Genomic DNA, 57671 nt, shown 5'->3' with positions numbered 1-57671 from the left:
TAATGATGTTGGCTTCCGGCGTTTTGGCCAGGTCACCCAGTTCAGCCAGGTCATCGGCCTGCTTTTGCTCGGCGGTCAGGTTCTCCGGGAAAGTAGCCAGAATACGGCCGGCCAGGGAGATGTCTCTGGTTTCTACGGCTATGTCAGCGGCCTTGGTGAAGGCCTTTACAATAGGCAGGAACGAGTGCGTGGCCAGGGCCGGCGCCTCATCTGTGATGGTATAGATAATCTTAGCGGTATTTTTCGTCATAGCGTTCTTTGGTTTAAGGTATAGGCCCCGGGCGTGCAGCTAACCGGCAGGAAACCCCTGCGCGGCCTCCTTATACGCACCGGACAATGAATGGCAAATATAAGTGTCTTTTCTTTACAGGCTACCCCGACACCCGCCTTTCCTACCAATCAAATAGACATAAAAAATAGCAGCCACTTCCTAGGCTCCAAAAGGCGTTTTGAGCCTGTTTTTGGGAAAACGGGCCTAAAACAGAAACCAGGTGTGCTCACTGGAATTGTTAGGGAAGGGGCAATACCTGATGGTTCCGCCATTACGGTTGCTCTTGTAGAAGGGCAACCGCCATAGATTGGCGCCACCTTTACTTTTACCTGCCTTCTCCGTATATAGCGTTATGAAGATATACCTTCCCCTGTTGGGCCTTGGTTTGCTGTTAGGCTGTCAAAGCAATTCCACCACCCAAACCCCGGAAAAACCCAGCCCCGCCACTGCTACCCAGGCCAAATCTGAGGCCCGTCGGCAAGCCGATGTCCTGCAAAAAGACACGCTCAACGCAGTGCAGGAAGAAGTGGTGCGCAAACCTTCGCCCAAGGCCGAAGACGATTTTGAGAAGTTCTTCAAGCGCTTTGAGAAGATCATCAAGGAGCAGGACCGCGTTGCCTTCAACCAACTCATTGACCCCGAACTGGGCCTGTACCTCATTGACACCCCCGGCGCCATGCCCCAATTCACTCGCGTCACAGACATTGCCACCTTCAAGCGCGCCGACCAGCAGCAACGGCCCTTCTTTACCATTAGCGAGACCTTCAAAGACTGTCGGCTTAAAGAAGTAAAGACCCTACCCAAGGTCACCTGCGAAGGCGATGCAGAACCCTACTCAGACCATGGCTGTTTTGTAGCCGACGCCACTGCCTTTCGCAAAAACGAAGCCTACAAATACGCCAGCCTCTCCCCAGAAGAGGAGAAAACCGTAGGTCAAACCCAACTCCTCGTCCAGAAAACCGTGCTGCATACCGCCTCTGGCTTCAAATTCCATTTCGGGCAGATCAAAGGCCAATGGAAAGTGCTGTTTATTGATTTAATGAGGCCGTGTAGCGCTTGAGTTTGGGTATCACGTAGCGCGTATCACATAGCACGAGCCCTAGCATTTCCTGTAGGGGCAGGGCTTGACCTGTCCGCACGCATTGCCCTCTTCTGCGCATCTTTGGTTTCGTAGGGGCAATCCCTTGTGGTTGCCCTGTGCGCTTAACCATCGTTTAGGGCAACCACAAGGGATTGCCCCTACTTCTGGAACACCATTTCAGCACGAGCAATCATCCCCCTACCCCCTTCAAAGGGGGACGAAATGCGTGTATAAATCTTGGGAGCAATGTAACAGCCCTGGCCCAGAAAAGTATCCAAAGAGCTAAGCCACCGTAAGAGAAAAGGCAATTCCTGTTTTAAGCCTATTTTCCAGAAAACAGCCCCGAAACAGGATTGACGCAAGACTCAGAACTTAAGACACAGAACTCCCTCCTATGGCCTGGCCCAACCATCTTCCGCCCCCAGATCCTAAGATTGTCAAAGAATTAACCGAGAAGCAGGAGCAACTTAGGCAGCAGGTTATTATACAGAAACCAGACTTTGACCTGAAGTTGCTGGCCGGTTGTGACTCATCGTTCATTGGCGAGAATATCCTGTCTGTGTTTGTGGTCTTGACGTACCCGGAACTGGAACTGGTGGAAAAAGTGTACCATTATGGGCCGGTGGAGTTACCCTACATTCCGGGTTTTCTGGCGTTCAGGGAGGCGCCTAACCTGGTGAAGGCATATGAGAAACTGCAGCATAAACCAGACCTGATCATGGTAGACGGCCACGGCATCGCGCACCCGCGCCGCCTGGGTATTGCCAGCCAATTGGGGGTGCTTCTGAACAAGCCCACCATGGGCGTGGCCAAGAAAGTACTCACGGGCAAGCACGAAGAACCGGCCCTGGAAAAGGGCAGCATCATGCCCCTCACCCACCGCGGCGAACTTATTGGCGAGGTGATCAGGACCAAAGACAAGGTGAAGCCGGTGTTTGTGTCGCCGGGGCATTTAATGGACCAGGAAACGGCCACCGCCATCGCCCTGAAAACCGCCATAAAGCATAAGCTCCCGGAGCCCACCCGGCTAGCAGATCATTACGCTGAGGTGTTTAAGGCCGAGGTGCGGTAAAGCCCAAATAATCTTTAAAAAGGAGGAAAGCATGTAAGTACAAAGGCCCGGCTACCAGTTATAGCCGGGCCTTTGTGGCATACCCAAGAAACTCTTTCAGATTCACCGCCCAACAATAGCCTTCTCTATTAAGATTGTTTAATATTGGTTTCTGAAACTGCTTGCCGGCCAAACCCATGAAACCCAAACAATTGCTTTTGCTGCTACTGCTCATTCCGGTAGACTTTCTTTCTTACACCCAAATTACCCAATTGCTGCGTCAGCCTTCAGACAGCTCGGTTATGTTTGGCGCTTTTTTCCTATTGGCCTTACTTATAGGCAATTTCATTATCATCAGGTACCTCATCTTTAAATTTAAACGCCCATGACCCGCCCCTTACTTACCGGAATTATTTCCGGGCTTCTCATTATTGTATTTGCCATTACCGCCACCCAGTCATGCACCCGTATAGATGCCGGGCATGAAGGCATTTTGGTAAAAATGTACGGCACCGAGAAAGGCGTGCAGGATGTGTCGCTGGTGACGGGCCGCGTGTGGTTCAACCCTTTCACCGAGGATGTGTATGAGTTTCCTACGTTTATCCAGACCCAGGACTACACCGCTTTCACGGTCAATGCCCGGGACGGCTCTGTGTTCACCGTAGACCCCACCATTTCTTTCTTCGTGAAGCCGGGGGCCTCACCTCAGATTTTCAAGAAATACCGCAAACCCATAGACGTTATTGCCCAGACCACGCTGCTCAACTACGTGAAAGATGCCTTCAGAATCAGGTTGAACCAATACAGCACAGAGGAGATCATCTCCAAACGCCAGCAGTTTGAAGCGCAGGTTCAATCCACCCTGGACTCGGCGCTGCAGAAAGACGGCTTCAAGCTGGAACAGATGACCAGCGGCCTTTCTTACCCAGAGGAGATTGTGCGGGCCGTCAACCTGAAAAACCGCGCCGTGCAACAGGCCATGCAGGTAGAAAACGAGTTAAAGGTAGCCGAAGCCCAGGCCCGTAAAAAGATAGTAGAGGCCCAAGCCGAAGCAGACGCCAACCGTCTGCGCCAACAAACGCTTACCCCGCTCCTCATCCAGCAACAGTTCATTGAAAAATGGAACGGCGCCACGCCTTTGTACGGAAACTCGCCAGTGTTCTTCAAAAACATGGAATAGTGGCGCTGCGCGCAGTTCTGAGTTCTGAGTCTTGAGTTCTGAGTCTCCTTTGTTTTGAGGCCGTTTTTAAGAAAACAGGCTTAAAACAGATAGGAGCATTTGGCACTGAAATGTTACTTCTTAACCAAATAGCCCGGCGGCACGTCTAATGAAGTGCCGTCGGGCTATTATTTTTTAGAGACCAGGCTGCCCTAACCCAACGCACCCACCCTATGGAAACCATCAAGACTTTTACCGCTAACACTGAAGAGGAACTCTGGCAACAGGTAGCCACTGACATGGCCCGGCACCAGGACCTCCTGCAATACTCCGCTCAACTCAACCAGGGCGACCAGACCATTTACTTTGATATTGACATTGACCTGGGCGGCGGGTTTGAAGGCGGTTTCTCCAGTACCAGTTTCCTGGCGCCCGTTCCCGGCAACACCTCCCTTCGGTTCCACCTACACGAGCAGGACTGGGTAAATGAGCTCGGCACGGTCTTCGGCCTGGAAGACATTAAACTAGGTGATCCCGAGGTAGACGAAGCCTTCATCATCAAAACCAACCAACCTGACACCCTCAAGGCCCTGTTCGCAGACCCAGACCTCCGCTCCTTCCTCCTCACCCACCGTGACTGCGAACTGGAACTGAAACACGAAGACGACGAAGGCGGCCTACAACTCACCTTCTCCAAAGATGACGCTATACTAGATCCCGCAGAATTGCAACAGGTGTACCATTGGATGCGGGTAGTGCTGGCAAGGGTGAGTGGGGAGTAAGGGAAAGGCGTTTTAAGTGTGTTTTGCGGAAAACGGGCTGGAAACGGATTTGATTGGAAGGAGTAGTCATCCCCTACCCCCTTCAAGGGGGACAAGGAAGAGGGCAATTCTATAAATCTGCAAAAAGTACTCCCCTGTGTACCCCCCCTCAAGGGGGGAGTCTGCGCTTAGCAAGCGGTTCAGTCATCTTTTAGCGTTATTGTGTTTTGAGCCTGTCTTCTGAAAAACATGCCTAAAACGCCAATGACCTCTGCTTACCTTCCCATTCATTCCCCCGATTCCAGTCTTTCCCTCGAGCGCCTCGCTTGTGGCCCTGCAGGGGCTTTACTAAGGGCAGACTACAACTCGGCCGCAAGGGCAGTGCGAGGGGGAAAGACGGGGCCCCGCGGCCGTGAGCGCTCGGAGGGAAACCATGAAACAATACAGCATAAGGGCGTAAGGCGACAGCAGACACTACGCCAGCAGCAGGCAGAAAGGCGTGCACAAAAAGATTCAGATGGAGCCGCAAACTAACGGATGAGAAAGCAAAAGCAGTTCCAAATAAAGACTTTTTGTCTCATTTTAATAAATAAACCCCTTTTAATCCTGTCATTATTTCCGAAAACCACCCTTCTTCCACATCGGTACCTCATTTGCTATTATCGTCGTAGAAACTACAGACAAGACGATAAAAGGCTATGAACTTTAACAATTATACCATCAAATCGCAGGAGGCGGTGCAGAAGGCAACCGAGATTGCCGGCGGCAACCAGCAGCAGGCCATTGAGACGGGTCACCTGCTTAAGGGCATCCTGCAAACCGACGAGAACGTCTCCAACTTCTACTTCAAGAAGCTGGGCGTAAACGTGAACCAACTCAATACCCGCCTGGACGAGATTGTGAACGGTTACCCCAAGGTAAGCGGCGGCAGCCCCTACCTGGGCAACGATGCGGCGGCAGCCCTGCAGAAGGCTACCTCGTACCTGAAGGAGTTCGGGGATGAGTATGTGGCTATTGAACATCTGCTCCTGGGCTTGTTGGGAGGGAAAGACAAAGTAGCCACGCTGCTCAAAGACTCAGGGGTTACCGAGAAAGGCCTTAAAGCCGCCATCAAGGAGCTTCGCGGCGACTCCAAAGTCACTGACCAGAACGCTGAGGCGAAATATAACTCGCTGAAGCGCTACGCTATTGACCTCAACGAGCAGGCTCGCCAGGGCAAGATTGACCCCGTGATTGGGCGTGACGAGGAAATCAGACGCGTGCTCCAGATTTTGAGCCGCCGTACCAAGAACAACCCAATCCTTTTAGGGGAACCCGGCGTGGGGAAAACCGCCATTGTGGAGGGCCTGGCCCAGCGCATCGTATCCGGCGACGTGCCCGAGAACCTCAAGACCAAAACCATCATGAGCCTGGACATGGGGTTGCTGGTGGCGGGTGCCAAATACAAAGGTGAGTTTGAAGAGCGCCTCAAAGCCGTGATCAAGGAAGTGGTAGACGCCGAAGGCGAAATCGTGCTTTTCATTGATGAGATCCACACCCTCATTGGCGCGGGGGGCGGCGGTGAAAGCGCCATGGACGCAGCCAACCTGTTGAAGCCGGCCCTGGCCCGTGGTGAGCTGCACGCCATTGGCGCCACCACACTCAAGGAATACCAAAAGTACTTTGAGAAAGACAAAGCCATGGAGCGCCGGTTCCAGGCCGTGACCGTAGATGAGCCCAGCATTCCAGATGCTATCTCTATCCTGCGGGGTATCAAAGACAAATACGAGCTGCACCATGGGGTGCGCATCAAGGACGACGCCATCATTGCCGCCGTGGAACTCTCCAGCCGCTACATTACCGACCGGTTCCTGCCCGACAAGGCGATTGACCTCATTGACGAAGCAGCGTCTAAGCTGCGTATTGAGATGGACTCTCTGCCGGTAGAACTGGACGAGGTGCAGCGCAAGATCATGCAACTGGAGATTGAGCGCGAGGCCATCCGGCGGGAAAACGACAAGGAAAAAGAAAACCAGCTTTCCAAAGAGATTGCTGACCTGAGCGAGACCCGCGATGCCCTGAAAGCCAAGTGGCAAAGCGAGAAACAGGTCATTGAAGGCATCCAGAAAGAGAAAGAGGCCATTGACCACTACAAGCTGGAAGCCGAGCAGGCCGAACGTGCCGGCGACTACGGCCGCGTGGCCGAGCTGCGATACGGTAAAATACAAGAGTCTGAGGCCAAGCTAAAAGAGCTGCAGGACCAGGTGAAAGCCCAGCAGGACGGAGATCACATGTTGCAGGAAGAGGTTACCTCTGAGGACATTGCCGAGGTAGTGGCCAAGTGGACCGGCGTACCGGTGAACAAGATGCTGCAGAGTGACCGCGAGAAACTCCTGCACCTGGAAGAGGAACTGGGTCGCCGCGTAGCTGGTCAGGAAGAAGCCATTGCGGCCATCTCTGACGCCGTTCGCCGCAGCCGCGCCGGGTTGCAGGACCCTAAGCGGCCTATCGGGTCCTTTATCTTTCTGGGTACTACCGGGGTGGGTAAAACCGAGCTGGCCAAGGCTCTGGCTGACTTCCTGTTCAATGACGAGAACGCCATGGTGCGTATAGATATGAGTGAGTACCAGGAGCGACACGCCGTAAGCCGTTTGATTGGGGCGCCTCCAGGATATGTGGGCTACGATGAAGGCGGTCAGCTGACTGAGGCCGTGCGCCGCAAGCCGTACTCCGTGATTCTGCTGGACGAGATTGAGAAAGCGCACCCAGACGTGTTCAACATCCTGCTGCAGGTACTAGATGACGGTAGGCTCACCGACAACAAAGGCCGCGTAGCCAACTTCAAGAACACCATTATCATCATGACCTCCAACATTGGGGCGCACATCATCCAGGAGAACTTCCAGGATCTGGATGAAAAGAACCCTGAGCCTACCATTGAGCGGACCAAGGAAGAAGTGTTGGAGCTTCTGAAGAAAACGCTGCGGCCGGAGTTCCTCAACAGAATTGATGAGCTGATCATGTTCCGTCCGTTGAGCTCCAGAGAGATCCGGAAGATTGTGGAGATTCAGTTCCGCCACATTCAGGAGCGTCTGGAAGACAGCGGCATCCGCTTGGAAGCTACCGATGAGGTACTGGACTTCCTGAGCCGCGAAGGCTACGACCCGCAGTTTGGGGCCCGCCCATTGAAACGCGTGCTGCAACGCCGCATCCTCAATGAGCTGTCCAAAGCTATCCTCTCCGGCGACATCCGGAAGGACGCCGTGGTAGAAGCAGTACTGGACCGCGACCAGATCAGGTTTGTGAACATAGACATTGATCTGCCGGTAGACCGATAAGTTTTAAATGCTTCCTTTGCAAAAGGGGCAGGAGAAATCTCCTGCCCCTTTTTTATTTTTTATCCTAGAAGCTAGGTATCTCATTCTGGAAAAGAAAACACTTTTGACGCTATTTGAACCTTTGTCTTCGGTAAGCTTCTTAAGCGCCGGCTTTCGTCCGCGCGCATGACTGATTACTACCCTACCTGCTCTATACTATATTATTACTTTTTGTTACCTGAAAGGGGCTTGTGGGCGAACGGCGGCAGCGGGTATTCATTGTCATTACCATTCGCTACCAAGATCCTTCCAGGATGACAGAGAGAAAGAAGAAAAACCAAAGAAGAATGGCCAAAATGAAAAAGAAGCCAAACCAGAAACAACCTTATGCACTGACACCAATTAATGCTTGCCCCAGTAACCTTAACCATCGCGACAACCAATTACGGTAGAAACGCCAAACTGCCTTCCTTTCATAGCTATTAGCTGGCTGTTCCGTTTTAAGGGTGTTTTTAAGAAAACAGTGCAAAAACAGCAGTAGATAAAAGCCTCTCGCATTCAACTTCCAGGCTAGTTAAGTTGCAAATTACCCTACCTTGATCAAGCCTAAACTGCAAAATACATGAATATCACTTTCGGGCACTACTCATTATTTAAGTAGCTTTAAAGAAGCACCAAAACTACGCACCAACCAGACTCCTATTAGATTAAACCATGAACCTGGCACAATTCAAAGACCTGACAGTCTTATGCTTTCCGTTAGCTTTTCACAGAATTATTCAACTCCTCTTCCTTCGGCTTGCCTAATCAGGCAATTTTTATAATTTTGTTTGTTCCTGTTCACTAAAAAGTTGATATAGTGTCTTCCGTCTTCTTCACGTACCTACAACTAGGGTTTGAGCATATTTCAGATTGGCGGGCGTATGACCATATGGTGTTTGTGCTGGCCATGTGCGCTGTGTATTCCGGCAGTGAGTGGCGCCGTATTCTGGCTTTAGTCACTAGTTTCACCATTGGGCACTCCATCACGCTGGCGTTGTCCACCCTGGAAATCATCAAATTCAACACCGCCCTCATAGAGCTACTGATCCCCATTACCATTTTACTCACCTGTATCTATAATTTCACGCAGTTGGCTACCTGCCAGCGCCGCAACACCACGGCCTGGGCCCTGAACAACGTGTTGGCCGTAGGGTTTGGCCTGGTGCATGGCATGGGGTTTTCCAATTACCTGAAATCGCTGCTAGGCCAGGGACAGAACATTGTGCTGGAGCTTTTCGCATTTAATGTGGGCATTGAGCTGGGCCAATTGCTGGTGGTAGTACTGGTGCTGGCGCTCAATTTTGTGCTTACCCGCATGCTGCCCGTTAAAAAACGGGATTGGGTATTGGGGGTGAGCAGTGCCGCCGGGGCTATTGCACTTATGCTTATTTTGAAGCAGGATTTTACGGCTATTTTTTAGAAAACTACCGTAAAACAAAAAAACAAGATCCCTTATTTTAGCTGCCTTTCCTCATGTTGGCCGAGTCTTACCGTGTGCTGCAAGTACCTTTTGGCACAGACATGCCCCAGGTAAGGCGTAAGTACCGCCAACTGGTACTCCAATTCCACCCAGACCGCAACCATGACGCCGGAGCCCAGGAAGCTTTCCTGAAGGTGCAGGCGGCCTATGAGTACCTGCAGCGTTTCCATGGCATCACGCCCGCTCCCGCCTATGCAACCGCTGCCGGCCCTGCTTCCCCAGGCCCTAAACCACAGCCTGTCTCTGACTGGGACCGCTACCAGTATGTGTATGACCCGCCCGCAGACCCCAAGGAATACCCTGCCTGGGCGGCTGTAGCCCGGGAACGCGCCCGCAAACAAAAGGAAAAAGACTATGCGGCCTATGTGCGCACCACTCTGGCCATGAAAAAGAAATGGTGGTACCCCGTGGCCCGGTACGGCAGCTACAGCGTTTTACTGCTGGGCATTCTGGTGGGCGCCACGTTTATCTCCATTCCGGTTTTCTTTCTGGTAAATGGCTATTTCAAGCCTAGTCTCATGGGCATCATTCTGGTCCCCATGGGCCTGAAAATAGTGCAGGTGATGGTGGCGTTTCGGCAAGACATCAGAAAACATTTCGGGGAAGATCTGCCCGAAGCCATTTCCTGAGACCAGGTATTTTTTTCTTTGGCCAGATTTCGCCAATTTGCTTCATTAGAGCTTGCTTAAATTTTGATCTCACAAGCGAGAAACGTTAGTGCAGGGTTCTGCCGAAGCGATTTATGAGCAGCGTAGCAGCGCTGCGCTGCGAGAAAAACGCAGGCACAGGGTCTTACAATCACGTTTTGCAGCGCAAAAGATAGTTTTAAACAAGCTCTTATTTAAACAAGCTCTTACCTCTACAACAAACTGCACAAAAAACTTAATGAAACACTTTTTATCCGCGGCTGGGCTTCTCTTGAGTCTGGCAGCACCGGCCCTGGCGCAGGAAAACATTGATAAATCCAAATTCAGGCAACTGGCCCAGGAACTGCCCACCCCCAACACCTACCGCACCGCTTCAGGCGCGCCTGGCCATGAATACTGGCAACAGCGTGCCGACTACAACATCAAAGCCGAGCTGAACGATGACAACCAAAGCCTCACCGGCTCTGAGACCATCACCTATACCAACCTCTCGCCAGATGTTTTAACGTACCTGTGGGTACAGTTGGACCAGAACATCTTTGAGAAGAACTCTATGACCAGCCTCACCCGGAGCACCAAGATTCCGGAGAAGCCTACGTTTGGTGTAGCCGAGGCCCTGGCCGAGCAAACCTTTGACGGTGGCTACAAAATCAAGTCGGTGAAAGACGCCAACAGCAAAGCGCTGCCCTACACCATCAACTTCACCATGATGCGTATTGATCTGCCCCAGCCCTTAAAGCCCAAGCAGAGCGTGAAGTTCTCCATTGACTGGACCAACCTTATCAATGACCAACGGAAGCAGGGCGGCCGCGGCGGCTATGAGTTCTTCCCCGAGGACGGCAACTATGAATACCAAATGGCCCAGTGGTTTCCACGCATGGCCGTCTATGATGACGTGAACGGCTGGCAGCACAAGCAGTTCCTGGGTACCGGCGAGTTTGCGTTGCCTTTTGGTGACTACAAAGTAAGCCTGACCGTGCCCGCAGACCATATTGTGGCCTCTACCGGCGAGCTGCAGAACGAAGACATCTTAACCAGCGCCCAGCGCAATCGCCTGGCCCAGGCCCAGAAAGCCAACAAACCGGTCTTGATCGTGACCCCAGAGGAAGCCTTGAAAGCCGAGAAAAACAAAGCCAAAGGCAAGAAAACCTGGACATTTGTGGCCAAAGACGTGCGTGACTTTGCGTGGGCCTCTAGCCGCAAGTTCATCTGGGATGCCATGAACGTGAAAGTTGCCGGCAAGAATACGCTGGCCATGAGCTTCTACCCCAAAGAAGGCAACCCACTGTGGGGCCAGTACTCTACAGAGGTAGTAGCCCATACCTTGAAGACCTACTCTAAATTCACCATTGACTACCCGTATCCGGTTGCTATCTCTGTGCACGGCGCGGTAGGCGGCATGGAATACCCTATGATCTCGTTCAATGGCGGCCGCCCCGAGAAAGACGGTTCTTACACCGAGCGTACCAAGTACGGCATGATCTCCGTGATCATCCATGAGGTAGGCCACAACTTCTTCCCGATGATCATTAACTCAGATGAGCGCCAGTGGACCTGGATGGACGAAGGCCTTAACACCTTTGTACAGTACCTCACCGAGCAGGAATGGCAGCGTGACTACCCGTCTAGCCGTGGTGAGCCCCGCAACATGGTCTCTTACATGAAAATGGACAAGAGCCTGCAGCAGCCTATCATGACCAACTCTGAGTCTGTGACGCAGCTGGGTAACAACGCCTATGGTAAGCCGGCCACCGCCCTGAATATCCTGCGTGAAACCGTACTGGGCCGTAAACTGTTTGACTACGCCTTTAAGGAATACGCGCGTCGTTGGGCCTTTAAACACCCTATGCCGGCAGACTTCTTCCGGACCATGGAAGACGCCTCTGGCACTGACCTAGACTGGTTCTGGAGAGGCTGGTTCTACACCACTGACCACGTGGAACAAGAACTAACCGGCGTGAAATGGTACGCAGTAGACACCAAGAACCCTGAGGTAGAGAATGCCCGCCGCCGCTCTGAGATCAACGCTGAGCCCAAGAGCCTGTCGCAGCAGCGTAACCTGCAGGACATCCCTAAAACCCTGCTAGACGCCAAGCCTGAGCTGAAGGACTTCTACAACACCTATGACCCGCTGGCGGTAACCGCCGAAAGCAAGGCCCAGTACCAGCAGTACCTGAAAAGCCTGAAACCAGAGGAGCGTGCCCTGCTGGAGAAAGGCCTGAACTTCTATGAGGTGAGCATTAAAAACAACGGCGGTCTGGTGATGCCAGTAGTGGTGCAGATGACTTTCCGGGACGGTTCTAACCAGATCGTGCGCATACCGGCAGAGATCTGGCGCTACAACGACCAGGAGATCACCAAGGTGTTTGTGACCGAGAAACCGGTGGTGAGTTTCCTGCTAGACCCGTTCCAGGAAACCGCCGACATCAACATGGACAACAACGCCTGGCCGCAACGCGCACAGCCCAGCCGATTTGAGTTGTTCAAGCAGCAGCCCCAGGCCATTACGCCTAACCCGCTGCAACGCCAACAGCAACAAACTCCACCTACCTCTAGCAGCAACTGGTAATCCTGTTTTGGGCATGTTTTTCTAAAAACGGCCTCAAAACAACACAAACAAAAGGCCGCTCTTTAGAAAGAGCGGCCTTTTTACGTTCTAATTTTTTTTACTCTTGAAGATGTGCAGATGGTAATTCCGGAGAAACGTTTAATTGTAGGGGCAATCCCTTGTGGTTGCCCTAAAACGTTTTCCACTGCATATGGGCAACCACAAGGGATTGCCCCTACAATTCAGATTCATTAATCTTTCTGCCATCCTGCCATTACTTCTGCCCTCTTCCTCGTCCCCCTTTGAAGGGGGTAGGGGGATGACAAAGGCGGTTGAAGAACCATAAGCTCCAAAAATAAAACACGTAAAGGTTGATTCTCGGAAATGCTATCCTCTGCACAAGTACATCATCCCCCTACCCCCTTCAAAGGGGGACGGAATGCGTATTCCAACTCTTACCTTTCAACCATAGGAAGCGAAATCCCACCCTTGCGTTTTAAGCCTGTTTTCCCAAAAACACCCTTAAAACAGAAAACGGCAAGGCCCTGTTTTCCAGGTTTGCCTTGCCGTTTCTTATAACTAGATTTATAAAAGTTATTCTTTCTTCTTGAAGTCTCCGCGCTTTATGCCTTTGATCACTTCATACCAGGCAAAAGGGTTTAGGAGTGGGTTGGTAGCCCCGGGGTTGTAGCCTCCTCGGCGCATATTCTGCTGGTTTTGCAGGCCCATGTAGGTGCGGTGGTTAGAGGTGGCGTCCATGGGCGTATTCCGGAACATCTGGTCCAGAATCTGTTGGCTCATGGCATTCTCACGGTCAATATCCCCGATGGGTGATTTCATGGCCAATACAGCCTGGGTAAGATCCCGGAAAGTAGCGTACGGGAAAACCCGCACCTCGGGCAGCATGTTGGGGTCTTCCAACATTTCAATAATGATGGAATAACTGTCTTTGGCAAAGTTCTCCGGGATTACCAGAGACTGTTTGGCATAACCCAATGAGCTGAACACCACGCTGTCGCCGGTTAAGACGGGTAAGGAGAAGTAGCCGTATTCATTGGTATTGGTGCCCCGCCCGGCCTTGGGTATGTACACGCTGGCACCCGGTAACCCGAACAAGCTGTCGCCGGCGGTGATGACCCCGGTGAGCTGCACTATCTTCCGCCCGCCTTGGGCCTGGGCATCAGAGAGGCTAATGAGCGATAAAAACAGGAGCCCCAGGGAAAAGCGCATCAAAAGCGGCCACTTGCGTGAGAACGAACGGGAAAGGAGAAAATATAGCGTAGTCATGGGTAAGATCGTTTACAAGTATAGGCTTTTTATGCTACTTTGTGCCGTAGAGCTTTAAATAATTTACGAAGAGATACCCCATGCGGCTCAAAAATTTTAACGTCAGTTTTGGGGAACAAGTATTCAAGGCCCTGAGTGACACCTCCAGAATACGGGTTCTTTACCTGCTGTTGCGCAACAAGGAACTTTGCATTGCCGACCTGGAACTGGTCCTGGACTTTACCCAAACCAAGACCTCGCGCCACCTTATCTACCTGAAGAACACGGGCCTGGTGTCTTACCGTAAACAGGACCAATGGGCGTTTTATTATATCAAAGATGAAATGATGGACTTTTTGCAGCAAATGTTTGGCTACATGGAGAAAGACCAGCAACTGCTCAAAGACCAGCAAGTGTACCAGACCCTGTTCTCTAACCGTGAGTTGGCCGTGAACCGGCTGCAGCAGCGCCATTTTACGGGCATATAAACCCGCGTGTCCTTGACCTCAGAGAAAGCCTATTTCCCGGCCCTTACCGGCCTGCGCGCGGTGGCTGCGTTTCTGGTATTCGCGCACCATGCGCTTATCCCGTCTATTGGTAAATCACCAGGAGGGTTTCTGGCCCAGGAAGGACATTTGGGCGTGAGTATCTTCTTTGTGTTGAGCGGCTTCCTGATTGGTACGCGCTACAGCACCTCCTTTTCAACTTTACGTGGCACTGAGATCAGGCGGTTTTTCCTGCATCGTTTTGCCCGCTTGTACCCCATGTACCTGCTGTGCACGGTAGTCGCCCTGTTTTTCAGGCAGGATTTCAGGCCTGTGAGTTGGCTGGCTAACCTGGTCATGGCGCAGGGCTTTTTCTCAGACCTGGCCTTCAGTGGCATAGGCATTGGGTGGTCGCTCACCGCCGAGGTCTGCTTTTACCTGGCAGCCCCGCTCCTTCTCTTTTACTGGCCCAGGCTGCGTTTGGCGGGCAGTGTGGTAGCCATTGTATTGGTGGGGGTTGTTATTGCCGTGGCAGGTAATGCTTTCCTGACGTACGGTTTTCTCCCGGACTGGCATTATTTCCTGAGAGTGACCTTTTTTGGCCGCTGCTTGGAGTTTTGCCTAGGCATCTGGCTGGCCCGCCACCTGGGGCGCACCTCGGCTAATCCAACCTTCGCAAAACCTACCCTTGGGTTCTGGACTTACGGTAGTGCTTTGGCCCTGCTGGCCGGCATGGTTTTCCTGAATGTCTTGCCTATCCTGTTCTCGCCTTCCAGCCAGAATTGGCTTTTTCATGGCACCTATCATCTGTTGCTACCGCTGGTGATAACAGGGCTGCTGTGGGGTCTATGCCAGGAAAACACGCTGCTTTCCAAGGCGCTGGGCTCTCGGTTGGGGCAGGAACTGGGCAAGGGCTCCTATATTTTTTACCTGGTGCATTACACCTTCGGGTTTGATCTGTTGTACTTTCATGTGTGGCCCAACCGGGGCGGCGTTATGCTGCTGCTGGCTTTTTTCTCGGTGGTGGGGTACTACCTTCTGGAGGCCCCGTTGCATAAAATGATCCTGCGCGCGGGTTCCTTTTCCCCTTCCCTCAAAACAAAACGGCCCGAAGTTCATTAAGAATGAAGAACTTTGCCTTGGCCTGGCTCGTTCCAGAGAAGCCTTGCCCTTTACCTTATGAGAAAGCCTAAAACATACCGTCACCTGTTCTTTGACCTGGACCACACCCTCTGGGACTTTGAAAAGAACTCTGAGGAGACGCTTTATTACCTCTATGACTATTTCAAGCTAGGGGAACTGGGAAACTTCTCCCGCGACTCTTTCTACAAGAAATACAGCTTTGTGAACCAACGCATGTGGGACCAATACCACAAGGGCAAGATCACGCAGCAGCAACTCCGCGAAAACCGGTTCACCAAAAGCCTTACCGGCCTGGGCATGGCCGAAGCAGATATTCCGGCGGGCCTAAGCAAAGCCTTCACTGATATCTGCCCCACCAAGACGGCCGTTTTCCCCTTCACCCATGAGGTGCTGGACTACCTGCAGCAGAAGTACACCTTGCACATCATCACCAACGGGTTTAAAGACGTACAGTACATCAAAATGAAGTCGGCAGGGCTGGACTCTTACTTTTCTGAGGTGGTTACCTCTGAATGCATTAACTGCACCAAACCTGACAAACGCATTTTCCAGCATGCCCTGGAACGCGCCGGGGTCACCGCCCAGGACAGCCTCATGATTGGCGACAGCCTGGACGCTGATATTCTAGGGGCCATGAACGCCGGTATTGACCAGGTGCTGTTCAACCCCGAGAAAAAGCGCCCCCGGCTCAAGCCCACCTATGAGGTGCATTGCCTGAGCCAACTTAAGGAGTTCTTGTAAAAAGCCGTTTTAAGCCTGTTTTAGCCAAAACGTGCTTAAAACAGGGGAACCAGAAAAGACTGGTTTTTGTCTAGTATTTGGTTACTTTTGCAGGCATCGGCCGTATTGTAACCGAGATAGTTCTTTCACAATTGGGGATGACCGGAATTGACAGCTTGTGTAGGCTGGGTGTAAGCATGTCGGGAGTTGGCAGTTTTCCCGTAAATCAGAATTGACCGACGATTATCTGGCGAGTCTAACTACGCCATGGCTGCCTAGTCTAGGTACTAAGCATTTTGCCATTGTCCTGCAGCTCCTCGGTTCGGTGGGGGTTGGTCACAGGGCATCGTAATGCCGATCTAGTGTAGTCCAAGGTGCGGGGACTGCATGAAACTAAAGCATCTAAGGTGACTTCAAAGGCCAGGCTTGGGCCTGGAGGCACACGAAAACCCAACCAAGACTAAACATGTAGAAAGCGCTCAAGTTTCCTTGTCTGGACCAGGGTTCGAATCCCTGCATCTCCACCAGTTTTTATTCAAAAGCCCTGTAAGACAATCACTTACAGGGCTTTTTGCTTTGCTTCGGACAAATATCGGACAGAGGATACGAATTTCACTAATGACAAAGTTTTCTAAAGCCGCTTTAAACCATGCATTTTTTGGAGACCTTAAATTAGCGGGTAAGCCTTAAGCGCCTAACAATTGTGGCTAAAACATTCATAATTCCTTTCAACCGTTGACCTCTCCTAATCATTTCTAAAAAGTGACCCATAGTGATTAAAGGATTACTGTTTTCGCCTGTTTTAAAGCCCGTAGCGGCCCTTTAGCTATAAAATGGTCCAGGGGGATTCTTTGGATGAAGAACGGCAACAATGTCTTAAAAACATGCTTTAAGCTAATACGCAAAGTTTATGTGCGTATCTCTATAACAAGCCCTGAGTTTTGGCATTATTCTTTTTCACGGTAGCTATAATTAATATTAAAGTTGTCTAGGAAGTTTATAGCAGTGTCAAAATCACTGTCCTTTTTTGCCAGAAAGTAGGGCAGGATTTTCTTAACCTTGACTTGACCTTGCAAAATAGCATCAACGAAGGCGGCGAAACTGTGTTCTATTTGATCTTCTGTAAATTCAAAAGACATTTCAAAGAGCAGATCAAGTGACTTTTTAGTGAAAGATAGGGGCGCATAAGGCTTTTTATTGGCGCTGTTCTGATTAAAAACGCGGACTCGCTCTTCATGCGTGGCGATAATTAAGTGCTTCAAATTTTCTATGGTTTCGGCCTTGCGTTTTTTTTCTGCGTCTCTTCTGAATTTTTCCTCCTCCATTTGCTTTGCCCATTCTTGCTGTGAATTGCTGCCCACGTCCCAGACATATTCGTTCATAAGCCAATCCCAATCCTCCTGTTCCTCATCTATATTGTTGTTAAGGTATAACAGAGCTTCCATTTCTGGCAGCTGAGGTTCAGAAGATGGGGCATCAACTGACGAAACGAAGTTGCAGTCAGACAAATACTCCTTTCCTTTCTCTTCTTTTAATACTTCTTTACTATTCTTATTTGTATATTCTTTATGCTTGCTGCTTTCAGCAATAAATTCTCTGAAAAAAGACTCAAGTTGGCTATAATTAGTATACTTATAAATTTTAGGAAGTAACTCGATTACTCTTGGTTTTAAAATAGTAAAATGAGTTGTTTTGGGCATGCCCTTAGTAGTTGTGTGAATAATGCCCTCTTGTAAAAATCGTTTTATAATAGTTGTGATTCTATCCTCTTTAATATGGGTTTCTGCTGAAATCCTTCTTTTAGAATAAAAGAACTCATCAAGGTTGCGTGATTTAGCAAAGGCTCTAGCTTTTACTATAAGCCATTCAAATAAGATAATTTCTGTTAGGTCGAAGAATGAGGTGTACTCCTGCAACTTTATTATGTTGGTGGAGAGGGGATGAAACTTATTAGGTTTATTCCATTCCCCAGAATTAGTTTGGCTTTGTGAGTTGACAGACATTTATTCCTTCTAGCTTTTGCGCGGTAATGAATGGTTATTGATCTATGAGCATTTAGGCAGATTGCACATTGAATTCAGTGTGCTACTTGCCAAGGGAATTAAATTTTAACACTTCATTCTTCTTGAAAAAAATACGGCGGCTTATTCTGTAAAAGGGGATCAATCCTTTTGATTTCCAGTTGTGAATCGTAACCTCAGACACATTGAGCAATTTAGCCGCCTCTTTGACTGTTAAAACTGTATTATCTGGTTGCATAAATACCTTTGTTAAAATATTTGTGTGAATAGCCTCTTTTACCGCCTGCACAAGTAAGGGTCTCAGTAAATCTCCTATAGTTTTAATTGCTGATTGCAAAGCCCCTTCAAGTGAATTGGCATTGATTACATGCCCACATTCTTCACTCAATACATCGCTATTATCTTCTAATACTGGCTTAAAACTACTTCTCGAACACTTAAATTGTCTTTTACTTAAATTGTAATAATGAGCTTTATTCCACCTTCTCATAACGATGTAATGTTATTAATTTTTCCAAATAACAAAGTATGCTTATGGTGTGGAAAACGAATATAAAAGCATATAGTTTTAGTGGGCATCCATCATAGAATGGAGCAAATAAAATAATTTTAAGATTATATTATTTAATCAAAGGGAAATAGCTTATTAAAATATTTATTTTAATTTTTAGTAATATTACATTTATTTTATGCATTTGTGAATAATAAACCCATAAGCATTTAATTTAAATTATGCAATTGTGAAGAGGCTTAATTCGCTTTCTCGTTTGTTCTTTTGCATATAAGGGTTAAAAAAATATTTTAATTTTTTTAACCCTTAAGTAATGAAGGATTCAGCTTGGGGATATAGTCCGCGCCTCTTTGAAAAATTGATTTTCAGAGGATTATAGAAATGGGCTTTGTGATAAACGTGTGGGGGATGTAATGGCCGATTGGAACGCTTTGGGTCAGACCGGGTGGGTCTATTTTCGGGTCATCCCTTTTTAAAATAGTCTCCGTTAACGTGATTTGACTGGCAGCTAGTGGAAAATAGGGAGATAGCCATTTCCTTAAGAATATCTCACATTTACAGTGAAAAGCCCGCATAGAGCCATGCCTTCATTCTCCCAAGGCTCATTGGCTGAAAGGGACCGTCAAAGCAGGAATGAACATGGGCAGGGATATTTCCTGCTTACTCTCTGCTCCAGGCGGGATAGGGTGTTCATAAACTGATCCCCGGTGGACTCTATCTCCCCGAACTTCTGCCGGGCCTCGTTTTCCTGCCCGCCGTTCCACAGCATTATCAGCTTGTCCGTCTTGTCGGCAAGTCCAGTATGTAGGTAGTTGGCCTCAATTTCCTCCTCCGCCTCAAGGTGGAAATTGGTGGTTAGTGCCTCCACCAAGTCTCATAATCGGTGTGCTTGAGCAGGGTTTGCAGGCAAACAAGAATCTGAACCTCTTATTTATCACGGGGTTTTGTGGGGACTTTACTACCTTCAGTACTTTCTCTTCCGAGAACCTGGCTCTTCTCCAGAGCAATAATCACTTGACTGCACTACTTTAAATAGGGCTGAGTATCCTATTAAGATTGCTTGTGGTCTGGCTTGGCTTAACTACAACAATGCAGTTTTAAACAAGTTTAAGATACCCATACAAACATCTCTGTAATGGATATAGTAAAATCATTAGTCATTTTTTTCCTAGCGGGGCTTTGCGAGATTGGGGGTGGCTACCTAGTGTGGCTTTGGTTAAAGGAGGACAAGCCCCTGTGGTATGGCTTACTAGGCGCTATTATCCTAGCGATGTATGGTGTTGTGGCCACCTGGCAGACCGCCAGCTTTGGGAGGGTGTATGCTGCCTACGGCGGTGTTTTCATCGTGATGGCTCTGGTATGGGCCTGGAAAGTAGATGGTTTTAAGCCTGACAGATACGATGTGATGGGCGCTATTATAGCTTTGCTTGGGGTATGCATAATACTGTATATGCCCAGAAAATGAGGACATATACAGTATTGATATTTATCAAAAGCGCATTCTCTGAATTCTGACTGCATTCAGGATAGCCAGAAACGCCACCCCTACATCTGCAAATACTGCCTCCCACATAGAGGCGACACCAAAGGCACCGAAAGCCAGTACTAATGCCTTCACCCCGAAAGCCAAGCCAATGTTCTGCCAGACTACCCGGTTTGTGCTCTTCCCGATATTGATAGCCGTGGCAATTTTGGAGGGCTGGTCATTCTGGATAACCACATCTGCGGTTTCGATGGCCGCATCAGAACCAAGACCACCCATGGCAATACCCACATCTGCCAGCGCGATTACCGGTGCATCGTTGATACCATCCCCAACGAAGGCTACATTTTTTCCTTCTTTTTTCAATGCTTCCACCTTGGTCACTTTGTCCTGTGGCAGCAAACCACCGAAAGCCTGGTCAATATTTAGGGACGTGGCTACTTTCTGCACAATACTATCTTTATCACCAGACAGCATGACAATGTTTTTGACACCCAATCTGTGTAGCTGCTCAATAGCTGACTTGGAATCTTCTTTTATCTTGTCTGCTATAGTGATATACCCTGCGTACTGCCCATTGATGGCCACTAGTACAATACTCTCCACAATGGCATCTACCTCGGCCGGGTACGCCACGTTGAATTTCTTCAACAACTTTCCATTTCCTACTAAGAGGGCTTTGCCATCAACTGTCCCTTTCAGGCCGTGGCCGGAAATCTCTTCCACATCTGCTATGCTTTTCTGCTGATAGCTGTTTCCGGCATGGGCCACCACCGCCAAGGCGATGGGGTGTGTGGACTTGCTTTCCAAGGCCGCCGTAAGGTTAAGAAACTCAGTTTCGTCCCAACCGTTGACCTCCACCTCTTGCACCTTGAACACGCCCTCGGTCATGGTGCCGGTCTTGTCCATCACCACCGTATCCACCTTGGTCATTAAATCTAGGTAATTGGAGCCTTTGAAAAGGATTCCGTTTTTGGAGGCAGCCCCTATTCCCCCGAAATAACCTAGGGGAATAGAGATAACGAGCGCACAGGGGCAAGAAATCACTAGAAAAATCAAGGCCCGGTAAAGCCAGTCGTTGAACTCATAGTCCGCCACAAAGAAGTATGGAACAACAGCAAGCGCAATTGCCATGAAAACTACTACCGGCGTATAGACTTTGGCAAAGCGGGTTATGAATTGCTGGGTTTTGGCTTTGCGGCTGCTGGCCTGTTCCACCAATTGCAGAATCTTGGAGAGGGCGCTGTCCTCGTACTTGGAGGTTACTTGTAGCTGGATGACCTGGTCCAGGTTAATCATGCCCGCCAGCACCTTTTCGCCTTTGGATTTGGTGTCTGGCTTGGATTCACCGGTAAGCGCCGCCGTGTTGAAAGAAGAGCGGTCGGTGAGCAGGGTGCCATCCAAGGCTACTTTCTCGCCGGGTTTTATCTCTATGATATCCCCGATTCCAACCTGCTGCGGATTAATGGGAGTTACCTGGCCCTGCTGCACCAAACCTACTATCTCTGGCCGGTTATCTATCAACGCCTTGATGGAATTGCGGGACCTGGCCACGGCTGCTTCCTGAAAATGTTCCCCTATTACATAGAATAGCATCACCGCCACCCCCTCTGCATATTCACCTATATAAAACGCGCCCAGCGTAGCGATTCCCATCAAAAAGAACTCGTTAAAGACTTCGCCTCTCCTTATGTTTCTAGCAGCATGTACAAGGACTTTACCCCCTACCAATAAATACGCGACGCCATAAACTACTATCCGGATATAATCTGTAAACCAGGCTACTTTGAAATAGTCCAAGGCAATTCCGGTTAAAAGCAGCACCAGGCTGATGATAGTTGGAGCATAAGATGCCCCCTCGTGCTCTTCGTGCTCATCCTGAGTTCTGGTTTTACCGGAAGTCTCCTCAGTTTTAGTTGGCCCTGGTTGTTCAGCGGTCCGGGGAGAGGTTATCTCCATTGGTTTCAATGGAGCGCTAGGGGTATTTTCGACATTTTCCTTCATAATTCTACGCTTAAATGTTAGATTTTGCCTGCCGTATTATTGCTTGCAAATCATATGGAATAGGCAATGGTTTCAAAGGGGGTACATTGGCCCCGCCGGTATTACCCACCGGTATTTTTCCTGCCCAGGATTTTATGCCACCCACCAATAGCCGGGGAATCTGCCCCACTATCTCCTTCACATTCCGCGTTCGCACCCCAAACAGGAGCATCTGGAAGTGTACGGCGGTATGCTCCAAGGGATAGGGCTGCCCCAGAATATGGGCCCGTTCCAGATGAACCCAAGCCACTTGCAGGTCCCCCTTCAGCATACCTTCATGGTAGGCGTTTATCTCTTGCCTGTAAAAAGGCCGTAGCTTTTTTGGCATGTTCGAGTTGAGTTTCATGGTAACTTCTTCCTTTAAAACAAAGATAGAGCTGCGCCCCTGCAATTGCATTGCAAATCAGCCGCCGCATGTACTACAGATGCCTTTCACCACCAAGTTGACTTCCTCAGTTTTGAAACCGGACGGCAAGGCAATTTCGGGGATACGGGTAGACGGAAGGCATAATGTCTCCTGGCATTGGTTACAGAAAAAATGCACGTGCAAGTCGTCATGTTCCTGTGGATTGCAACTGTCTGGGCAAAGGGCGTATTTTACAGCCCCGCTGCCATCGTCTATGCTATGCACCAAGCCTTTCTCCTCAAACGTTTTCAGGGAGCGGTAAAGGGTTATCCGGTCTGCCCGGTGAAAAAAAGTTTCCAGGTCACTAAGGCTGACCGCGGCCGATTGTTTTAATAGGTAGTCCAGCACCAATAATCGCATGGCGGTAGGCCTTATTCCCTTTTGATGCAAAGTTTTATCCAGATCCTGAAGCATTTCGGTAGAAATTAATGGCCGCCTTCATGTTCTGAGTTCCGCATCTTAGCCAGCAGGGAATAGGCCCCTTTGGTCACAAAGTTTGCGCTAGTGGTATCTATGCCTGAGGGAAGCGCCACCTGCACAAAGTTCTCGACCTCCGAGCCTTTTTCAATTGGGACCATGCGAAACTTCTTCATGACCGCTTCGCCCTCCTTCTCCTGGCCGGTATATATAAAAACAAAGTTTTGCCCGTTCTCCTGAACCACCGCTTCCTCCGGAAGTGCCAATACCTCGCGCCCACCCAATGCTACCTGGGCCTGCACATAAAGTCCCGGTACCAGGTTTTTGTCTTCCTCCTCCATGTGGGCATGAACCCGGACGGTGCGCTCTTCACTGATTTCCTTGCCTATCAGATAGATAGTGGCTTCGTGCTGTGCTACCGTCTCGTTGGGAAGGGAATAACGCACCTTCTGCCCTTTCTTGAGGGAGGCCACATCTTTCTCAAACACCGTCAGCTCCACGTGTAGATGGTCGGTATCGGCTATCCGGAACAACACATCCGTCGGATTCACGAATTGTCCGACATTAGCATTGATATAGGTGACGTACCCGTCTATGGGAGCATAGAGGGGAAGGATACGCCTGATTCTGCCCTGCCGCAGCGAAGAAGGGACAATGCCGATAATCCTGAGCCGCTCGCCCAACGCCTCTACCTGTGACTTGGCAGCCCTGTACTCAGCCGTGGCCTTTTGGTAGGCTTTGGCGGAGGTAACCTGCTCCCGGGACAGTTCCTTCTGCCTCTGGTAGTCCTGCTCAAGAAAAGTGAGGCTGCTTTTAGCCTCCAGGTATTCCTGCTGCAACATCACGAACTCGGGGTTTTCGATACTAGCGATTTGCTGCCCTTTCCGGACACGCATCCCCTCCAGCAGCTCCGTGCTTTTCACATAACCGCCCAAAGGCGCACTCACGGAGGCCATGTTCTGCGGCGGCAGGTCCAGTTTTCCGGTTAAAGTCAGAATATTGCCCAAGTTGCGCATCTGTGGCTTTCCCAATGTGATGCCCGCGACACGGTATTGCTCCTGGGTTAGCTCTGCCGCCTGCGGGTCTTCCTCGTGCTGTTCTTCCGCCTTTGCCTCCCCGGTTTCATGTGCCGGTTCGGATTCTTTCCCGCAGGAGGAGAAAAGCAGAAGGCTTAGGATGGAAAGCAGGTATATAGGGTTTATTCTTTTCATGGAATTTAGATAAAGCCTAAGAAGGCTACAGTTTGTTATCTGTGATGAATTGTAGTTCAATGACTGCCTGGTCATAATTATAGAGTGCCTCCAGGTAATTTACCCGTATGGCCAAGGCCCTTTGCAGGTTCAGGAGATACTCCTGGTAGTTTATCTCGCCTGCCCTGTAGGCCTTGGTGGCTTGGGCAATGATGAGTTGCGCCTGGGGCAAGGCGGTTTGCTCAAAGTACCTGACGCTCGCCTGAAATTTAAGGGCCTGCTGATGGGCCTCCGCCACTTGGGCCTCCAATTCGTTCCGGAGGTATAGCAGGTTCTGCTGGGCTATTTGCGTCTGCAAGTTTGCCGCCTCAATGCGTTTTCTCTGTGGCCTCGCCCAAAGCGGGATGCCTACGCCCACCATCACTTCGTGGGCTGCCTCCATGTCTACGCCTCCACCTATTTCACTACTTCCCCCTCCCAAAGTCCGGCTGGTGTAGCCCAGCCTTAGGTCAGGAAGCAGTTTTGCCCGCTCCAGACCGACCTCTGCCTCGCGTACCGTTACTTGTTGCCTTGCCAGTAGCACTCCCGGATTCTGTTCAAGTAATTGTCCGGAGTTCAAGGGCATGGGCAATCGGTTCAGGATGGTGTCAGCCGGGGCCACTAAACTGTCGGTTACCAGCAAGGCCCGCAGACGGGCCTGAAATACAGCCCAGTCGGCTTTTGCCTGAAATACATTGTTCTCTGTCTCTGCCAGCTGGGTTTCTGCCGTCACTTTTTCCAGCAGATTGGTTTCACCGGTTCTGAGGCGTACCTGGGCGGCCCTGAGAAACTGGGAATACAGACTATCCTGATAGGCGAGCAATTGCAATTGGGAGAGCGTATATACCAATCCGTAGTAATTCAACCTTACATCCCGGATAATTTCCCGCTGGCGCTGGGTCAGGTTTATTTTGCTTACCTCTACCTGTGCTTCCGCCAGTTTTGCCTGCCTGGCATAGACCGTCGGAAAGGGCAGGGACTGCGTGACGGACACCTCATTGTCGTACTTCCCTGATTCCAGTTTACCGGTGGAAAATTGCAGCTGGGTTTTCTCAATATCATAGGCAGACCCTTGGAGGCTCTGGCTCCGCCTGATACCGAGTCTAACCGCCTCCACGGAAGGGTTCATTTCAAGGGCCCGGTTCACCGCCTCTTGCAGGGTGTATACTTGAACAGGACCCTGCTGTGCCTGTGCTGCGGGAACAGCACCCAGAGAAAGGGTGGCTACAATAAAAAAGATTATTGAAAAAGAAGCAGATAACCCGCCGCCTTCCTTGTTATTTCTTTTCCTCCTCATAATGTAGTTTTCTATCAGAATGTAAAGCACCGGTAGCACCACTAAGGTGAGCAAAGTGGACGTCACCAACCCGCCTATCACTACTGTGGCCAAAGGTTTCTGAACCTCGGCACCCGCCGAGTTGGAGAGGGCCATGGGCAGAAAGCCCAGCGAAGCCACGGTTGCCGTCATCAGCACCGGGCGCAACCGCACGGCGGTGCCGTTCAGCACTACCTGTTTCAGGTCCTGAATCCCCTCTTCCTTCCGTTGCCGGTTAAACTCGGCAATCAAGACAATCCCGTTTAATACTGCTACCCCGAACAAGGCGATGAACCCGACACCGGCTGAGATGCTGAAGGGCATCCCACGCAGCCACAGCGCCAGCACTCCCCCAATGGCGGACAGCGGGATGGCGGTGAAGATGAGCAAGGAGTGCCGGACAGAGCCGAAGGTGAAGAACAGCAAAAGGAAAATAAGCGCAAGGGCGGCCGGTACGGCCACCGAAAGACGCTTGTTGGCTTCCTGCAAATTCTCGAACTGCCCCCCGTAGGTAATGAAATAGCCTGCGGGAAGTTGTACCTGCTGGTCAATTTTCTGCTGAACTTCCTTCACCACACTGGCAATGTCGCGGCCCCGCACGTTAAAGCCCACGATAATACGTCGTTGGGCATCCTCTCGCTGAATCTGGTTTGGACCCTGCCTGTACTCGATATCTGCCAACTGCTCCAACGGGACTTGCACGCCATTAGGGGCCGTGACATACAGCTGCCGGACACTAGCAATATCTTTTCTTTGCTCTTGCAGGAGGCGCACAACCAACTCAAAGCGGCGGTCTCCCTCATACACCATCCCCGCGCTTTGCCCAGCAAAGGCGGCGTTAAGGGCTTGGTTCACCGTCTCTACATCCAACCCGAACTTAGCAATCTGACTGCGGTTGATATCCACCACAATCTGTGGCAGGCCCGAAACCTGCTCCAGGTACAGGTCCTCTGCCCCCTCCACGGTAGTCACTGCCATTCCCACCTCCTTTGAGAGCTGCGTCAGCTGCTCCAGATCCTCCCCGAAAATCTTGATGCCCACATCCTGGCGCACCCCCGAAATTAGTTCATTGGACCTGAGCTGAATGGGCTGCGAAACCCCGAACGTAATCCCTGGGATGGTTTCAAGGGCCTCGGTCATTCTCTCGGCCAACTCCTCCCGCGTATCGGCACTGGTCCATTCATCTTTGTCCTTCAATAGAATAGTGACATCGGCAGATTCCATGGGCATAGGGTCAGTGGGGATCTCAGCCGCCCCTATTTTACTGATAACCTCTTCCACCTCCGGAAATCGCTCCTGCAATATTTTTGAAGCAAGCGATACTTTCTCTATGGTTTCAGATAGGGAACTTCCAGTAAGAAGCCTTGTCTCCAGGGCAAAGTCTCCCTCTTCCAACGTGGGAATAAACTCGCTGCCCATGCGCGAAAAGAGGACTAAGCTAAGGCTGAAAAGCACCATAGCTGAGATAATAACCAATGCTTTAAATCTCAAAGCACCCTTGATAACCGGATTGTACACCCGCTGGAAAAAGTCCATCATTCGGTCAGAGATATTCCGCTTATGGGCAATGTTCTTGCTCAGAATCAGGGCCGACATCATGGGGACGTAGGTAAGGGAGAGCAGGAAAGCGCCCAGAATGGCGAAGGAAACAGTTATCGCCATCGGGCGGAACATCTTGCCCTCAATGCCCACCAGAACAAGAATTGGCAGGTATACAATCAGGATGATGATTTCCCCGAAGGCGGCGGATGTCCTGATTTTGCGGGCTGACTCGTATACCTCTTCGTTCATCTGGGCTTGGGTCAGGCGCCCCCCGCCCCGGAAAACCAGGTGGTGCATGGTGGCCTCCACAATGATAACTGCGCCGTCCACAATGAGGCCAAAGTCAATAGCCCCTAGGCTCATGAGATTGCCCGTCACCCCGAAGAGGTTCATCATGATAATGGCGAATAGCATGGCTAGCGGAATAACGGAAGCCACCACAAGACCTGCCCTTAGGTTGCCAAGAAATAGCACCAAGACAAAAATCACGATCAGCGCTCCTTCTATCAGGTTTTTGGTGACGGTATTCATAGAGCGGCCTATCAACTCGCTCCGGTCCAGAAAGGCTTCGATTTCCACCCCTTCCGGAAGCGATTTCCGGATTTGCTCCATGCGGCTTTTCACGCGTTCCACTACTTGGTTGGTGTTCTCACCCTTGAGCAGCATCACAATGCCACCTACCGCTTCCCCTTGCATGTTGGTGAGCGCGCCATAGCGGTTGGCACTCCCGAACTGGACCTCGGCAATATCGCTGATGAGGACCGGAGTGCCGTTGGAAGTACTCTTGACTACAACTTTTTCTATCTCCTCCAGGCTTTCTATCAAACCCTCGCTCCGTACGAAATAGGCATTGGGCTTTTTGTCGATGTAAGCCCCCCCGGTATTCCCGTTATTCCGCTCCAAGGCCTCCAGCACATCGGTAATGCTCAGGTTGTGGGCTTTCAACCTATCCGGGTCAAGGGCTACTTCGTACTGCTTTAAAAACCCACCGAAACTGTTTACTTCCGCCACACCGGGCGTACCGAGCAGTTGCCGCCGCACTATCCAGTCCTGAATGGTGCGCAGTTCCATGGCGGAATACTTTTTCTCGTAGCCTGGCTTTGGGTGAACCACGTACTGATATATCTCCCCCAGGCCGGTGGAGATGGGGGACATTTCAGGACTTCCCACCCCTGGGGGGATTTGGCCACTGGCTTCCGCCAGCCGCTCACTCACCTGCTGGCGCGCCCAATAGATATCAACATCCTCTTTGAAAACGATGGTCACCACGGAAAGGCCGAAACGGGAAATGGAACGAACCTCATCCACCTCAGAAATAGTGGCCATGGTCTGCTCTACCGGGTAACTTATAAGCCTTTCCACCTCCTGGGCAGCCAGCGACGGGCTTGTGGTGATAACCTGCACTTGGTTGTTGGTAATGTCAGGCACGGCATCAATGGGTAGTTGCCTAAGGGAATAGACGCCCCAAATGACAAGTGCAAAGGTGAAAATCCCAATTATGAGCTTATTATAGATTGAAAAATGGATAATGCGGTCAAGCATAGAGGAAGACTTTAAATCACAACCAATTATTCTTCTGCGATCCCAACCTATATTTCCCTAACAGGCAACGTACCCTGTAGGCATAGGTATGGCTATAAAGTTTCCTTACTGGAACTTTACATAGCAGGCGGTAGATTTGATTTAAAGTCTTGGCGGTTGCCAAATAGAAAAAGTAGGCGTGCGCGCAGCAACTTCCTGATAAATTGGCTCCTGAATTGTTATTTTAACAACGAGAGAGTTGGTTTTGAGGTTGGCGGTCAGCAAGGTAAAACCGGCGCAGCAATTGCAGATACACAGTGGGGAGCATAAGTCGGTCACCGGGGAATGGGCATCCGAGTCCTGGTTGGAGCTGATGTTGGTCTGTGCGAGCGTGTCCTCCCCTTGTGCTGCATCAGCACAGGGTACACATGACATAACTATCATGAATACGCTTAAAAGGACGGCAAACCATTTCATCTGCTGCAAAACTAACCTAAATGATATGCAATTGTATTGCATTTTTTAAAATCTAAACGTAATACTTGACCTTTTGGCTTAATCGGTGATAGGTTTTATAAAGAAAAATCTGACTAATCTTAAATACACTACTATTTCAGTGGCGCCTCATTCTTTAAACTACAAACTTCATTCAACAATATTTGGAGTCAAATAATATTACAGAGTAGCACTTGCTAGGCTAGAAGTTTAAAGGCCGGTAGCTTGCACATAATGGGTGGGAGGTATGCCCGCTTGATGGAAAGGCTTTGGGTCAGACCGGGTGGGCTTGTTTTATCCGTCTTGTATTTCCGCGGAGCAAGGGGGAAAGTATCTGCCAAGTATAGTTCCAGGGAAAGATGGAAATAGAATTCTGCAGCCTCACTATGCATTACACTATGCCAGGTATTCCTATCCACAGTCGCAGTGGAAAAGATTGGCTTACCCTTCAGCCAGCGCCTTCTTCACCCTGGAGATGGTAAAGGGGGCGGCGCCCGTCAGCTTGGTGATCTCCTGATAGGATTTACCTAGTTTCAGGTACTGGATCACCTCTTTGTGCTTTCCCAGTAACTTCTCCCTGAACTCTGCCCAGCCAACTTTCCTGCCGGTATGAAGCCCCTGCGCCTTCCGGTTCTGGATGCCGGACTTAATCCTCAGGCTCAGTTGCTCGCCCTCATCACTTATGCCGCCGCAATAAAACCGTTGTAGGAAAGCAGGCAGCGTATTGGCGCTGACAAAAAGCATTCCTCTCACAATTTTTACTAGGTTACCAGATTGTCAATCTAACTTTTTATATTGCAGTGCGATATAATAAACAAAACCCCACCAAATGGCGGGGTTCTGAATCATCCTAAAATTTGTATTAGTATTAGTCTCAATCTATCCCAGGAACTGCAATTCCTGAGTAGAAGCCAAGGCGAAACGACGGGCCTACCACTATGGTAGGCTTTGTTGTTATTTATCGCGTCTTCTCCAGAGCCACCGGATCAGGAGATAGAAACGCCAAATACCAACTACCGACGCTGCAACACTCCCAATTGTAATAAATGTGGGCAGTGCTACGGTTTGTAGAAAAGTAAGCATTACTATTTGTCAATGCCTGGTACCGCCAGGCGTCGGTTAAGTGTTTTGTATTTTGTTATCTATAGAATAACCTTCTCTTCCTCCGATCCAGGATTAAAACACGCACTGGAGGCATAATTGCGCGTTTATATGGTCTTCCTAAATGACTACTTAAAGGTAGGGCCAAACGAAGCCCGTTGTTTACCATTTGAAAAAAAGGATATCTCTTTTTTTATCTTTTTTATCGCTATAGGACCTAAAGTTAAACTTGAACGGGGCCAAACGATCATCACCCCAAAGAAAGACGTATCTGTTTTTTTTCCAGGCGCTGTAGATCCCCTTTAATTTACGCAGCATGCCATGGTGCGGCATGACGTGGGGCTATAATTCCATTTGTCTATAGCGGTATTCCCTCCTTACTACTATAGGGAAAAATCATAATCAGTAGTCTAGGAGGGTACCAAAAAAGCACCTTCGTTCTTATACAAAGGTGCTTCTATAGCGAAAAGGAAAAAAGACAACGTTTTCCATCGTCTGGAGCGGGTTTTACATTGATCGTGTAACTATTATATCCATAGCCCCCCCGTTTGTTACAGGGCTTGGTAAGTTTATTTTTGCCGACCTTAGTTTCCAAAGTTTACCGGCAGGAAACTGATTTATATGGCCATATACGATTTGGCCCAGCAATCCGTGACTCTTTCAGCTTTTGCCCTTGGTTATCTTCTCAAGCCTATCTTTAAACTTCTGCAGCTTTGGGTCAGCTTCCTGCCTTACCCCCTTCTTGGTCTTACCAAAGACAGCGACCGCAGACTCTAAGACCCTGATCTCATCCTCTAATCTACCCTGCTTCTTATAGATCACCGCTAACCTGGTGTAGGGATGGGAGCCGTCAAACCCCTCTCTGAGGTTCTCCTCATACAAGGTGGCAGCTGCAGCGACCTTGCTGGCTTTCTCCAGTTCAATCCCCCTCAGATTACGTTCTACCTGTGTCTGCTCAAGTTTGCTCATTGTCCTATCATTAATTTATAGTTACTGCCTCACCAATATAACCACATTGCCTTTAAATACCACTAGATGGGCCTTGTACAGAAAGGGCGGGGGTATGCATTCGGAATGGAAATCGCCTGCGCTCGACCGGGTACCCCAGCATTCACCCGGTGGCCGTGCCTCCCCTTAACGATAGGCAGCGGCAAAACTACCCTTTGAGATCGAAAACGTCCTGAAGGGCCTGAAACAGGGTAACAACGGCCTATTCGCAACCAGGTAACAGGCGGGGAACCTCCCATATATTTTGGCTCTTCCACCCTACCCTTGTTATATGCACAAAAGGTACCGTCTATTACACCCTAAAACGTATATTACATCATCGCGCGCAAATCTATAAACCAATCATATCCAATAATGTATGAAAAGAATGTATTTATTGCTCCTACCAGCACTGCTGCTGTTCTCTCTATCTGCCTGCGAAGATGACGACGGCCTGCCAGACCCCACCCAGACCGGGGCTATGATGATGGCCGCCAATATCAACGGGAAGGCGTGGCAACACAATTTCGGAGGAGGAACCTTAACATCAGGCCCCATACGTGTAAGTTCTACCCCGTGGATATATTTTCAGTTGATGGGAAGACGGGTGGATAAAGAGTTTAATCATTCGGTTACCATAGAAATGGAGAAAGTTGACCGAGTGGGGACATACGAATTGCGAGAGAAAGCATCGAAGGGCTTTGGCAAGGTGTTAGAAACTATAGGTACAACTAAAGATTATTATACAACAGAGACTAGCACCGGCACACTCACTATAACCAAGTTAGACCGCAGCCACAGGATTATCTCCGGCACTTTCTCGTTTCGGGCGCAGAACAGGTACAACCTCTCGGAATTTGTGGACGTGACCGACGGCCGGTTCGACGTGAAATACTAACCATGTTTGGATTTCCCATTCCTCTTTCTAGCTTTGTAACATTACTACAACGAACGTAGTAGACTTGTTACAATATCAGCCATGGGAGAAAATAAGCCAGTCGTCGTCTATTACCGCGTGTCCACGAAGAAACAAGGAGAGTCCGGCCTGGGCCTGGAGGCGCAGCGCACCTACGTCCAGCACTTCTACCCGGGTGAGCCGCTGGGCGAGTTCACCGAGAGAATGAGCGGCAAGGACGTGGCCAACCGGCCGCAGCTGCAAGAGGCCATCGCCCTCTGCAAGAAACACAGGGCCACGCTGGTGGTGGCGAAGATTGACCGCCTGAGCCGCAACACCGAGCAGGCCCTACGCATCTACTCCGACCTGGAGGGACGCCTGGAGTCCTGCGACATACCCAACCTGGACAAGTTCACCCTCACGCTGTTTATGGCCATCGCTGACCGTGAGCGGGAACTCATCAGCCTCCGCACCAAGGCGGCCCTGGATGAGAAGATAAAGCAGCGGGGCGAGTGGCGCAAGGCATCAGAGCCATTTAAAGAGGGAAAGGCCTCTCAGCTGGGAATAGCTGCCAACAAACAAAAAGCACTGACCAACGAGAACAACAAACGGGCAGCGGCGCTAATCAAAAGGCTGAGGAGAGAGATGGTCGACAAGACCAACAAAAAAGGAGAGATAACAGGACAGCAACCGAAAACATGGCGGCAAATCGCCGAAGAACTAAATAGGGAAGGGTACCGGACCAGCCATGGTGGCCTCTTCCAGGCGATGCAGGTACAGCGCTTATACGATTCAGATTAACTTTTCGGGACACACTATAAGAAGCAATACCTTTAGCTGGATTGGCTTCTTATATTGACCCAATAACTGGAGTTATCTAGATTGGTAACGCCAATAAGAACAGCCACAACGCATGTCACCTCTTCTAAAACGCCTAAAATTGGGAATAAGGAAATACTACCATTTGGTCATTCTGTATACTTTAGCAGGTATTTAACTTTATCCTGTAATAGCCTATATCCTAATGTATGACTTTGGTTTTTTGAAAGAACGATTACCAAATGACCCGCTCTGGGTTTTTGTCCGAATCTTACTTAGTGGGCCAGGACTAGTTATTCTTGGAATTTCACTTTATGTAAAATACTCTTACAGAATAATTAATAAGATCTCGGGTGTGCTTCTAATTTTGATAGGTTTTTATTGCCTGTATCGATTAATTGCCGCCTTAAACGCAGAGCCGGGGTAATTTATTAAAGCCCTACGACCCAGATTAGCCGCAAGGGACACGCAAACGTACCATGTATTGCACTCATTCCCTATACCCCAATTTATACCGCAAGCAAATCCATAAAAACAGCCTTTACGTGTTCTTGGTGCGTATTTTAACCTGTCTCTATTTGACTACAGATTAAAAGGGGTTGAGTATATATTAGCGTCATGGACATAAGACCGATATACAGTGTGCAGGTACGCAGAGAAGGCTCTGAGAAGGTGCTTATCTACATAGACGGGTTGAATGAGAAGGAGGCTGACAAGGTCTTCCGGCAGCTTAGGTTCAACACCAGGGGGGAGGGCTATGAGAAGTTGCTCTTGTTTGAGAGCGGGGAGGATTTGATGATGACCAGGAAGATGTCGCTAAAATAGCTATAGCTTATCAAGGTACAAATATTGGTCGCTATAAAGTGCCAAAACCAAGCCTTAGTCACCCTTGGGCTGCCTATACTTTTATTTGATACAGCTAAAGTAGGAAAACTATTTTTTTTACCAATGAGGTTTAATAAAAAGGCAACTACCCAGAAGATCTATGACCAGGTACCAATGCTAGCGAAAGGTTTCCTGGTGCGGATATCGTAGATATGGGTGTAATATACTTCCGTCAGATGGCCCAAGGCCCTGAAGAATTCCTCGTTGAACTTGGCCACCTCTGCTTCCCCCATCACCTCCCCCTCCGCGTTTTGGTTCTTCTTGAAGGTCACGCCATCGGGATCAATCATCGTCCACTGCGCGTGGGCCATGGTGTTCCTTACCCTGAAAACGTGGCCCAAGGAATTGGCGACTTTCTGGACCACGTTCTCCTTGTCTGTCAAAGGCAGCTGCCGTAAGACCTTCTTTAGCACCTCCTGCTTCTTGGACACGGTCAAGTCCTTTATGAGGGCATCGTATAACACCTGGTATTTCACCCTGTCCCCACCTGCGAAGAAGTAAAGGATGATCTTGTCCATAAACCCCTCTATGGAAATAGCCTTTGATATGATGACTCCCCTAAGCTCCACCAGCATGGGATTGGTGTTCGTTTCTTTTTCGGAAAAGTATTTCATGTGTAATCCTAGGTTATCCATATAGGAAATTGTCTGAGGAAGCAAGCTGCCAGTTGACCGCTTCAAACCACAATATTCGAAATCATCAATCTGCCAAATCTGCTAAACCATGGCGGGTAGGTGGGGCATACTCATTCTTAGCCAATCTCAGGATCAACGCGACCAGCAGCAGCATGTATTGAAAACCGTACCCGTCCACATCTCTGATCAAGGTGTGCGCAACCCTGTTCCTAAGGTTCAGCCCTACCTTGTCCACCAGCAGGAACTGGAGCAGCATAAAATCGTCTTGGCTAAGGGTATCCTTTATCTCAGGCTCCCTAAGCAGGACATTGATGTCCTTCTCCCTCATGATTGGTCTCCCAAGGCTGTCCTCCGTTTGAAAGAAGGTTATACCGCCCCTAAGGTCACACATATCGCGGAGTATGCCCTCTATCTTCAGGCTCAGGCTGTCAATCGCTAAAACGAAGTTAGGGACATTGATTGGGTTAAGAGAATGGAAATAGAGCTGGCTGAAGAAGTCATTGATGCCAGGGGCGAGCAGGTCCAACCAATTATAGCGCTTCGTCTCGCCCTGCTTGTGCCTCACGGTTATATCCTGGCCGAGCCAAGAGGACCTGTTCAGAAACTTGAGGAATAAGACTGGTGATAGCTTACCCGAATCTACTGACTTTAGCACTATCTCCCTCAGTAAAACCTGGGAGATCATCCTAGTGCTTTGGAGAAGCGTCTCCATAATGGAGAAGTGAATCTTCTCACTTTCCTCGTTATAGTGGGCGGAGGGATGCCCGAACCCATCAATCACAGTTTTCCCCATCAGGGACTGGAAACTATTTTCCTTCTGGCTTTTTACTGCCTCGCCATATAGGTATTCATAAGAAGGGAAAATCTCATTAGAATACATCAGGAACTGCAAAATGTGGTCGGAGTTTCCTTTTAGCAATTCATTTGCCGCGGCCCGTATATCCTTATAGGCCTCGGTCATGTCAACCTCATACCCAATCGATCCCATTATCATTTCCTGCTTAAGCAGCTTGTATCTCTCCTCAAGTTCTCTCACCTTGGCGGGGTTCCTCGCGAGCTTGTAATGGTCTATTGCTTCCTGGCAGAACTTTATTGCCGAAAGCTTGGTATCATCCTCTCTTAGATGGCACAGTGCCTCATAAGCTTTGGCAATCTCACCCGAGAAAACACGCATGTCTCGGCCCAACTTCTGAGTGACCTTCTGCCCCATTTCGAGGATTTTGATCTTGGTGTGCTGTGAAGCCTGGGTTTCCGCTAGTGTGAGGCATAGTCCGTCAACTTCGGCAAAGTCAACCTGCTTGAAAACCTTTGGATTACTTAGCATGGTTTCATTCAGCCCGATGATCACGAAAACTGCCTCAGGATGCAATCGGCACCTCTGCAAAGTATTTAAAAAAATAGCCTTCACCTGCTCGATTTCACCCTTATTGCCTGTAGAGACCGCCAGTTTGAAAGCATTAGAAAGAAAGTTCATGAACCTATAGGTGTCTTCAATCCCTCCCGCCTCTAGGCTGCTAATGATCTCCGTATAGGCCGATAGGGCATCCAAGGCAACCCTCAGGTGCTTTTTGGGTGACAGCCAGAGGATATGGGAATAGGTGGCTTTAAGGTACGGGTTCAATGTCTGCCCCTGCCTTTCGATTAAATACCTATAGTCCTCATCCGTCCAACCTTTAAGGGAGGGGTACTCATGGCAAACCCCTAGGTTATCAGTGGTGGTGAACACCGGCAATAACTTATTGCCGTTTATACCGAAACTCTGTATATCTATCTCTATCTGTGCAGCCTTGGCTAGGGCGGGTTGGATCTCAAGTAAGCCTCCATCCCTAAAATCTTTAAACAGGGGAATTATTTTATTTTGATACCCCTCAAATGGAATATAATCTGGCTTATCTATAATTTGGTATATCTCTGCTATGGTCATCTGGATATAATTTTGAATAGGTTTTATCTAAAACAACATATTTACACTCCTTGTACAAGGTAGGAAAAGGGGGGAATTTCTGATTGCTTTACCAGTTAATAAACGTCACCATTTTAAAAACCCCGGCATAGGAAGTAGGGTGCGTCGTTACAAAAGAATTCCATACTAGTTACTTGGTCAACTATCAACCAAAACCACCCTAAAAATTTCGTAAATTGAGTTAAGACAGAAAATAAGCAATCCGGGATTATAAATGCTAGGAGCTATACATTTGCAAGTACCAGCTACCCCTAGATCCAATCCTTTTATATCCCATACAACGCATGAACCTCCCCTTACCGGATCTATCTGGCCTTATGGCTGTCCAGCACCGTATTTTGAAGGACCTGAAGAAGAAAGCTGGGCTTAGGCAAAGGGATTGGGAGGTGCTGTGCGCCTGCCAGAGGCTCTCCCTTGCTAAGTATCCCTTCACGGCCGCAAAGGTGGATGCTTACCTCTCGGGGGCCTACTTCCTACCCTGTCTCTATGACTCAATCCAAATGCTGCTGGGGAAAGGGTATGTCAGGGTAGTGGTGCCAGGTAAGCCATTCAGGCCTGAGTCCTACGAGATGACTTACAGTGGGCGAACCCTTGTTCAGAAATCACTGGAAAGCATGCGCTCCCTCTACGAGAAAAAGGACTTGGACTTGATTGGTAAAATCTCCGGAAGGCTATGGTAGTTAATTGTTACTGGGCCTACAAAAGACTCACGGTTAGGCTTGACACAGCAATGCCCTGGCAATCCCTAGTAATGAGGCGCTCATATGGTGGAATAGCGGCTTTTAACTAGAATCGACCTTTCGCTGGCTTGCCCGATAACTGACCTGACGGCATAGAGGTATTTGGTGAATAGGCTAATAAGCCTTTTATACCATAAAGGGTCACCGTAAAGCTTCTTTACATGATCTCTGGACAAGGCAGCCCTCATGGAGCAGGTGATGGCAAAGGTTCCATCTCCATTATCCTGCACTTCCTTTACTAAGTCCAAATGGTAAGAGGGGTGGACCCAAAGAAGCATAAGCTTGCGGACGTGTAGGAATGCTGCCCCATCACATTCTATGGTGAAATCCTCATAATCCCTCATTGAGATGGAGAAAACTCCCTCTGTCCGGTATACGAAGCTATTGGCGGGGTCCTTTAGCCAATGCAACAGGTTGAATATGCTTCCATGGAGGGAATCGTACCAGATATGCTCATTGGTGACCTTTTTCCGGAAAGAGGCGCCACCCCCCTTTGGAAAGCTAAGTGGAATGCCTTTCGTTATTGTGGCGCCGCTTCCTTGTTCAGATAGTTTCTTAGTGATCTCTCCTAGGACATCCTGCAAGCAATCAATAGAGCGGAGTTCAGTATATCCATGAGGAGATAAATAGGCGATGCCTAGCCTGTACTTTACCTTGAAAGCCTCATCAACGGGGAAACCCTCGAACTTCAAGAGCAGGTGTTTCTCCAAAGACTTAAGGATATATCTTTCCTCGCTACTTACATAGTATGAGTTGGCCAGATTCAAAGGCAGGTAGCCCCCCAGGGCCTTAATTCTTTTGAAGTTGCTGCACACCCCAATCTTTAAGACTGGTTCATTTTTTAGAACTGCGATGTATAAGTACATGTTTCCCTGTTTGCAACCTTCCCTAGATATGAGGTATGGGAAGTGTCCTTCTGCGAATTTAAGGAAAATGACGAAATGGTGTCGTATCCGATACCAAATAAAAATGGGAGCCGTGCCACCTTTGATGGTGCGCCACTTGGAGAAGACAAAAAGGTTCGGCCTTCACCTTAAAAGGCTGAGGGAGGGTAAGGGGCTATCCCAGCAGGCATTGGCTGATATTGCCAACATCGGGAAAACTACCGTGCTGCGTATTGAGAACGGGAGGCAGTCACCAACGTTGGAGATGCTCTTCTCAATTTCTGAGGCCTTAGAGATTCCTTTTGCCAGAATGATGGATTTTAAACAAGAGACTTCTTGATTATCACAGAATATGATAAAAATCCAGACATCTGACTAGGGTCCTTTCGACAATACCTATTATCTCTTTACTTCACGGGTTTGTATTTGCCCACCACAGCTTAACCTCAAGTAGGGTCCGACGTTTCTCAGGAAGATCTAAAGTAATCCAGAGTGCAATAATTCTTGCTCGGCCACCACCATTCCTTTCCCACCCTTATTTTAGACTGAAAGTAATTAGAGCCAATGTCAGGCGAGCAACAGCTTGACAGCAGGGTGGGAATAAGCCAATATTTAATCTACAGAATAAGAAATAGATCTAAAAGCTATTTACTCCAGATTCTATTCATCTCGTTTTCAGTCACTTTAGAAGTAAGATCAATGTACTTTTTGAAAGTTCTGTAGTCAGAATGACCTGTTATTTTCATCGCGGTCTCAGGCCTCATTCCTTTTTCAAGTGAGAGAGTCACGAAAGTCCTACGGGCTGTGTGTGTACCAATGAACATGTACTTGGGATGTAACTTCTGGATTTTCTCTACCCCTCTATATCTAGTGACAGTGATGGGGTCGATAATCCCAGCAAGTTTACCTAACTCCTTAAGATGCTCATTAGTCTTCTGGTTGGAAATGGAAGGAAGTTTTTGGCCTCGGTTTATATATTTCTCCAAAATCTCCCATGCAAAGTCATTCAAAGGTATTGCCAGTATATCCTTTGTCTTTTGAGTGTGCAAGTGCCAGACTTTCCCCTTAATGTGGTCAGGATGGAGACCAGAGACATCTGAGAATCTTTGGCCTGTGAAGCACCCAAAGCAGAATACATCCCGCACCCTTTCTAATGCAGGTTTCTTATCCAAGTCAAGCGAATAGATCGCCATCAACTCTTCATTTGTCAGGGTGATAATATCAACCTTGTTTAAAGCGTACTTAAATTTATTGTAGGCTAGGTTGTTGTTGTACCCCCTTTCTGTAGCCCAGTGCATAAAGGTTTTGAAGAGGCTGATTTTCTTAGCGATGGTATTATTGGTCAACCTTGCTTCTTTGATGAGATAAGTAGTCCAACCCTCACTGAACTTCAAATCAATTAGAGCAAAAGACAGCCTGATCCTTTTATGGGCTGCAAAGCCCTGAAGGTGACTAAGAATGGTCTGATACTTTGCAACGGTCGTTTTATTTCGGGTTGCCTTATAAGTCTCTAAGAATAGGCCATAAGCCTCCAGGAAGTCCACTTTATCCTCTTTGAACCCTCTACCTGCTACAAGCGAGGCAATGATGTCTCTGATCTCCTCTAGTGAACTGGAGCCACTAGACGCAATTACCATTATTTCCTTTTGGACCTCCGCTTTTAGGGTGCTCAGGTAAAGGTTGAATTCAGGGCTTCCAGTGTAATTTTTCTTCACCTGCTTGTTCTTGCAGTCCCAGTACTTCGGATGTACAGAGTGTCCTGTATTAAACTTGAGCGTTTTGCCTCCGCTTCGCAGGAAAAGGTAGATGGCAGTTTCTCTCGCCGCCGTAGGCTTGTCTAGATAAAAGTTAATAGTCATGGTCTTACCTTTATTAGGATAAAGGTAGGAAATGCTTCCGAAATATCGGACACATTCCGGACACATTCGCTTTATCACAGTTTATAACAGTTATCTTCACTGTACAAACTGAATAAGGAAAGCCCCTTTTTAGACCAATAGAAGCATCATTTAATATTGGTGAGTAACAATCAAAACAAAGAGTTCGAATCCCTGCATCTCCACCAAATGATAAAAAAGCCCTGTAACTAGCTGTTATGGGGCTTTTTTATTTACCAAGGCTCATCCCCCAATTGATTAAAAAGGTCCAGACACTACTGACTTAATCTTTTGATTCCTATAAAATCCTCTCGTTCTATATTCGCCCTTCTAGATCTGAATAGAACACCGCATGAAGGATTTTTATAAAGTTATCCTCTTAAATGAGTCCTCTCAAGATAAGTGCCGCACATGAGGCAGACTAATTGTCTGAAACAATCACCCTTCATCCTAAATATTCTTATTTTTTTCTTAGTATTTTTATTATACCCTCGTAATCTCATCCTAGGGTTATATAGAAATCAGATGGAAAAGAAGGAAACCTGTTATTCTGTTCAGCTAGGGAGAGAGATAGTAAAATGGGCAAAGGTCCTTTGCTTGCTTACCGGAGTGTTTCTCTTTTCCTGCCAGGACTCTCCAGTACCTGACCCTGATCCGCCGGTTCCACAGCCGCCTATGATTGCGGAAGCTAAAAGTTATTACCTAAGCAAAGATGGCGATGATACCAACCCCGGAACAAAAGAGAAGCCCTGGCGCACCCTGGCAAAACTGAATACTGCCGACCTGGAGCCCGGCGAAACGGTGTATCTGGAGGGAGGCACCACGTTCCCAGGTACTCTGGTCCTGGATTCTCTGGATAGCGGCGCGGCAGGTAAACTTGTCACCATCACCAGTTACGGCACCGGAGTGGCCACCCTGGACGGCGGAAACAAGGAAGCCGCTCTGATCTCAAGCAACTACTTTCATATAAAAGCAATAAATGCCAAAGGCGCCGGCCGGAAGGAAGGCAACAGCGCCAACGGTATAGAGGTGCGCAAAAGCAACCAGGGCACCTTAGAGCAGGTAGTAATAGAGGGTTTCCAGCACTCAGGATTGCTGCTCTATAGTTGCCACAACATGAAAGCCATAAAAGTAACAGCCCGAAACAACGGGTATAGTGGCCTATTCATTACCGGCGACCATACCATACGCAATGGCGTCTACCAGTTTCCTGACCAGGACAAAGACCGCTCCCGCAACATTACCCTAAAGGATTGTATAGCGGAGAATAACCCGGGAGACCCCTCTGTGCTGGACAACCACAGCGGTAACGGTATTTTGGTGGAATTTACTAAAGGCATCTTGATAGACCACTGTATTGCCACCAACAACGGCTGGGACATGCCCCGCCCTGCCAACGGGCCCATTGGCATCTGGGCAGCCTCCAGCGACAGCGTCATCATTCAGAACAGCATCAGTTACCGCAATAAAATACCTAATGGAGCCCATGACGGCGGCGGGTTTGCCTTTGACGGAGGCACCACCAATTCCATCTTGCAGTATTGCCTCTCCTATGAGAACGAAGGACCTGGCTTCGGGCTTTACCAGTGGGCTGGGGCCAGGGAGTGGAATAACAATATTATTCGGTACTCTATTTCCATAAATGACGTGGTAAACGGCCAAACACCGGAAAACCCCATCAAATACGGCAGTATATCCACCTGGAATGGGGGCGCAGGTAGCACGCAATTCAAAAACGGCCAAGTGTATCATAATCTAATCGTCAACAGCACCTCGCCTACCCTCTACTTTATACCATCAAGTGACAAAGAGAATTTTGGCTTTTATAACAACATCTTCATCGGCAAAAACGAGCTTATAGACGGCTCTGCCGAAGGGAGTAGGTTCTTGGGCAACACCTATTGGAACCTCAACGGGAGCGCCGTCACTTTTCAAGGATATAGTAGCCTGAAGGAGTGGGCAGAGGCCACCGGGCAGGAGAAACTGGAGGGCAAGCTGGTGGGCCTGTTTGTGGATCCACAACTTACCGGGCCCCTTACTGCCACCCTTACAGACCCTTACCAACTAGGCACCCTTGCCGGGTTTAGGTTGCAGCCTAACTCACCCTTAAAAGACAAAGGCTTAGACCTGCAAAGGCTCTTCAAACTCACGGTACCTTCCCTAGATTTCTATGGTAACCCCGCTTTTAAAGGACTTGCCCCTGAACCCGGTGTGCATGAATTAGACTGATTTATAAAAGAGAGGCGAGGGAGATATTTAAAAGCGTAGGCAAGGCCCTTTTGCCTCTTTTTTTGGTAAGGTAGAATCAATAGATCCTCCATCTTGGCCTTGCAAAACAAGTTATTGTGACGTAACAGAACTTGCCAGGTTTGACTTATGCTGCCTCGGGTAGAATCTACTTTCCTTCAGGCACATAAAGGACCCATTGACTTTCTGCACGAGACTTCTCTATTCTTAGAGAAATACAAAAAAATACCACGTTCAGTTTGTTATTTCCTGGCTTTTTCTTAAAATTGCGCTAACCTTGAAAGCACTCTGTCCCCCAGATTATTTGGCTTTAACTACAGACAGGAATGCCCAACCGCTTGCCCTTCCAGGAAATTCCACCACCGGCGTTTGAAAATGATTTTGTTTCTATCATCATCTTTGAAGCCTATTCGCTGCTTTTGTTGAAATGGAAACGGCAAATCACCCTGCCCGAACGCAAGATTGGCTTCCTGAAAGGCCTGGAATTCACCAAACAGCACAAAATACGGTTCTGGCTCATTGATGACCTGGAGATCTACCTTATCAGTGAGGAGGAAAAGGCTTGGATTCTTACAGATTGGGTGGAGGCCTCTTCTAAGTCTTCCATTCTTAAATTAGCGGTTGTCTCCCCAGATTACTATCCTTCCCTGGTGGCTAACACAGAATTCACGGGCCAGGGAAAAGAACAGTACCAGGCCACCGGCGAAATCAGGCATGAGGTGTTCACAGATTACACCAGTGCCCTCCATTGGTTTTACCCTGCCGGTTTCGCTGGCGTTTCATAAAGACGTTTTCATGGGTACCCAATGAAGTTGGCTGTCATTTGCCCAACTCCTGTTTTAAGCCTGTTTTTCAGAAAACAGGCTTAAAACAGGTTCCCAAACCCAAGTCTAGCTTATACTATAGCTCCTAAAAAATGGAGGGCTCTGTTATTAAACAGAACCCTCCATTTTTTTTATCCAAGATACTAGCCTAAGATTATTTGCGTGTCTGTCGCTAAATAGGACGTACCTGGACCAGTCCCCTATTTCTTGCCCTTAGTCACTTCAGTAAAACTGATGGCGTACCCGCCGCCGGGGGCTACAAACTGCGTTAGCTTGGTTTTATTCGTTACCTCTACCTTTTTGATGGTGTAAGCCTGTGGGTTGGTCTTGTAGTGGGCGTCTTTGGCATCGGCGTAAATGGTGGCCTCGTATTTCTTGCCTTTGTCCAGGAAGTCTAGTTTAATGGTAGAGGTGCGGGCGTTGTTGCCGCCCACGCTGCCCAGAAACCACTGGCCAGTACCTTTAGCCTTGCGGGCCACGGTAATGTACTCGCCTGGTTCTGCCTCCAGGTATTTGCTGTCATCCCAATCCAGGGCCACGTCTTTGATGAACTGGAAGGCATCCAGGAAGCGCTCATAGTTCTCCGGAAAATCGGCGGCCATCTGCAGGGGGCTGTACATGGTCAGGTAGAGTGCCAACTGGTTGGTCAGGGTGCTGTTCACGTGAGATTTATTGGTCAGGTCCATCTCAAAGATGCCCGGGGTGTAGTCCATGGGGCCACCCATCAGCCTGGTAAAGGGAAGCACGGCCACGTGGTTGGGCTTGGAGCCGCCAAAGGCCTGGTACTCGGTGCCGCGCGCAGACTCATTACTAATCAGGTTGGGCCAGGTGCGGGCCACTCCGGTTGGCCGAACGGCCTCATGCGCATTCACCATGATCTTGTATTGGGCCGCTTTCTCAATGGCGTATTGGTAGTGGTTCACCAGCCATTGGCTGTAGTGGTTTTCGCCGCGCGGAATGATGCTGCCCACGTACCCGCTTTTCACGGCGTCATAGCCGTTGTCTTTCATAAACTGGTACGCCTGGTCCATGTGGCGCTCATAGTTGCGCACCGAGGAAGAGGTTTCATGGTGCATGATCATTTTCACGCCCTTCGCTTTGGCGTACTCCCTAATGCCCACCAAATCAAAATCTGGGTAGGGGGTCACAAAATCAAACACGTAGTCTTTGGAGTTGCCGAACCAGTCTTCCCAGCCTATGTTCCAGCCTTCCACCAATACGGCGTCAAACCCATGCTTGGCGGCAAAGTCTATGTAGCGTTTCACGTTGGCGGTGTTGGCCCCGTGCTTGCCGTTAGGTTTAGCCTTGGTGTAATCCGTGATGCCCAATTGCACAGTGGGGTAGTCATCTGTGTAGGACCAGGTGCTCTTCCCCGAGATCATCTCCCACCAAACGCCAATGTACTTGACCGGCTTTATCCAGGAGGTTTCTTTTATCTTGCTGGGCTCGTTGAGGTTGTAGGTTAACTTGGAGGCCAGAATCTCGCGGGCGTCATCACTCACCATGACGGTGCGCCAGGGAGTGCTGCGCGGCGCCTGCATGTAGCCTTTGTCACCAATGGCATCAGGCGTGAGCCAGGATTCAAACACTAGGTTCTTGTCATCCAGGTTCAGGTGCATGGCCGGGTAGTCTACCAGGGCAGCCTCATGCAGGTTGATATACAGGCCGTCAGCAGATTTCATCATGAGGGAGGTTTGCACGCCGGTAGGCGAGAATGGCGTCTGCGACAGGTTACTGGTCACGGCTTTGGCCATAATGCCTCTGATTTCTGTCAGTTTGGAAGTGGTGTAGTCATACTCCTGCGTGTCATAGTCGCCGGCAATCCAGAAGGCGGTGTGGTCACCGGCCATGGCAAACTGCGTCTTTTCTTCCTTGATCACAAAGTAGGTGAGGTTCTTCTGGGTAGGGAACTCATACCGAAAGCCCAGCCCGTCATCAAACAGCCGGAACCGGACAACCATCTGCCGGTCAATTCCTTTCTGGTTCAAGGTTACTGCCAGCTCATTGTAGTGGTTCCGGATGGTCTTTACCTCACCCCAAACCGGGTTCCAGGTCTCATTCACGGTAGCGGTTTTGGTACCCGTGATCGTGAAGTTGTTGTGTAGGGAGCTTTGCAGGTTGATGGCCTTCTGGTCCATGTTGGCATCTGACCCGCCCGAGGCCATGGTGGCGGGCTTGGTCTTCAGTTCCAACCCCAGCTTACTAGGCTTGATGACCGGCTTGCCTTTAAAGGAAAGGGTGTAACTAGGAGTACCGTCTTGCAGAAGAGAGAACCGCATGACCAGTTCCCCGTTGGGGGATTTCAGGTCCTGGGCTTGGCCAATACTCAGGAAACCCAGCAAAATAAGGGCTACTATGAAAAATTTATCCATGTGGGGTATGCTAAAGGTAAAAAGATGCTGCCTGCGTTTTGAGCCCGTTTTCAGGAAAACAGGCTCAAACCAGACCAAACTCCCAAAAGTAGGAAAAAGCAGCCACTATGTAGCCCTGCCCTTCGCAGGCCAAAGCCTTCCAACGCTTTCCTGGCATCTTCTTCCATGGCTTTGGAAGCCCAACTACTTCTACCTTAACTTCCTCACTAGTAATATATTCAGAGAGATTCACATTACCCTAAAAGCTTTTCGACAAACTTCTCTTCTGGTAATGGCCTGGTACGGCTTAGTACGTCAATCCCTCTTCCACAGACTTGCCGGGCGTAGAACCGAAGAAGCCGTAGTAGACAATAAACAGGTAGCAGGCCAGGGGCACCAGAAAGGAAAGTTGCAGCGAGGTAACGTCTGCCACGTAGCCCTGCAACGGCGGAATGACGGCGCCGCCCACAATGGCCATTACCAGCAAAGAAGAGCCCTGGCTGGTGTGCGCGCCCAGGCCCTTAATGGCCAGGTCAAAGATGGTAGGAAACATGATGGAGTTGAACAGGCCTATGGCAATCACCGCCCACATGGCCATGTGCCCCTCGCCAAAAATAGTGACCAGCAACAGGCCAATCACACTGGCAGCATAAAGACCCAGAGTTCGGCTGGGAATAAACCTTCCCAGAAACAGCACCACCATGTTCAGCACAATCAGGCTCACCGCGGTAAGGGCCAGGTTAAGCCCGTAAATACTGTAAATCACCAAAAAGGCCACTAAGGCTACCCCGCCAATGGCCAGGTACTTATAGCTGTTGTTCCTGAACTGGGCCAAGCCAATAGCCCCAAAGAAGCGGCCCACCATGGCACCGCCCCAGAAAAAGGCCAGATAATACTTGGCTTCAGACTCGGCAAGGCCAGCTATCTGCGGAAGCTCCAGAAACCCGATCAGGGTACTCCCGATAGAGACTTCACCGCCCACGTACATGAAAATACAGATAATGCCCAGCACCAGGTGCCGGTGTTTCAGGGCACCAGCATCGGCCACAATTCTTCCTTCGCCGGTGATATGCGGTAAACGGGCAATTTTGATGATGACGGCAATCACCAGCAAGGCCCCAGCCAGCGCCAGGTACGGCATTTTCACAGAATCTGCGCCAGTTTCTCCCACGCCCTGGACCGTGTCAAAGATCAGGTAACCGCCTAATACCGGGGCCACCGTAGTTCCCAGGGAGTTGAGTGCTTGCGTCATGTTCATGCGGCTGGAAGACCCTTCGGGCGGACCAAGGGCCGCCACGTAGGGATTGGCCGCAATCTGCAGAATGGTAATGCCCGAGGCCAGCACGAAGAGCGCCATCAGGAAAAACCCATAGCTCAGCAGGCTGGCCGCCGGCAGAAACAAGACACAGCCCACCGCAGCCACTACCAAGCCTACAATGATGCCGTTTTTGTACCCGATCTTCATAATGGGATCGCCTTTGGTGATTGAGAACAGGAAATAGGCCAGGGAGATAATAAAGTAGGCCCCAAAGAACGCCGTCTGGATGAGCATGGCCTGCCAGTGCTGCAAGGCAAACACCCCTTTCAGTTTGGGGATAAGGATATCATTGAGGCACGTGATAAAGCCCCACATAAAAAACAAGGAGGTCACGACCACCAATGGCCCCAGGAATTTATTGTTTCCGGGGTCTACCCCTGTACTGGGCGTGCTTGCCGCCGTGTTTGCCGTGTTGATTATTCCAGCCATTGTATGGGACTCTAGTTTGAAGTTGAGACAGGGTTATGAAGATAGGTTTCAGGGCAAGGAACCCACATCAGGGTTTTGGGGCTGGTTTCAGCTAAGCGCATCAAGCCTACCGTTTCCGTTTTGGGCCCCTTTTTCAAAAAACGGGCTCAGAATGAAAAAATCTTTTCCTGTGCCTTGTTCTTCTGTGCCACCAACCTCCTCCAATTATAGGGTTTCCTCTCCAAAACTCAGAGGAAAAACCACAATTATTAACTTGTCAAAAGGACATTTCAGGTTCCTTCCCCGTCTACAAAAAGGTTAATAACATGACCAAGAAGCCATTCCATCTTACCAGAAGAATTTGGTTGGCTTTTGCTCTCTACCTGCTGCCATTAGCGGCCAGGCCTGCTTTCTGCTGAAGCGCTTCCAGGGCACCGGCCAGGTAGACCAGCGGCGCATTCCAGTTAATGGCTATTTCATTTGAGGCATAGGAGCAGTCATGGTCCAGGTACATCTCATCTGGCGAAGTGGCGGTATAGCCCTCGCATTTATCCTGCTTGGGGGCCTGGGCGTTGGTCCCGCCAGAGAGTAACCCTGGCACGGGCTCTGCTATGCCATCTGCCACCGATGGCCGGTGATGCGGGTGCCTGGTGGCTTTGGACCCGAACCCCGTCACAAAGGAGTAGCCCACGGCGTTGCGGCCCAGGAGGTAATCCAGGTTGGAGAGGGCGGCCTGCAGGTACTTCTGGTCTTTGGTGAGTTGGTACGCCTGTACCAACAAAATGCCCTGGTTAGCCGCCACGGATGAACTTCCCCAGCTATAATCTGCCTGGGTTCTGCCCATCACCGTCTGGTAGGCCCCGCCGCGGCCTCCTTTTTCCATCTCATTGGCTACTTGCACCAATTGCGTTTTAAGCAGGTCTATCTCTTTTTTAGAAACCGAAGGCAAAGAAGCGCTGTGCCGAAGGAGTGTATAGTACCCCAATAAACGAACTTGTGGCCAACCAGGCAAGGGCATAGCCGCATCTGGCAGCAGTGGAACAGCCTTGTAATAGCTTCCTTGCCTGGTGGTGGTATAGAGTTCGGCGGCAGCCCAGATCCATTCATCAGTGAAATTTTTATCACCGTAGGCCCCGGTGGTGATGTCTGGGTCAAAGGCTTTGTTCAGAGCATCCTGGTTGTATTCTACGCTGGGGTTCTGCTGCGCCCAAGCCCAGGCGGTGGTGGCCGCCGTAAGGCAGGAGTCTGCCAGACCAGGAAAATCTTTCCCGAAGTTCCGGTACACCCGGCTGGCCTGGGCCATAACGGCCGCAAAATCAAGGGTGGCCGCTGTTCCTTTCTGCACTACGTACCGGGGCGCCGTGGCCTGGTGCGGCATGACCATGGCGTCAAAGTCGGCGTTGGTGAGTTTGTGGTACACACCGCCGTCATAGGGGTCTTGCATGGCCAGCATCCAGCGCAGGTTATACAGAGATTCGTCCAGGAGATCAGGCACGGCGTTTTTGCTTTCGGGGATGTTGAGGTTCTGCCGCTGGTAGTACTCCGGAAAATCTTCATACGCTGACAGCAGGGTGCCCATGGTGATGCCGCTGGTCACGATGTACTTGTTATAGTCGCCGGCATCATACCAGCCCCCCGGGGCCGAAATGACCGTGCCTGCCGGGCGCTGCGCCGAGGCTGCCGACGGGTGCACTAGCACCTGCGTATCTGGGTGCCCCGCGGGTCGGTGCCATTTGCCGGCAAACGCCTGCGGCAAATCCACAGACACCCGCTGGTAGTAAAAGCCCTTCAGCGCCGCCGCCGCTACCGCCTCATGGACCTTGGGCTTTATCTCAAACGCATAGGACTCTCCCACCCCAGGCACCGCCAGCACATACACCCCCGGCGTAGTGAAGCCGCTGAAATCTGCCACCCGGGTAGGCTTACCGGAAAGCTCAGCAGGCTTGGCAGCCGACAGTTTCCCTTTAAAAACCACTTTTGAAGCACCTTTTGCTTTGATGGTAAAGCCATCTCCGGTAGCCTTGCCTACCACCACGGCCACTTTGCCGGCATTCGGGTAGAAGCCTAACTGGTTCAACCTGATTTGCTCTTGCCTCGCCTTGCTGGCGGGTAGGGAAGGCTGTCCTTGGGCTAAGGAGATACAAAGGCTTAACACAAGCACCCCTAGCGCTTTTGGTAAATATTGCATAGGAAATAATATAAGCTCAGTTGTAGTTAGCGGTATAGCCATAGGTTCTAAAGTCGATAATAGCACCACTCTGGATCACAGGCTAAAGGTAAAAACAAGAACATCTTCGGTAGGGTACCATTTGTTTCAGATGCACGCCTTTCTGGTTAAAAGCCTCTTGCAGGTAGGTTGATGCCCCTAGCCCGTGGACATCCGTGACCCCCCAAAAGACAAAACCCTAAGAACCATAGGCTTGGAAATGGATGCTCTCAGCAGAAGGTTCGCCTGCTCCCCTAAGCTTCCTTTTCCCAAAACAGCACGTTTTTTCAACAACAGGCCTAAACCACAGAATTCGTGCTGTCCCTGAAAGAACCTTTCCTTTAGAATTACTCCCTAGATTTTGGGAAGCTTACCTTTCTTCCACCTGTGCCCTTTGCTCTGCATACACCGACGGCAACATCTGGTACTCCTCCTTAAAGTACTTGGTGAAATACTTCCGGTTGTTGAACCCTACTTTATAGGCCACCTCGGCCACGGTCAGTTGGCTCTTGCCCAGCAGTTGCGCGGCATGCTGCAACCGTATCTTCCTGATAAACTCCACCGGCGACTGTCCTGTGATGGCCACCATTTTCTTGTAAAGGTGCACCCGGCTCACGCCCAGTTCGCGGCTCATTTCCTCTACGGTAAGGTCTGCGTTAGACAGGTTTTCCTCCACGTACTTAATGGCCTTCTGGATTAACTTGTCATCCAGAGACACAATCTTCTCCTGACTGGTTTGCACGCTTATTTTCTTCTCCAATACTTTCTGCAACTGCTCCCGCTGGGTGATCAGGTTCTTGATTCTGGAAAGCAGCAACTCAAAGTTGAAGGGCTTGGTGAGGTAATCGTTAGCCCCCACATGCAGGCCGGTCAGGTGCTTCTCTTCAGAGGCGTGGGCCGTTAAGAGCACAAACGGAATGTGGGAGGTGCGAGGATCCTGTTTGATCTTTTTACAGAAGTCTACCCCGTTCAGCTCCGGCATCATGACATCGCTCACAATCAGGGCGGGCAGCAGCGCCAATGCCTTCTGCCAACCTTCTTTTCCGTTACGGGCCTCCACCACCTGGTAATGGCCTTGCAAATTGTCTTTGAGGTAAAACCGGAAGTCATCATTATCCTCTACCACCAGCACCAGCGGCTTCTGGCCCACAATCGTTTCTTGAGGCCCAATTTCCACGGGCGAGTGTTCAGGGGCAGGGGCCAAGGAACTTGCTTGCTGCATCTGCTCCTCAGGGCTGGCAGCCGGTGGGTTAAGTTCTTTTACGGGCAGGCTCACGGTGAAGCAACTACCCTGTCCGGGGGCACTTTCCACTGACAGGAAGCCTCCATGCAGGTGCACAAACTCACTGGCCAGCGCCAGGCCAATGCCGCTGCCCTGGTTCATCATCCCTTCAGGCACCGCATCCCTAAAAAACCGTTCAAAGATTCGGGTCTGGTTTTCTTTGGCAATCCCTATTCCGGTGTCGCGCACTTGTATCTCCAGCATTTTAAAGCCCTCCGCCAGCGATTTTTGCTCCTGGCATTGGAGTACCACTTCAATTCGGCCCTGGGCTGGGGTGAACTTAAAGGCATTGGAGAGCAGGTTGAGCAATACCTTCTCCAGCTTATCATGGTCAAAAGCAATGTAAAGCGAATGTATACCGGACTGAAAGGTGAGAGATATCTCCTTTTTATCTGACAACTCCAGAAAGGATTGCACGGTCTCCTCCACAAACGCCACCACGTTGCCCTCCGTCAGGGATAGCCGCATCTCTTCCACGCCCATCTTCTTGAAATCCAGAAGCTGGTTAACCATGTGCAGCAGACTCCGGGCGTTCTTTTGGATCATCAGGAACTGTTGCTGCTGCGCTGGTTCTGGGTTGGCCCTCAGCAATTTTTCAATAGGCGCCAAGATCAAAGAGAGCGGGGTCCTGAACTCATGGCTTACGTTAGTAAAGAACTTAATCTTCAAACGGTCCAGCTCATGCAGTTGCTGGGCCTCCCGCCTTTCCTGCTCCAGCAGAAATCTGGATTGGGCTTTCCTTAGCTCCAGCCGCCGCACCAGCACCAAGGCCCCAAGGAGCAAGGCCACATAGCACACATAGGCTACCGGGGTTTGCCAGAACGGGGCCAGCACCACAATCTGCATGCTGGCGCCTTGCCGGTTCCAAACCCCATCATTGTTGGCCGCCAAGACGGTAAAAGTGTATTTCCCCGGGTCCAGGTTGGTGTAGGAGACTTTGCGGTTGTTGCTGTCTACCGTGTGCCACTCGTGGTCAAACCTCTCCAGCTTGTACCGGTAGCGGTTTTTTTCCGGGTGAATGTAGTTGAGGGCGGCAAACTCAATTGAAAAGGCGTTCTCATCATGCTCCAGGGTAATCTTCCGGGTATCTGCAATAGTCTCAGGCAATATCACCCGCCCATTCACATACTGGTTGGGCACCAGACTTTTATTGAACAACTGAAAATCTGTGAGTACCACATGCGGGGCCATGTTATTCTTCTCAATGCGGTCTGGGTGGAAGAGGTTGAACCCGTTAGGTCCGCCAAAAACCACCTCGCCACTTCTTAAGCGAAGGCCGGCTCGTTCATTAAAGGATTTCCCCTGGAGGCCATCAAACTCGTCAAAAGTCCTGATGGCGTACAGGTCAGGGCCCTGGCCTGATTTCTGGCGGGCCATCTGGAAGACGCCGTTCTGTGTGCTTACCCATAGATTTCCGTGGCGGTCTTCAGTTAAAGCACTGATGGCGCTGTTGGGCACGCCGCTTTCTGGAATGAAGTGCCGGAAAGTCCCGGTTTCTTCCTGATACAGGTCTAACCCTTCTGCGGTGCCCACCCACATGTTTTGGCGCGAATCTTTGAAAATAGCCGTGATCTGGTTGCTCACCAGGCTCTGGGGGTTCTTAGGGTCATGGAGCAAAAGGGAGCTTTTACCGGTTTCCTGGTGAAAGATATCAATGCCGTAGCCTCCCGCTACCCACAGGTTTCCGTGCCGATCTTCAGCAATAGAAGAGATGTAGTCACAGTGCACCGGGTACTGCCCCCCCTTTAGAGCAGAATGTGTGAATTTCTTTCTGGCCGGGTCCAACATTTCCAGCCCACCCCGCAGGGTGCCTATCCAGAGGTTGCCCCGGCGGTCTTCATACAGCTCCCAGATGCTGTTATCTGAGAGGGTGGCCGGGTTGCCGGGTTGGTTTTTATAATGAAGAAAGGCTTTCCCGTCAAATCTGTCTAACCCGCCCAGATAGGTACCCACCCATAATTGCTTGTTTCTGTCAATGAGCAGGTTGACCACGACATCTGCCGCCAGGCTGGAGGCATCCTGGGGGTTGTGGCGGTACCGCGTATACACACCGGTTCCCCTATCAAGGTACAAGAGCCCGCCGCCATTGGTGCCCAGCCAGAGGTTGCCTTTGTCATCTTCAGCGAAGGCATTGATGTCTTCATAGGGCAAGCTCCCGGGCACGGTACTCAGGTGCTTGACCGACGGAAACCGGAGAATGTTTTTATGGTAATAGTTCACCCCTTTCTTAAAGGTGCCCACCCAAACAATACCTTCGTTGTCTTTATAAAGGGTGTTTATGCTGTTGTGGGCCAGCCCGTTCTCTACCTCACCGTTGTACCTGATGGCCTGCACCGCCCACGTGCGTTTGTCCAGCACATTAATACCGCCGTGGTCTGCCCCAATCCATATTTTACCTTTTTCCCCTTCCACAATACCGCGGGTCAGGTTACTGCTCAGGGGCAGGCGCGGAGAGGTTTTAAGGAAGCGCTGTAAGGTTTTAAGGCGGTAGTCATAGAAAAACACGCCTCCCTCCTTTTCCCGCAGGTACAGCCAGAGGTCATTATCATTGTCAACGGTGAGGGCATAGTCCAGTTGCTGTTGGCTGTTGGTGCGGTAGATAGCCTCAATCCGTTCTTCAATTTTCAGCGTCTGGGGGTTCAGTTTTTCCAAAAGGCCGTTGCGGTGGACTAGCCAGATGTTGCCGTGGGTGGTTTGGCCTATGGCCGAAATGGTATTTGTGCTGAGCCCTCCCTTTTCTGCCAGCGAGTGCTGGAGCAGGACAGAGCGGTGGGTACGCGGGTTGTACCGGGCCAACCCCTTGCTTTCCAGCACAAACCAGAAGTTACCGCTTCTGTCTTGCAAGATATCCTCGACCCGGGCGTCTGCCGGCAGACCCATTTGTCGCATCAGTCCGCCCTGTTGACGGATGAACTGCTCGGTGTCTGGGTCATAGACGCATATGCCTTGCGATGTCTTGACCCATATCTTGCCAGCGGGGCCTTCCCGTAATTGAAGCACGTCGTTATTGGACAGGGAGGTAGGGTCATTGGAATGGTACCTGAACACCTTGCACCGGTACCCGTCATAGCGGTTCAGGCCCGCTGCCGTGCCTACCCATACGTACCCCCGGCTATCTTTCAGGACACATTTCACCTGGTTGCTGGACAACCCACTGTTCAGGTCCAGCAACGAAAACCTGAAAGGATCGGGCACTTCGGCCCAGGCCAGTGACATGCCTCCTACCCAACACCACAAAAGCAAAACCCATTTTTGAAAACGCATATCCCCTATAGGCCTAAAAGCAACCCTGCCCCTTGGGGCGAACGCTTGCCGGTAACAAAAAGGACCCCTTAGCCTTGGTGCCTTGGTTCCCCGATGGAATTTACTTTCATTTTATAGATTTTACAAAACTACCCCTCTTCTTCACCCGGCATCCGGGCCGTTTTTCCGTTTTAAGCCCGTTTTTTTGAAAAGATGCCAAAACTGGAAAGCCAGCCGGCAAAAGAACTACCACAGAAAAGGAGGTTTCCCTGCCTTCCTGCAACCCCGAAGGGACCAAATGTTTCAATCTGTGGTATCATTTGTTAAGTAGCGCCATTTAAGGCCATTTTCCTGGGTGGGTTGATTTTTTAATTTCTAATTTCAGTGCAACGTCAGGCTTACAGCTAAAGCTATTCTATAGTTCATGGCACCATTCACTTCATCCATGCGTCATTTCTCACCTTACTTTTTGGGCCTCGCCCTGCTGTTCCAGTCCTGCGGCGCCAGCCAGTCGGTGCCGTCTTCTGCTCCAGGGGTGGCTAAGGCTGTGGCTTCGGTTCCTTCGGTGGCTGCCCCCAGAGATAAATTCATTGAGGACCTGCTGGCCCAAATGACCCTGGAGGAAAAAGTGGGCCAAATGACCCAACTCACCATTGACGTGATCCTGCAGGGGAATGAGGCCACGGTGATAGACACGGCCAAGCTCCGCCGGGTAATTTCAGATTATCACATAGGCTCGCTTTTAAACGTGCGTAACCGCGCCTATACCATAGACGAGTGGCACCGGTTGCTTACCGCTATTCAGAACGCCGCGGCCACTACCCGGCTGCGCATACCAGTTATCTATGGCATTGACGCCATTCATGGGGCTAACTACATTGCCGGTTCCACCTTGTTCCCGCATAATATTGGCATGGCCGCCACCCGTAACCCAGACCTGGTGAACCAACTGGCGCGCATTACGGCCCTGGAAACCCGGGCCGCCGGCATTCCCTGGAACTTTGACCCGGTACTGGATGTGGGTCGTCAGCCGCTGTGGCCCCGCTTTGAAGAAACCTTCGGGGAAGACGTGTATATGGTGAAGACCATGGGCGCTGCCGCTATCAAAGGCTACGAGCAGAATGGCCAGGGGCCCGATTTTACGGTAGCCTCCTGCATGAAACATTACCTGGGCTACTCCTATCCGTCTACCGGCAAAGACCGCACCCCTTCTTATATACCAGAGCAGATGCTGCGCGAGATCTTCCTACCCCCGTTCAAGGCGGCGGTAGACGCGGGGGCCTCCACGGTCATGATTAACTCCGGGGAAATCAACGGCGTACCCGTGCATGGCAGCAAGTATTTCCTTACCCAGATCCTGCGCGAGGAACTGGGTTTTGAGGGTGTGGCCGTCTCAGACTGGGAAGACGTGATCAGGTTGCACACCCGCCATAAGGTGGCCGCCACGCCTAAAGAGGCCGTAAGAATGGCCGTGGAGGCCGGCCTGGACATGAGCATGGTGCCCTATGACTTCACCTTCTATGATCATTTGGTGGCGCTGGTGAAAGAAGGCGCCATCTCAGAAGAGCGCATCAACGTGTCAGTGCGGCGTATTCTGGCTCTCAAGAAAAAGGTAGGCTTGTTTGAGCACTCTTTGCCAAAAACGGCTTTAAAAAGCACCATTCAGCAGCCTGAGTTTGACCAAGTCTCATTGCAGGCCGCCCTGGAAAGCCTGACCCTGCTCAAAAACGAGAAACAAGTGTTGCCCCTTCGCAAGGGCGCTAAAATACTGGTAGCCGGGCCGGTGGCCAATTCATTGAGCGCCCTACACGGCAGCTGGTCTTACGTGTGGCAGGGCAATGATGAAACGAAATACCCAGCCAAAGCGAAAACCGCCCTTCAGGCGCTGGCAGAAAAAGTGGGCAAAGACAATATCATCTCCCGCTCCGTGGCAGATTTTGGCGCCGCCGCCAATTACAACGTGGCCCAATTGAAGAAAGACGCCGCCCAGGCGCAGGCCATTGTGCTGTTCCTGGGTGAGAAAGCCTATGCCGAAAGCCCGGGTGTGATAGACAACCTGGATCTGGAGGAAAACCAGCTGGCCCTGGTAAGGGCCGCCAAAGAAACCGGCAAACCCGTGGTGCTGGTACTGCTGGAGGGCCGGCCACGCGTTGTTTCAGCTATAGAACCTTTGGCAGATGCCATTATGTTGGCGTACCGCCCAGCCACTTTTGGGGGCACCGCCATCGCGCAGGTACTGTTTGGCGACTACAACCCAGACGGTATTCTGCCCTTCACCTATCCGCGGCACGCAGGCGACGTGCTCACCTATGACCACAAAGGCACCGAGGTAGTAAGGGAAGACATACCTAACGCGGCCGGTAACCGGGGCTTTAACCCGCAGTGGGAGTTTGGGCACGGGTTAAGCTATACCACCTTTGCCTTTTCAGACCTGCGCACCAGCAAAACCACATTCAGTGACAATGACAACCTGCAGGTAACGGTGAAGGTGAAAAACACGGGTAGCCGGGCCGGCAAGAAAGCCGTGGAATTATACAGCCATGACCAATATGCCAGCATCACCCCCAGCGCCAGAAGGCTTAGGGCTTTCACCAAGGTCGCCTTGAACCCTGGTCAGGAAAAGGAAGTGAGCTTTACCCTGTCAGCCAAGGACCTGGCGTTTGTGAACGAGGCCGGCAAGTGGGTAACCGAACCGGGTGCTTTTGACTTAATGGTAGGCAACCTGAAAACCACCGTCACGCTGCAGCAGGCCGTTACCAGGCAGTAATCCTGAATTTCTGTTTTGAGGCTATTTTTTGAAAAACAGGCTCAAAACAGGAAAGGAGAAAAGGGTAAATGCCTTTTTATTATACAAAGACCCGGGAGCCGGAATAGTTCTGGCGGAATTCTTTGGGGGTACACCCATTCTTCCGCTTGAAAACCCGGTTGAAGTAAGACAGGTTATTGAACCCGCATTTAAAAGACACCTCAGACACAGTCTCGGTGGTGTCAATGAGCAGGCGGGAGGCGTGGCCTAACCTTATTTCATTGAGGCTTTCAATAAAGGTTTTACCCGTGCGCTTTTTAATGAACCGGCTGAAGGAGACTTCCGGCATATTGACTACCTGGGACACATCTGCTAAAGAGACGGCTTTGTCATAGTTGGCGTGCATGTATTCAAAGGCCTTTTCCACGCGCCGGCTATAGTAATTGAACTGGCCCGAGGTGAAGGTGGCATTGGAGAGAGTGCGCATGTTGTGCGAGACAGACAGGTCATGGAGGATAGAGATGAGTTCCAGCACAGAGTCAAAGTCACCTTTTTGGGTGAGTTTCTCTAGCCGGGGCCTGAACGCCTCCTTTACTTCCCGGGAAAAGGAGATGCCTTTTCCCGCCTGCTCCAGCAAGGTTCTGATAAAACTAAGCTGGTTACGGCGCAGAAATTTTTCATCCAGCAGGTCACGGTGAAACTGGATGGTGATTTCCACTATTTCCTGGCTCTGGCATTGGTGCGTGAACCAACCATGCGGTAGGTTGCTGCCCACCAGCACCAGTTCCAGGTCGTCTATCACCTCTACATGGTCGCCTACCACGCGCTTGGCACCGGCCGCATTGTAGATGAAGTTGAGTTCAAAATCATCATGGTAATGGAGCGGGAAATTAAATTCCTGCTTTACCCGTGAGAACATGGTAAAACAGTCATTCTGAGTTAATGGGGTAATCTCTCTATAAATGGCATTCATATCAGGAAAAGATAGGCTTTACTGGGTAGATTGGAAATTAACACGCGCTCACGGCTAAAATAAGACTATTAAATTTTTTTTAAAAAGTCTATTCATTATTTAAAAAGGCCAACTTAACTTTTCCAGGAGGCTTGGTAAAAGTAGAATCGGTTGCTTTTATTTTTTTCAAAGAGACTTTGTTTGTTTAGGAATTCAACAAAAAAACTTATCTTTAAGACATGATTAATGAGACTTTTTTAAATCTGCTACTAAAAGCACCTCATTTTTGTAGTTTTATGCCAACGTTGGCACAATAAAAGCAATTTCCATCAAAGAATTGATAAAATAGTATTATATGCTCTTTTGGGATCCTTT

44 protein-coding genes and 1 other RNA gene (1 of these 45 only partly in view) are annotated in these 57671 nt (G+C 50.0%); 23 read left to right on the top strand and 22 right to left on the bottom strand.

Features of this window, described 5'->3' with window-relative positions; all coding sequences use genetic code 11:
• Positions 1–250 carry the start of an NADP-dependent isocitrate dehydrogenase gene (locus ACYVJQ_RS15370; RefSeq protein ID WP_460893995.1) on the bottom strand. Its footprint begins 1979 nt before the window's first position, so only the first 250 of its 2229 coding nucleotides appear in the window; its start codon is at positions 248–250; its stop codon lies off the left edge, out of view.
• 373 nt (positions 251–623) lie between these two features.
• On the opposite strand from ACYVJQ_RS15370, the gene ACYVJQ_RS15365 reads away from it, so the two are divergent.
• The 9 genes from ACYVJQ_RS15365 (at position 624) to ACYVJQ_RS15325 (ending at position 12357) form a co-directional block, all read left to right on the top strand.
• Positions 624–1331, top strand: coding sequence for a hypothetical protein (locus ACYVJQ_RS15365; RefSeq protein WP_460893994.1), 708 nt, complete (start codon positions 624–626; stop codon positions 1329–1331).
• Between the two features lie 415 nt (positions 1332–1746).
• On the top strand, positions 1747–2424 hold the full coding sequence (nfi, locus tag ACYVJQ_RS15360) for a deoxyribonuclease V (protein ID WP_460893993.1): 678 nt from the start codon (positions 1747–1749) through the stop codon (positions 2422–2424).
• Positions 2425–2600: 176 nt separating this feature from the next.
• Positions 2601–2792, top strand: coding sequence for a hypothetical protein (locus ACYVJQ_RS15355; RefSeq protein ID WP_460893992.1), 192 nt, complete (start codon positions 2601–2603; stop codon positions 2790–2792).
• The gene (locus tag ACYVJQ_RS15350) at positions 2789–3583 is read left to right on the top strand and encodes an SPFH domain-containing protein (protein ID WP_460893991.1); all 795 of its coding nucleotides are present in this window, start codon (positions 2789–2791) and stop codon (positions 3581–3583) included. Before ACYVJQ_RS15355 ends, ACYVJQ_RS15350 begins: the two co-directional genes overlap by 4 nt.
• Positions 3584–3795: 212 nt before the next feature.
• Positions 3796–4344 (top strand): hypothetical protein, encoded by a 549-nt coding sequence (locus ACYVJQ_RS15345; RefSeq protein WP_460893990.1) that lies wholly within the window; start codon positions 3796–3798, stop codon positions 4342–4344.
• A 677-nt stretch (positions 4345–5021) separates the two neighbouring features.
• On the top strand, positions 5022–7640 hold the full coding sequence (gene clpB / locus ACYVJQ_RS15340) for an ATP-dependent chaperone ClpB (protein WP_460893989.1): 2619 nt from the start codon (positions 5022–5024) through the stop codon (positions 7638–7640).
• Positions 7641–8478: 838 nt separating this feature from the next.
• Positions 8479–9081, top strand: coding sequence for a HupE/UreJ family protein (locus ACYVJQ_RS15335; RefSeq protein WP_460893988.1), 603 nt, complete (start codon positions 8479–8481; stop codon positions 9079–9081).
• A 53-nt stretch (positions 9082–9134) separates the two neighbouring features.
• Positions 9135–9770 (top strand): J domain-containing protein, encoded by a 636-nt coding sequence (locus ACYVJQ_RS15330; protein ID WP_460893987.1) that lies wholly within the window; start codon positions 9135–9137, stop codon positions 9768–9770.
• Between the two features lie 256 nt (positions 9771–10026).
• Positions 10027–12357, top strand: coding sequence for a M1 family metallopeptidase (locus ACYVJQ_RS15325; RefSeq protein WP_460893986.1), 2331 nt, complete (start codon positions 10027–10029; stop codon positions 12355–12357).
• Between the two features lie 573 nt (positions 12358–12930).
• Here the strand turns inward: ACYVJQ_RS15325 and ACYVJQ_RS15320 are convergent.
• Complete coding sequence (locus ACYVJQ_RS15320) at positions 12931–13623, bottom strand: carboxypeptidase-like regulatory domain-containing protein (protein ID WP_460893985.1); 693 nt, start codon at positions 13621–13623, stop codon at positions 12931–12933.
• 80 nt (positions 13624–13703) lie between these two features.
• On the opposite strand from ACYVJQ_RS15320, the gene ACYVJQ_RS15315 reads away from it, so the two are divergent.
• From ACYVJQ_RS15315 to ssrA, 4 genes are all read left to right on the top strand, one after another.
• Entirely contained in the window at positions 13704–14090 is a 387-nt protein-coding gene (locus ACYVJQ_RS15315; RefSeq protein ID WP_460893984.1) for an ArsR/SmtB family transcription factor, read from the top strand.
• Positions 14091–14102: 12 nt separating this feature from the next.
• A complete protein-coding gene (locus tag ACYVJQ_RS15310) occupies positions 14103–15209 on the top strand; it encodes an acyltransferase family protein (RefSeq protein WP_460893983.1) in 1107 nt (368 codons plus the stop codon).
• A 57-nt stretch (positions 15210–15266) separates the two neighbouring features.
• A complete protein-coding gene (locus ACYVJQ_RS15305) occupies positions 15267–15971 on the top strand; it encodes a YjjG family noncanonical pyrimidine nucleotidase (RefSeq protein ID WP_460893982.1) in 705 nt (234 codons plus the stop codon).
• Positions 15972–16104: 133 nt separating this feature from the next.
• Positions 16105–16477, top strand: a transfer-messenger RNA (tmRNA) gene (gene ssrA, locus ACYVJQ_RS15300).
• Positions 16478–16897: 420 nt separating this feature from the next.
• Here ssrA and ACYVJQ_RS15295 read toward each other — a convergent pair.
• The 3 genes from ACYVJQ_RS15295 to ACYVJQ_RS15285 form a co-directional block, all read right to left on the bottom strand.
• Positions 16898–17953, bottom strand: coding sequence for a hypothetical protein (locus ACYVJQ_RS15295; RefSeq protein ID WP_460893981.1), 1056 nt, complete (start codon positions 17951–17953; stop codon positions 16898–16900).
• An 82-nt stretch (positions 17954–18035) separates the two neighbouring features.
• Entirely contained in the window at positions 18036–18461 is a 426-nt protein-coding gene (locus ACYVJQ_RS15290) for a helix-turn-helix domain-containing protein (protein WP_460893980.1), read from the bottom strand.
• A 643-nt stretch (positions 18462–19104) separates the two neighbouring features.
• Complete coding sequence (locus ACYVJQ_RS15285) at positions 19105–19353, bottom strand: hypothetical protein (RefSeq protein ID WP_460893979.1); 249 nt, start codon at positions 19351–19353, stop codon at positions 19105–19107.
• On the opposite strand from ACYVJQ_RS15285, the gene ACYVJQ_RS15280 reads away from it, so the two are divergent.
• Together ACYVJQ_RS15280 and ACYVJQ_RS15275 are read left to right on the top strand one after the other, a co-directional pair.
• The gene (locus tag ACYVJQ_RS15280; RefSeq protein WP_460893978.1) at positions 19341–19514 is read left to right on the top strand and encodes a fluoride efflux transporter FluC; all 174 of its coding nucleotides are present in this window, start codon (positions 19341–19343) and stop codon (positions 19512–19514) included. The two genes, ACYVJQ_RS15285 and ACYVJQ_RS15280, sit on opposite strands and share 13 nt — an antisense overlap.
• Positions 19515–19617: 103 nt before the next feature.
• Positions 19618–19947 carry a YnfA family protein gene (locus ACYVJQ_RS15275; RefSeq protein WP_460893977.1) on the top strand — a complete coding sequence of 110 codons (330 nt, stop codon included), beginning with the start codon at positions 19618–19620 and terminating at the stop codon, positions 19945–19947.
• Between the two features lie 24 nt (positions 19948–19971).
• On the opposite strand, the gene ACYVJQ_RS15270 is transcribed toward ACYVJQ_RS15275, so the two are convergent.
• The 8 genes from ACYVJQ_RS15270 to ACYVJQ_RS15235 all read right to left on the bottom strand — a co-directional run bounded on the left by ACYVJQ_RS15270 (position 19972) and on the right by ACYVJQ_RS15235 (position 31003).
• The gene (locus ACYVJQ_RS15270; protein WP_460893976.1) at positions 19972–21924 is read right to left on the bottom strand and encodes a heavy metal translocating P-type ATPase; all 1953 of its coding nucleotides are present in this window, start codon (positions 21922–21924) and stop codon (positions 19972–19974) included.
• 55 nt (positions 21925–21979) lie between these two features.
• Complete coding sequence (locus tag ACYVJQ_RS15265; RefSeq protein ID WP_460893975.1) at positions 21980–22336, bottom strand: DUF3703 domain-containing protein; 357 nt, start codon at positions 22334–22336, stop codon at positions 21980–21982.
• Positions 22337–22411: 75 nt separating this feature from the next.
• A complete protein-coding gene (locus tag ACYVJQ_RS15260) occupies positions 22412–22804 on the bottom strand; it encodes a Fur family transcriptional regulator (protein WP_460893974.1) in 393 nt (130 codons plus the stop codon).
• A gap of 35 nt (positions 22805–22839) precedes the next feature.
• Entirely contained in the window at positions 22840–24042 is a 1203-nt protein-coding gene (locus ACYVJQ_RS15255; RefSeq protein ID WP_460893973.1) for an efflux RND transporter periplasmic adaptor subunit, read from the bottom strand.
• A gap of 25 nt (positions 24043–24067) precedes the next feature.
• A complete protein-coding gene (locus ACYVJQ_RS15250; RefSeq protein ID WP_460893972.1) occupies positions 24068–28459 on the bottom strand; it encodes a CusA/CzcA family heavy metal efflux RND transporter in 4392 nt (1463 codons plus the stop codon).
• A gap of 141 nt (positions 28460–28600) precedes the next feature.
• Positions 28601–28915, bottom strand: coding sequence for a DUF6660 family protein (locus tag ACYVJQ_RS15245; protein ID WP_460893971.1), 315 nt, complete (start codon positions 28913–28915; stop codon positions 28601–28603).
• Between the two features lie 459 nt (positions 28916–29374).
• Entirely contained in the window at positions 29375–29677 is a 303-nt protein-coding gene (locus ACYVJQ_RS15240) for a hypothetical protein (protein ID WP_460893970.1), read from the bottom strand.
• 1017 nt (positions 29678–30694) lie between these two features.
• A complete protein-coding gene (locus tag ACYVJQ_RS15235) occupies positions 30695–31003 on the bottom strand; it encodes a hypothetical protein (RefSeq protein ID WP_460893969.1) in 309 nt (102 codons plus the stop codon).
• A gap of 397 nt (positions 31004–31400) precedes the next feature.
• Between ACYVJQ_RS15235 and ACYVJQ_RS15230 the strand changes: the two genes are divergently transcribed.
• The 3 genes from ACYVJQ_RS15230 (at position 31401) to ACYVJQ_RS15220 (ending at position 33560) form a co-directional block, all read left to right on the top strand.
• The gene (locus ACYVJQ_RS15230) at positions 31401–31919 is read left to right on the top strand and encodes a Riean_0653 family protein (RefSeq protein WP_460893968.1); all 519 of its coding nucleotides are present in this window, start codon (positions 31401–31403) and stop codon (positions 31917–31919) included.
• A gap of 81 nt (positions 31920–32000) precedes the next feature.
• On the top strand, positions 32001–32717 hold the full coding sequence (locus tag ACYVJQ_RS15225) for a recombinase family protein (RefSeq protein ID WP_460893967.1): 717 nt from the start codon (positions 32001–32003) through the stop codon (positions 32715–32717).
• Positions 32718–33353: 636 nt separating this feature from the next.
• Entirely contained in the window at positions 33354–33560 is a 207-nt protein-coding gene (locus ACYVJQ_RS15220) for a hypothetical protein (protein WP_460893966.1), read from the top strand.
• A gap of 158 nt (positions 33561–33718) precedes the next feature.
• Here the strand turns inward: ACYVJQ_RS15220 and ACYVJQ_RS15215 are convergent, their stop codons facing one another.
• Together ACYVJQ_RS15215 and ACYVJQ_RS15210 are read right to left on the bottom strand one after the other, a co-directional pair.
• Positions 33719–34234: a hypothetical protein gene (locus ACYVJQ_RS15215; protein WP_460893965.1), complete on the bottom strand. Its 516-nt coding sequence runs from the start codon at positions 34232–34234 to the stop codon at positions 33719–33721.
• Positions 34235–34319: 85 nt separating this feature from the next.
• Positions 34320–36179, bottom strand: a complete 1860-nt coding sequence (locus ACYVJQ_RS15210) for a DUF4209 domain-containing protein (RefSeq protein WP_460893964.1) — start codon at positions 36177–36179, stop codon at positions 34320–34322.
• Positions 36180–36502: 323 nt separating this feature from the next.
• Between ACYVJQ_RS15210 and ACYVJQ_RS15205 the strand changes: the two genes are divergently transcribed.
• Positions 36503–36898, top strand: coding sequence for a hypothetical protein (locus ACYVJQ_RS15205; RefSeq protein WP_460893963.1), 396 nt, complete (start codon positions 36503–36505; stop codon positions 36896–36898).
• Positions 36899–36978: 80 nt separating this feature from the next.
• On the opposite strand, the gene ACYVJQ_RS15200 is transcribed toward ACYVJQ_RS15205, so the two are convergent.
• The gene (locus tag ACYVJQ_RS15200) at positions 36979–37824 is read right to left on the bottom strand and encodes a hypothetical protein (protein WP_460893962.1); all 846 of its coding nucleotides are present in this window, start codon (positions 37822–37824) and stop codon (positions 36979–36981) included.
• A 136-nt stretch (positions 37825–37960) separates the two neighbouring features.
• On the opposite strand from ACYVJQ_RS15200, the gene ACYVJQ_RS15195 reads away from it, so the two are divergent.
• The gene (locus tag ACYVJQ_RS15195; RefSeq protein WP_460893961.1) at positions 37961–38182 is read left to right on the top strand and encodes a helix-turn-helix domain-containing protein; all 222 of its coding nucleotides are present in this window, start codon (positions 37961–37963) and stop codon (positions 38180–38182) included.
• A 304-nt stretch (positions 38183–38486) separates the two neighbouring features.
• On the opposite strand, the gene ACYVJQ_RS15190 is transcribed toward ACYVJQ_RS15195, so the two are convergent.
• A complete protein-coding gene (locus tag ACYVJQ_RS15190) occupies positions 38487–39701 on the bottom strand; it encodes a site-specific integrase (protein WP_460893960.1) in 1215 nt (404 codons plus the stop codon).
• 693 nt (positions 39702–40394) lie between these two features.
• Here ACYVJQ_RS15190 and ACYVJQ_RS15185 point away from each other — a divergent pair.
• Together ACYVJQ_RS15185 and ACYVJQ_RS15180 are read left to right on the top strand one after the other, a co-directional pair.
• The gene (locus ACYVJQ_RS15185; RefSeq protein ID WP_460893959.1) at positions 40395–41948 is read left to right on the top strand and encodes a right-handed parallel beta-helix repeat-containing protein; all 1554 of its coding nucleotides are present in this window, start codon (positions 40395–40397) and stop codon (positions 41946–41948) included.
• 344 nt (positions 41949–42292) lie between these two features.
• Complete coding sequence (locus ACYVJQ_RS15180) at positions 42293–42751, top strand: hypothetical protein (RefSeq protein ID WP_460893958.1); 459 nt, start codon at positions 42293–42295, stop codon at positions 42749–42751.
• A gap of 239 nt (positions 42752–42990) precedes the next feature.
• Here ACYVJQ_RS15180 and ACYVJQ_RS15175 read toward each other — a convergent pair whose 3' ends face one another.
• The 4 genes from ACYVJQ_RS15175 to ACYVJQ_RS15160 form a co-directional block, all read right to left on the bottom strand.
• A complete protein-coding gene (locus ACYVJQ_RS15175) occupies positions 42991–45162 on the bottom strand; it encodes a glycoside hydrolase family 97 protein (protein ID WP_460893957.1) in 2172 nt (723 codons plus the stop codon).
• 286 nt (positions 45163–45448) lie between these two features.
• Positions 45449–46888: a sugar MFS transporter gene (locus ACYVJQ_RS15170; RefSeq protein ID WP_460893956.1), complete on the bottom strand. Its 1440-nt coding sequence runs from the start codon at positions 46886–46888 to the stop codon at positions 45449–45451.
• 358 nt (positions 46889–47246) lie between these two features.
• On the bottom strand, positions 47247–49055 hold the full coding sequence (locus ACYVJQ_RS15165) for a glycoside hydrolase family 9 protein (protein ID WP_460893955.1): 1809 nt from the start codon (positions 49053–49055) through the stop codon (positions 47247–47249).
• Positions 49056–49443: 388 nt separating this feature from the next.
• Positions 49444–53571 (bottom strand): hybrid sensor histidine kinase/response regulator transcription factor, encoded by a 4128-nt coding sequence (locus tag ACYVJQ_RS15160; RefSeq protein WP_460893954.1) that lies wholly within the window; start codon positions 53569–53571, stop codon positions 49444–49446.
• A gap of 451 nt (positions 53572–54022) precedes the next feature.
• Here ACYVJQ_RS15160 and ACYVJQ_RS15155 point away from each other — a divergent pair, with 451 nt between their 5' ends.
• Positions 54023–56365: a glycoside hydrolase family 3 N-terminal domain-containing protein gene (locus ACYVJQ_RS15155; protein WP_460893953.1), complete on the top strand. Its 2343-nt coding sequence runs from the start codon at positions 54023–54025 to the stop codon at positions 56363–56365.
• A gap of 79 nt (positions 56366–56444) precedes the next feature.
• Here the strand turns inward: ACYVJQ_RS15155 and ACYVJQ_RS15150 are convergent, their stop codons facing one another.
• Entirely contained in the window at positions 56445–57317 is an 873-nt protein-coding gene (locus ACYVJQ_RS15150) for an AraC family transcriptional regulator (protein WP_460893952.1), read from the bottom strand.
• Positions 57318–57671 lie beyond the last annotated feature (354 nt).

Source organism: Rufibacter soli, from assembly GCF_054781795.1.
This window is presented reverse-complemented; position numbering and strand designations above follow the sequence as displayed.

Excerpts from the sequence above, each read along its gene's own strand:
- ACYVJQ_RS15220 (WP_460893966.1), top strand. The coding sequence starts at position 33,354 with ATGGACATAAGACCGATATACAGTGTGCAGGTACGCAGAGAAGGCTCT.
- ACYVJQ_RS15275 (WP_460893977.1), top strand. The coding sequence starts at position 19,618 with ATGGATATAGTAAAATCATTAGTCATTTTTTTCCTAGCGGGGCTTTGC.
- ACYVJQ_RS15305 (WP_460893982.1), top strand. The coding sequence starts at position 15,267 with ATGAGAAAGCCTAAAACATACCGTCACCTGTTCTTTGACCTGGACCAC.
- ACYVJQ_RS15355 (WP_460893992.1), top strand. The coding sequence starts at position 2,601 with ATGAAACCCAAACAATTGCTTTTGCTGCTACTGCTCATTCCGGTAGAC.
- ACYVJQ_RS15205 (WP_460893963.1), top strand. The coding sequence starts at position 36,503 with ATGAACCTCCCCTTACCGGATCTATCTGGCCTTATGGCTGTCCAGCAC.
- ACYVJQ_RS15180 (WP_460893958.1), top strand. The coding sequence starts at position 42,293 with ATGCCCAACCGCTTGCCCTTCCAGGAAATTCCACCACCGGCGTTTGAA.
- ACYVJQ_RS15165 (WP_460893955.1), bottom strand. The coding sequence starts at position 49,055 with ATGCAATATTTACCAAAAGCGCTAGGGGTGCTTGTGTTAAGCCTTTGT.
- ACYVJQ_RS15210 (WP_460893964.1), bottom strand. The coding sequence starts at position 36,179 with ATGACCATAGCAGAGATATACCAAATTATAGATAAGCCAGATTATATT.
- ACYVJQ_RS15265 (WP_460893975.1), bottom strand. The coding sequence starts at position 22,336 with ATGCCAAAAAAGCTACGGCCTTTTTACAGGCAAGAGATAAACGCCTAC.
- ACYVJQ_RS15190 (WP_460893960.1), bottom strand. The coding sequence starts at position 39,701 with ATGACTATTAACTTTTATCTAGACAAGCCTACGGCGGCGAGAGAAACT.
- ACYVJQ_RS15315 (WP_460893984.1), top strand. The coding sequence starts at position 13,704 with ATGCGGCTCAAAAATTTTAACGTCAGTTTTGGGGAACAAGTATTCAAG.
- ACYVJQ_RS15225 (WP_460893967.1), top strand. The coding sequence starts at position 32,001 with ATGGGAGAAAATAAGCCAGTCGTCGTCTATTACCGCGTGTCCACGAAG.
- ACYVJQ_RS15150 (WP_460893952.1), bottom strand. The coding sequence starts at position 57,317 with ATGAATGCCATTTATAGAGAGATTACCCCATTAACTCAGAATGACTGT.
- ACYVJQ_RS15345 (WP_460893990.1), top strand. The coding sequence starts at position 3,796 with ATGGAAACCATCAAGACTTTTACCGCTAACACTGAAGAGGAACTCTGG.
- ACYVJQ_RS15160 (WP_460893954.1), bottom strand. The coding sequence starts at position 53,571 with ATGTCACTGGCCTGGGCCGAAGTGCCCGATCCTTTCAGGTTTTCGTTG.
- ACYVJQ_RS15365 (WP_460893994.1), top strand. The coding sequence starts at position 624 with ATGAAGATATACCTTCCCCTGTTGGGCCTTGGTTTGCTGTTAGGCTGT.
- ACYVJQ_RS15185 (WP_460893959.1), top strand. The coding sequence starts at position 40,395 with ATGATTGCGGAAGCTAAAAGTTATTACCTAAGCAAAGATGGCGATGAT.
- ACYVJQ_RS15200 (WP_460893962.1), bottom strand. The coding sequence starts at position 37,824 with ATGTACTTATACATCGCAGTTCTAAAAAATGAACCAGTCTTAAAGATT.
- ACYVJQ_RS15175 (WP_460893957.1), bottom strand. The coding sequence starts at position 45,162 with ATGGATAAATTTTTCATAGTAGCCCTTATTTTGCTGGGTTTCCTGAGT.
- ACYVJQ_RS15320 (WP_460893985.1), bottom strand. The coding sequence starts at position 13,623 with ATGACTACGCTATATTTTCTCCTTTCCCGTTCGTTCTCACGCAAGTGG.
- ACYVJQ_RS15325 (WP_460893986.1), top strand. The coding sequence starts at position 10,027 with ATGAAACACTTTTTATCCGCGGCTGGGCTTCTCTTGAGTCTGGCAGCA.
- ACYVJQ_RS15235 (WP_460893969.1), bottom strand. The coding sequence starts at position 31,003 with ATGAGCAAACTTGAGCAGACACAGGTAGAACGTAATCTGAGGGGGATT.
- ACYVJQ_RS15155 (WP_460893953.1), top strand. The coding sequence starts at position 54,023 with ATGGCACCATTCACTTCATCCATGCGTCATTTCTCACCTTACTTTTTG.
- ACYVJQ_RS15170 (WP_460893956.1), bottom strand. The coding sequence starts at position 46,888 with ATGGCTGGAATAATCAACACGGCAAACACGGCGGCAAGCACGCCCAGT.
- ACYVJQ_RS15230 (WP_460893968.1), top strand. The coding sequence starts at position 31,401 with ATGAAAAGAATGTATTTATTGCTCCTACCAGCACTGCTGCTGTTCTCT.
- nfi (WP_460893993.1), top strand. The coding sequence starts at position 1,747 with ATGGCCTGGCCCAACCATCTTCCGCCCCCAGATCCTAAGATTGTCAAA.
- ACYVJQ_RS15350 (WP_460893991.1), top strand. The coding sequence starts at position 2,789 with ATGACCCGCCCCTTACTTACCGGAATTATTTCCGGGCTTCTCATTATT.
- ACYVJQ_RS15240 (WP_460893970.1), bottom strand. The coding sequence starts at position 29,677 with ATGCTTTTTGTCAGCGCCAATACGCTGCCTGCTTTCCTACAACGGTTT.
- clpB (WP_460893989.1), top strand. The coding sequence starts at position 5,022 with ATGAACTTTAACAATTATACCATCAAATCGCAGGAGGCGGTGCAGAAG.
- ACYVJQ_RS15295 (WP_460893981.1), bottom strand. The coding sequence starts at position 17,953 with ATGTCTGTCAACTCACAAAGCCAAACTAATTCTGGGGAATGGAATAAA.
- ACYVJQ_RS15215 (WP_460893965.1), bottom strand. The coding sequence starts at position 34,234 with ATGAAATACTTTTCCGAAAAAGAAACGAACACCAATCCCATGCTGGTG.
- ACYVJQ_RS15250 (WP_460893972.1), bottom strand. The coding sequence starts at position 28,459 with ATGCTTGACCGCATTATCCATTTTTCAATCTATAATAAGCTCATAATT.
- ACYVJQ_RS15270 (WP_460893976.1), bottom strand. The coding sequence starts at position 21,924 with ATGGAGATAACCTCTCCCCGGACCGCTGAACAACCAGGGCCAACTAAA.
- ACYVJQ_RS15255 (WP_460893973.1), bottom strand. The coding sequence starts at position 24,042 with ATGAAAAGAATAAACCCTATATACCTGCTTTCCATCCTAAGCCTTCTG.
- ACYVJQ_RS15330 (WP_460893987.1), top strand. The coding sequence starts at position 9,135 with ATGTTGGCCGAGTCTTACCGTGTGCTGCAAGTACCTTTTGGCACAGAC.
- ACYVJQ_RS15245 (WP_460893971.1), bottom strand. The coding sequence starts at position 28,915 with ATGAAATGGTTTGCCGTCCTTTTAAGCGTATTCATGATAGTTATGTCA.
- ACYVJQ_RS15290 (WP_460893980.1), bottom strand. The coding sequence starts at position 18,461 with ATGAGAAGGTGGAATAAAGCTCATTATTACAATTTAAGTAAAAGACAA.